Source organism: Corynebacterium sp. DNF00584, assembly GCF_001552965.1.
GTDB lineage: Bacteria > Actinomycetota > Actinomycetes > Mycobacteriales > Mycobacteriaceae > Corynebacterium > Corynebacterium phoceense.
Window position 1 is genome coordinate 1 of record NZ_KQ959762.1, and the last position, 57671, is coordinate 57671.

Here is a 57671-nt window from a genome sequence, read left to right on the forward strand (position 1 = left end):
GTGCGGACTTCTCTTCCTTTTCTTCAGCCTTGGGCTCTTCCTTCTCCGCGGCCTTGTCCTCAGCAGCGGGTGCGGACTCTTCAGCGTCCGCGGACTCGCCTTCTTCACCGATGATGGCGATAACGGAGCCAACCTCAACGGTGTCGTCTTCTTCGGCCTTGATCTCAAGGATCGTGCCCGCGACCGGCGAGGGGATTTCAGTGTCAACCTTGTCGGTGGACACCTCGAGCAACGGCTCGTCGACCTCGACGGTGTCGCCCACGGACTTCAGCCACTGGGTAATAGTGCCTTCAGTTACGGATTCGCCCAGTTCGGGCATCACAACGGACTGCGCCATGAGTTATTTGACTCCTCGAAAGTTGGATAATGATAAATCTGATGCCCAATTCTACCGCGACGCGCGACTTCGCGTGTGTATCTGGTCCTATCTCTTTGCCCCCTTTAGGGCGGGGCGCACCGCGCGCCGCCGGTCATGGTGACGTGACCACGATGCGTGTTCGCTCACGGCGTTGCGTTGCTGCGCGCTCAGATGCCGTGGGGTGAGGTGGCGCGGGTAGGATAGGCCACTATGTTCAATATCTTCCGTCGCAACAGCTCGCGCTCCCAGCTGCGCCCGCCGCGCGGGCCGGGGGAGACGATCCGGCAGGCGGATGCCCAGGCGCTCAGCGAGTGGGTGGCAGGCCGCGCCTTCGTCGAAGCGTTCATTGAGCCGGAGACGGTGGTCAACGAGATGTCCGTGGTTGTCGTGGATGAAAACGGTGACTACATTCGGCGGTTTATCGGCGGCCCAAAGGGCATCGACGCGGTGGCGAAGCTGCTGGGCTGCCCCGTGTACGACGTGGAAGAGACCGGCTATCCGCAGCGCATGCGCGACCGCATGGAACGTGAACGGCTGCTGCGCAAGCGCGAGGAACAGCGCTTGCGTCGTGAGCGCTTCGAGCGAGGCCAGAACCCGGATACGGGCGAAGCCGTGCATCGCCCCGACGACCCTGACGACGCGGAGTAATTGCACAACGGGGAACGGCGCCTGCCCCCGGTGAGGGACAGGCGCCGTTGGCGTGGACGGGGAGCTCCGCGCTGAGCGAGTGCTACTTTTTGTCGGCGAGCTCAGTGAGCGCGGCGATGACGGTGCGGACCGGGGCGCCGGTGGCGCGCTTAGTGGTGTAACCGTACGGCGAGCCGCCGTTCCAGGAAGGGCCTGCGACGTCGATGTGGACCCACTCGATGTCCTCGCCGACGAAGCGCTGGAGGTAGGTGCCGGCGAATTCCATGCCGCCCTCGCGCTTCGTGTGGATATTGCGGATATCGGCGACCGGAGACTTGATGGCCTCCTCGTGCTCCTCGAGCAGCGGCATGGCCCAGGCCTTCTCGCCGACCTCGCGGCCGATCTCGGCGACGCGGTCGCGGAAGTCCTCGGAGCCCATGACGCCGGCAGTGCGCTCGCCGAGGGCGACGATCTGGGCGCCGGTGAGCGTGGCGGTTTCGATGAGGTAATCCGGCTTGTCCTCGCTGGCGCGCGCGATGGCGTCGGAGAGGACGAGCCGGCCCTCGGCGTCCGTGTTGAGGACCTCGGAGGTAATGCCGCCGTAGTGCGTGATGACGTCGCCGGGGCGCGTGGCGTTGCCGCCAGGCATGTTCTCTGCGAGCGGCAAGGTGGCGGTGACGTTGACGTTCAAGCCCAGCTTGGCGGCGGCGAAGACCGCGGCGGCCATGGACGCGGAGCCACCCATGTCAGAAATCATGTCCCACATGCCGGCACCCGGCTTGAGCGAGATGCCGCCGGTGTCGAAGGTGATGCCCTTGCCTACGAGCGCGACGTCGCGGGTGGCGCCGGACGGACGGTAGGACAGGCGGACGAGACGCGGTGGGCGGGCGGAGCCGCGGCCCACGGCGAGGATGCCGCCGAAGCCCTGCTCTTCGAGCGCGGACTCGTCGAGCACTTCGACCTCGACGCCACCGGCTGGGCCCTCGGTGGAGCGGGCGGTCTCGGCGAGGTAGTTCGCGTAGGACTCCGGGTAGAGCAGGTTAGACGGGGTGTTGACGAGGTTGCGGGCAAAGATCGTGGCCTCGGCGGTAAGACGTGCGCGCTCGAAGTCGGTCGCGGCGGTCTCGTCGGAGGAGACGAAGACGACGGTGGCAGGGCGCTGGGGATCCTCGAGCTCCGAGGAACGCAGGCCGCGGTGGACGTAGCCGCCCAGGGCGATGCCCTCGACAGCGGCGCCGAGCGCGAAGTCGCCGAGAGTCGTGGCGACGGTGCCCACGCCCGCGAGCGCGCGAGCGGCGTTGCCCGCGGCGACGCGGACGGTCTCGTCAGTGAGGTCTTCGGACTCGCCCAGGCCGGCGGCGACGATGGAGTGTGCGCCGGTCGCCTCGGTGATGGCGGACGGCGCTGGCACGCGGGTCACCTCGCCGGACTTGCCGGTGGCACCCACAGCAGACAGCGCGTCGAAGGTGGCGCGGACTGCGTCAGCATCGAGCAGTGCGGAGCCAGGGACTTCCAGGCCGTCGTCGCCGCGGAAGGCGGCGATGAGGAGGGCATCGGCAGCTTTGGGCGCGGCGGTCGCGAGCTCAACGGTGGGGGAAACGCCCAGCAGCGGGCCGTGGGAAGAATCAGTCACGAGAAAGACCTCCAAATGAAACGAGATGAATAGTGCACTGTCTGCCTACTGTAGGCGAAAAAATTTGACGGGGGTGGCCTGTGGAGCGATAGAAAAAGAGTAAGTTAGAGGCCATGACTTTGAAATACAACGTGACGAAGAACCCCACCCCGACCTCCCCGGAGGAACGTGCGAAGATTCTCGAGAACCCGGGCTTTGGTAAGCACTTTACCGACCACATGGTCACCATCGACTGGAATGAGAAGGACGGCTGGCACGACGCTCAGGTGTGCCCGTATGCGCCGTTTAGCATGGACCCGGCTTCCAATGTTTTCCACTACGGCCAGGCCATCTTCGAGGGCATCAAGGCCTACCGCCAGCCGGATGGCACCATTGCCACGTTCCGTCCGGAGGCTAACGCCAACCGCATGGCCAACTCGGCTAAGCGCATGGCTATGCCGGAGCTGCCGGTGGATGAGTTCATCGAGTCCCTGCGCCAGATCACCGAGATCGACAAGGATTGGGTCCCAGCCGCGGGCGGCGAGGCTGCGCTGTACCTGCGTCCGTTCATGATCTCCACCGAGGTTTCCCTGGGCGTGCACCCGGCTGCGACGTACCGTTACATCGTGATTGCGTCCCCGGCGGGCGCGTACTTCACCGGTGGCGTCAATCCGGTCTCCGTATGGCTGTCTACCGACTACGTCCGTGCTGCCCCGGGTGGTACGGGTGCTGCGAAGTTCGCGGGCAACTACGCTGCCTCGCTGCTCGCACAGGCGCAGGCAGCGGAGAAGGGCTGCGACCAGGTGGTCTGGCTCGACGCCATCGACCGCAAGTACATCGAAGAGATGGGCGGCATGAACCTCGCGTTCGTCTACGGCGAGGAAGGTAACCAGACGCTGGTGACTCCGGCGCTGTCCGGTTCGCTGCTGCCGGGTATTACGCGTGACTCGCTACTGCAGGTCGCCGAAGACATGGGGCTCAAGGTCGAAGAGCGTCGCGTGAGCTACGACGAGTGGCGCGAGGATGCAGAGTCCGGCAAGATGACCGAGGCTTTTGCCTGCGGTACCGCCGCGGTCATCACACCAGTCGGCCACGTCATGGGCGACGGCATCGACTTCAAGGTCAACGGCGGCGAGGCTGGCACGACCACCATGGCGCTGCGCGAGCAGCTCACTGGCATTCAGCACGGTGCGGTCGAAGACACGCACGGTTGGCTGCACACGCTCGTGAAGTAATAAGCGCGTAAAGGAAGGACCCCTCGGGGTCCTTTTATTTTGTCTCCACGGGCTGCGTGCGGAATCTCAGGACAACGAAGGCCCCACAACGTGGCGGTTGTGTGGCCTTCGTTGTCCTGGAATCCGGATGGTCTAGGCGGGGTCTGCGGCGGCCTGGACGGCGGCGACTTCGTCGGCGACGAGCTCGAGGCTGGCCGCGAGGAGCTGGTAGGCGAAGAGCGATCCGAGGCCCTGGCCAGTCGTGGTGAGCGTGTTGAGCAGCGGCGTGAGGCCCAAGTCTTGGAGCGCGAGCGTATGCGCGGGCTCGCGGGAGGTATTCGCGGCGTAGATCCAGCGCCGGGTGCCGGGGGCGAGGCGCTCGGCGAGGACCGCGGCAACCGTCAGGAGCGGCGAGTCGATGAGCAGTGGCGTGCGGCGTGCGGCGGCGCGACCGATGAAACCCGTGAGCGCGGCGAGGGTCGGGCCGCCGGAGACTTGGAGGATTTCCAGCGGGTCGGAGAGGTTGCGCGTCCGGAAGAGCGCGTCGCGCAGGACAGCGACCTTGGTCTTCCACGCCTCGTCCGTGATTCCGGAGCCGGGGCCCACGATGACGACGGGTTCGGTGCCGGTGAGGCGCGCCATGACGACGGCGGCGACGGTCGTGGAACCCACGCCCAGGTCGCCGGGGATGAGGAAATCAGTGCCGGCGTCGATTTCTTCGTCGGCAGCGCGGGCGCCGAGGGCGAGGGCTTCCTCGAGGCCCTCGGGGGTGCAGGCGTTCTCGACGTCGATGGCTGCAGCGGGTGGGCAGTCGACGGTGCGCAGGCCCACGCCCAGGCGACCGGCGAGGACGGCGGCCGGGGAGAGGCCGTCAGCGAGCTGTTGTGCCTGTTGCGCGGTGGCCTCGGGAGCGAAAGCAGAGAGTCCTACCCCGTCGCGCTGGCGAGTGGCGATGCCGTTCTCGCCGACGAAAACCACAAGGCGCGGACGTCGCGGAGCATGCGCGGGAACCTCGCCTTGGCAGGCTGAGAGCCATACAGCGGGAGCATTGACCGTACCCAAGGACACGTCGAGGGGCGTGGAGCCGAGGGCGAGCGCGGTGGCATCGGCAGCCTGGGCGTCAGGGACCGGAACGGACTCGAACTGCGCCATGTGGGCCTACTTGACCTCGGCGCCGCGCTCGACCTGCGGGCGCGGGGTGCGCCACTTGCGCGGCTGGGTGGCGCGGCCGTAGGCGTAAAAGCCCAGGCCGAAGCCGGCCTCGGTGGTGCCAGGGAACTTGAGACGCGCCGCGTTATTGACCTTGCGGGCCAGCCACACGCCCTCGACGGCGAAGATGACGATGAAGACCATCGCGATGAGCGTGGAGATATTCGCGAACGTCGGGTTGTACATGCCGATAAAGAGGATGACGAGGAGGACGATCATAAACGGCATGGCCCACTCATTGAGGAAGCGGCGGCTATCGACCCAGTTGCGCACGAAGCGGCGGACCTCGCCCTTATCGCGCGGCAGGAGGTAGCGCTCGTCGCCAGCCTCCATGCGCTTCTGCGCCTCCTTGTTGCGCTTGTTACGCTCCTCGCGCTCCTTGCGCTTGTAGTCCTTCCATTCCTCCTTGGACATGGACTTCTTCAGCTCCTTGCGGTGCTGGTAGCGCTGGGCTTCCGATGCCCCGTTCGGGTCGCGTCGCACGCCGCGCGCGATTTCCTGCTCGTTGCGCTTGGGCGTGGGGCGTCCCTTGGGTGGGGTGTAGCCCTTGCGGGGCTGGTCTGCTCCGGTGGTGTTTTCGCTGCTATTACTCACGAAATCCAAGACTACAAGGCCGGGGTGAAAGGTGGGAAATGTGGTGGGAATAAGGCAGCTGTCTCGCGCGTTGAACCGTTTATTCCAGCGTCTGCCGCTTCCTCGTGGACGCTGGCCCATCCTCCGAGTACGCGTGCCGGCGCTTTAAGGCCGGAAAAATTCGGAGTAAGGTGGGGGACACTTTACGGACCGTATTTTCAAGGAGAAGATAATGACCGCTCCCGTTTCCGAAACTGGCGTCATCCTGACTGAGGCCGCTGCCGCCAAGGCAAAGGCTCTGCTCGAGCAGGAAGGCCGCACCGACTTGTCGCTGCGCATCGCTGTCCAGCCGGGTGGCTGCGCTGGCCTGCGTTACCAGCTCTACTTCGACGACCGCACCCTCGACGGCGACAAGGTCGACAACGTCGACGGCGTCAACCTCGTCGTTGACAAGATGAGCGTCCCATACCTCACCGGCGCCAAGATCGACTTCGCGGACACCATCGAGTCCCAGGGCTTCACCATCGATAACCCGAACGCTGGCGGCTCCTGCGCCTGCGGAGACTCCTTCAACTAAGGCTTCTCGCGCGTCCCTTAAGACGTACAAAAGAACCGCCACTTTCCCTTTAAATCAAGGGAAAGCGGCGGTTTTCTCTTTGCCTTGTAACGCAGACGCTCTACGACTCGTCGCTGTCACCGGTGTCACTGGCGTCGCCGGTGTCCTCGAGTTCGTCAAGCTCGTCGAGGGTGGAAAGCCATACGCGGATATCCGCGCGTACCTTTTCGGCAGTAGGAAGCGGCGGAGTCTGCGTTCCGTTGCCGTCTGTTCGGCTTGTCTCGGCTGCGACATAGACGGTGGACGAGTAGCCAGAAGGAAGGTACTCGTTGGGGCAGTCGAGCCAGTCAACACTGCGGTGGGTCGCGCTGACCGTGGCGCGGAAGTGGTAACCGTCCACGCTCAGCTCGTACGTTTTCCGCTGCAGTGACATGCCGGGGCTCTCCTAGAGCCGGATGGGGTAGTCGCGCTGCTCGATCTGCGGATCGATGCGGTGCTCGACGAAGATGCCGTGCCAGATCATAAACGCCACGACGGTCCAGATGCGGCGCGAGTGATCGGAGACGCCATCGCGGTGCTCCTTGAGCATCTCGAGGACTTCCTTCTTATTGAAGATGTCCTCGGTCTGGGACTCGTTGATGACATCCTGGGCCCAGCCATAGAGTTCATCGCCGGCGAGCCAGTGACGCATGGGCACCGGGAAGCCGAGCTTCTTGCGGTGAAGGACGTGCGCCGGAACGATCTGCTCCATGGCCTTGCGCAGCGCGTACTTCGTGGTGCCGTGTGAAATCTTCATGTCATACGGGATGGTTTCCGCGACCTTGAAGACCTCCTTATCGAGGAAAGGCACGCGCAGCTCGAGCGAGTTCGCCATATTCATCTTGTCAGCCTTGACCAGGATGTCGCCGCGCATCCACGTGAACAGGTCAAGGTGCTGCATGCGGGCGACTGGGTCGAAGCCCTGCGACTGGGCGTAGATGGGTGCCGTGATTTCTTTGTGGTCCCACTCGCGCTTGGCCCACGGGATAACGCGCTGCATCTGCTCAAAGTTAAAGGAGCGTGCGTTGCCATAGTAGCGCTCCTCCATCGTCATGGAACCGCGGTTGAGCAGCGACTTGCCCTTCATGCCCTCGGGCAAGATCTGGGAGAGCTTGCCTAGGCCGCGACGCAGCGGATCCGGGATCTTCTCGAACGGGGCTAGGGAGAGTGGTTCCTTATAAATGGTGTAGCCGCCGAAGAGCTCGTCTGCGCCCTCGCCGGAGAGCACGACCTTGACGTGCTTGCGGGCCTCCTGTGCCACGAAGTAGAGCGGCACGAGCGAGGGGTCTGCAACCGGGTTGTCGAGGTACCACATGATCTTCGGCACGGCGTCCGCGTATTCCTCGGGGGAGACGATTTTGACGATGTGCTCGACACCGATGGCCTCCGCAGACTCTGCAGCAACGTCAACCTCGGAGTAGCCCTCGCGCTCGAAGCCAGTAGTGAAAGTGAGCAGGTTCGGGTTGTGGCGCTTGGCCAGCGCCGCGATGGCCGTGGAGTCGATACCGCCGGAAAGAAAGGAGCCGACGGTGACGTCAGCGCGCATGTGCTTTTCCACGGAATCTTCGAGGGCACGGGCGATGCGGTCGAAGAGCTGCTGCTCTTGGCCAGCCGGCACCTGCTGCACTGGGAACTGGGGCTTGAAGTAGCGAGTGTTGAGGACCTCGCCGCCGGGAGTGAGCGTGACAGTAGAGCCCGACTCGACGCGGCGGATATTCGCATGCAGGGACTCCGGCTCCGGGACGTACTGGAGGTCGACGTAGTGTTCGATGGCGCGCTTATCAAGGCTGAGTCCTAGACCGAGGTCCTCGGCCATCTCCAGGATGCACTTCATCTCGGAGGCAAATACGGTGCCCGCCGGAGTGGTGGCGTAGTAGAGCGGCTTGATGCCGAACTGGTCGCGGGCCGCGAACATGGTCTTCGTTTTGGTGTCCCAAATAACGAAGCCGAACATGCCGCGCAGGTGCTCGACGACGTCAGCACCCCAGTGGTGGTAGCCAACGACGATGGGCTCGCCGTCGCCCTCAGTATTAAAGGTGTAACCCAGTTCCTTGAGTTCTGCACGCAGCTCGACGTAGTTGTATATCTCGCCGTTGAACGTGAGGGCGTAGCGGTTCTCCTCGCCCTCCGGGCCCCAACGCAGCGGCTGGTGCGAGTGCTCAATATCGATGATGGACAGACGGTTGAAGCCGAACGCCGCGTCGTCATCGTGCCAGGTGCCGGCGGCATCGGGGCCGCGGTGATGCATGCAGGGCAGAGCGCGCTCGACTGCGTCGACGTAGTCGCCAGCGTTTCCCGAGGCCGATAGCAGGGCCAAAAGTCCGCACATGTAGTGATTGCTCCTTTAATATGGCGAAAACGAAAATATCTGTCCCACAGCTTACGGCCCCGCGTGCTGAGCCGGTGTTTCAGACGCGCGGAAACGACCCGGTGTACAGGTCGCTGCGGGTCGCGGAGGGGTGGGGGAGGGCCGCCTGAGAAGCTTCGAATGCGCAGCGTCCCCTTTAGGGTGCAAACTTTCGGATGGTGTAGCGCGGGCTGCTTTGTGAATTAAGGCACACGGCATACTGGGCCTGTGGGGGTGGTGGGGAGAGATTGTCGTGGTCGACCTGTAATATCCCTTCCGGACATACTCCTTATGTGTATATACGAGTTTCCTGTCAGCCTCGAACAGGGCTGATGGGGCCTGTCTATGCACTATCCTGTGTTGATAGGAATGCTCTGGGAGTATTCGAGAAGTTTTGTGTGGACAGAAAGGCAGAACACACGTGGGACAGCGTAAGCAGCGCAACTTCGCCCGTAAGGCGGGCCTAGCTGGCGCAATTGCCCTGGGCGGTTTGGCACTGGCGGCCTGTGATGTACAGGCGCCTTCGGCCGTTGAAAACCTCCTGGGATTTGGTTGGCCGAAGGGCATTACGCCTGAGGCTGAGGGAATGTACAACTTCTGGATCTGGGTCTGGGTTGTTGCATGGTTCATCGGTTTCGTCATGTGGGGCCTGTTCCTCACTGCAATCTTCCGTTGGAGCGCAAAGCGCGCCAAGAAGGAAGGCAAGGGCGAGTTCCCGAAGCAGTTGCAGTACAACGTGCCGCTCGAGATGGTGCTTACCATCGTCCCGATCCTTATCATCATGGGCCTGTTCTTCTTCACGGTTCAGGCACAGCAGAAGGTTGTCGCCCTTGATAAGGACCCACAGGTAACGGTCGACGTGACGGCTTACCAGTGGAACTGGAAGTTCGGTTATGCCGGCGTCAAGGGTGAGCTTTCCCCGACCGGCTCCGACTATGACGGCACCGACGAGGAGCGCAACAAGCTCGCCGAGGAATCCTCCGTTGACCCGGAGGGTGTGAAGAACCCGAACCCGATTCACGGCAAGTCCATGGGTGACCTTTCCTACCTCAACTACAACGACATCGAGACCGTCGGCACCACCGAAGAGGTTCCGGTTCTGGTTCTCCCGTCGCACACCGCGATTGAGTTCCGTCTCGCTTCCGGTGACGTCTCGCACGCCTTCTGGGTTCCGGAGTTCCTCTTTAAGCGCGACGTGTACGCGCACCCGGAGAACAACCAGCAGGAGCGTCGTTTCCAGATCGAGGAGATCACCAAGGAAGGCGCGTTCGTTGGTCGCTGTGCTGAGATGTGCGGTACCTACCACTCGATGATGAACTTCGAGCTGCGCGTTGTGACCCCAGAGAAGTTCGCGGACTACATGAAGTTCCGCAACGACAACCCGGACGCTCCGAACTCTGAGGCTCTCGCCTCCATCGGTGAGGATCCGTACGCGGTCACCACTCAGCCGTTCAACAGCGTTCGCGACACCAAGACCGGCGACAACTTCGTCGACGAGAACGCCTAAAGGAGAAATACAATGCGCGCAGGTTCTAACGTCTTCTACGCCATCGCGGCATATCTCATCGTCTCCGAGATTGTCTACGTCTTCGGCGTCAACTTCACTCGCGACGACGGCTACCTTTACGGTCCGGAGTGGATCGGTCTCGTCGCCATGGCTCTCGCGGCCGTCATGTGTATCATGCTCGCCGTCTACCTTCAGTTCACCGATAACCGCACGGACGTTTCTCCGAGCGATTGGGAAGAGGCTGAAACTGAAGACGGCGCTGGCATCCTCGGCTTCTTCTCGCCGGGCTCCATCTACCCGTTTGCAATGACCATGTCCATCGCCGTTATGGGTCTGGGCATCATCTTCCTGTACTTCTGGATGATTGCTCTCGGCGCCGCCATGCTGGTGTACTTCACCTTCCGTCTGTCGCTGCAGTACGGCATCCCGAAGGAGAAGCACTAAGCGTCCTCGGATGGCCGCCGGCCGCCACGGCCCGCGACTGTCCCCGCCCCACACTTCTCGTGCCCCTGTGCGTAGCTTCCCGCTACGTAGAGGGGCATTTGGCGATCGTCGGACCTGACACAAAATAGTTCCCTGGAGTTCCACGTTTTTGCGAAGCCGGGAAATTTGCGCATAGTTTGCGGGCCTAGGGGGAGTTGCTCGCGTGCGCCAGCGACTGTGCTTGGAAAGAAAACTGCACGTGAGGGCTATTTTGACCCGGGGGTCAACCGAAAGTTGCAACCCTGGGAAAAACGCGCCGACATGTAAGTGATTTATCTCTCAGCGAAACTCTGGAAATATTCGTGTATTTCGTTTCAATGTGAACCAGCGGCCAGCTATTAAAACTGGCGGTAGGGGGGATGCCTCCTTTTTGGGCGCTTCTACCTGCAGAGATGCGGCGTCGTATGGGAGCGGAAAAAGTTCCCAACTATTTTTCGACGTTTTTAAGTCGCGAACGGCTGGAAGAAACCTGGCTAAAGCCTTGGACGAGCCGGAAAGAAGTGGGGGGTCTCGGGTGACTTATGCCTGTTAAAAGGTCATAATTGACTGCGTGACGAGCACAGTTTCAAATCAAGGTATGACAGCACCACGTGTTGCTGCGCTGAACCGACCGAACATGGTCAGCGTTGGCACCATCGTGTTCCTGTCTCAGGAATTAATGTTCTTCGCCGGACTGTTTGCGATGTGGTTTACTTCGCGAGCTAATGGTCAGGACGGCGACTGGGCGCACTGGACCGAGCACATCAACGTACCGATGGGCTTTGTCATCACTGCGGTCCTGGTCTTGTCTTCCGTGACCTCGCAATTCGGCGTCTTCGCAGCTGAAAGGGGTGACGTATACAAGCTTCGACTGTGGTACTCCGCGACGATCGCACTGGCTGTGGTCTTCATTGGCATCCTCGCCTATGAGTGGACCCACCTGATCATCCACGGCGTGACCATTCAGTCCAGCGTCTTCGGATCGGTCTTCTACATCCTGACCGGTTTCCACGCGGCGCACGTGACGGCAGGCCTTCTGGCCTTCATCGCGATTCTGCTCCGTACGGCTAAGTCGAAGTTCACGCCGGCACAGGCAACCGCCGCAATGGCAGTGTCCTACTACTGGCACTTCGTTGACGTCGTGTGGATCGGCGTCTTCGTCGTTATCTACATCATTCAGTAGGCCGTAGGACACCGAGACAACAATCGGTCCACCGCCATTCATTTCCGAACTCCAGTAACTCAAAGGAAAATGATGGATACCAATCCAATGAACGCCGCACAGGCAGCAGGGGAGACCCCTGATACTGCTGCGGCAACAAAGACGCGTCGCGGCCGCAAGGTCAAGCGCACGCTCGCGGGTGCCTTTGCCCTCACCATCGGTCTTACCGGTGCTGGCGTCCTGGCCTCCGCCCTCTCTCCCGACGCTCAGGTGGCGACGGCGCAGAAGGATGACGCTGCCCTCGTGCAAGAAGGCAAGGACATCTACGACACCGCCTGCATCACCTGCCACGGTGCGAACCTCCAGGGCATCCAGGACCGCGGTCCTTCCCTGGTGGGTATCGGTGCCGGCTCCGTGTACTTCCAGGTGCACTCTGGCCGCATGCCGATGATGTCGAACGACGCCCAAGCTGAGCGCAAGACCCCGCGCTACACCGAGCAACAGACGCTCGCGCTTGCCGCATTCGTCGCTGCCAACGGTGGCGGCCCGGACATCGTGTACAACGAGGACGGCTCCGTCGCACAGGAGTCGCTCCGCGGCGCCAACTACGACGGCAACATTCAGGCAGAAGATGTCGCGAAGGGCTCCGAGCTCTTCCGTATGAACTGCGCATCGTGCCACAACTTCACCGGCCAGGGCGGCGCACTGTCCTCCGGTAAGTACGCACCGCCGCTGGCTCCTGCTTCCGAGCAGGAGATCTACCAGGCGATGCTCACCGGCCCGCAGAACATGCCGAAGTTCTCTGACCGCCAGCTCACTGCTGACGAGAAGAAGGACATCATCGCTTACATCAAGTCCGCGAAGGAGACCCCGTCTCCGGCTGGTTGGGACCTGGGCGGACTTGGCCCGGTCTCTGAAGGCCTTGCAATGTGGATCATCGGCATCACCGCACTGTGTGCTGCCGCTATGTGGATTGGATCGCGCCACTAATGAGCAACGTAAACAAGAACTACACCGAAGCCGAGCTCAAGAACATGTCTGATGCTGAGCTCACCGCCCTGGGTGCTGAGATGGACGGCGTCACCGTGGCGTTCCGCAAGGAGCGTTTCCCGGTCGCTGGCGATCCTGCAGAAAAGCGCGCTGCCGTCAACGTCGGCGTGTGGGCTGCACTGGCCATCGTTATGGGTCTGGCATTCCTTGCCATTTACCTGTTCTGGCCGTGGCACTACAAGTCCCTCGGCGAAGAGGGCCTTGCATGGCACACCCTGTACACCCCGCTGCTGGGTCTTACGTCTGGCCTGTCCATCCTCTCGCTGGGCATCGCCATCGTGCAGTACGTCAAGCGCATTCTGCCGGAGGAAATTTCCGTGCAGCGTCGCCACGACGGTCCGTCGGACGAGATTGATCGCCGCACGCTGACCGCGCTCCTCAACGACTCGTGGAAGACCTCCACCCTTGGTCGCCGCAAGACCCTCCAGGGCCTGCTCGGCGGTGCCGCCGTTCTCTTCGGTCTCACCGTCGTTGCCCCGCTGGGTGGCGCCATCAAGAACCCGTGGAAGGTTCGCCACGAGCTCAACTACGCCGGCGACGGCACGATGTGGACCTCCGGTTGGACGCTGCATGAGAAGGGCGTCAAGCTCTACCTCGCACGCGATACCGGCACGATCGCCGAGCAGCACGAAGGCGAGTCCGGCACGCACTACACGACGCAGGGTGTTACTCGCCTCGTCCGCGTGCGCCCAGAGGACCTGGCCGCCGGCGGCATGGAGACTGTCTTCCCGCTCGCAGAGTCCGACGTCAACGACGGCGATCTCTACGATCCGCAGAAGGATGTCTACGAGAACCACATGCACTCCATCCACGGCAACCGCAACGCGGTCATGCTCATCCGTCTGCGTAACTCTGACGCGCAGAAGGTCATTGAGCGTGAGGGCCAGGAGGACTTCCACTACGGCGATTACTACGCCTTCTCTAAGATTTGTACCCACATTGGTTGCCCGACCTCGCTGTACGAGGCTCAGACCAACCGTATTCTCTGCCCGTGCCACCAGTCGCAGTTCGACGCTCTGCAGTACGGAAAGCCGGTCTTCGGCCCGGCCGCCCGTGCGCTGCCGCAGCTGCCGGTCACGATTGATGAGGACGGCTACCTGGTCGCCAAGGGCAACTTCATTGAGCCTGTCGGCCCGGCATACTGGGAGCGTAAGTCATAATGAGCAATAAACTCGCAAAGATTGGCAACAACATTGACAGCCGTTTCACGCTGTCCGGTGCGGTTCGCCCGCAGTTGAACAAGGTTTTCCCGACCCACTGGTCCTTCATGCTCGGTGAGATGGCGCTCTACAGCTTCATCATCCTGCTGCTGACTGGTATCTACCTGGCCCTCTTCTTCGACCCGTCGATTACGAAGGTCATCTACGACGGCACCTACGCACCGCTCAACGGTGTCGAGATGTCTTCCGCATACGCATCCGCCCTGGACCTCTCCTTCGAGGTTCGCGGTGGCCTCTTTGTCCGCCAGATGCACCACTGGGCAGCCCTGCTGTTCATGATGTCCATGGTCGCGCACATGCTGCGTATCTTCTTCACGGGTGCGTTCCGCCGCCCGCGTGAGGCTAACTGGATCATCGGTTGCACGCTTATCCTCCTGGGCATGGTCGAGGGCTTCCTCGGCTACTCCCTCCCGGATGACCTGCTCTCCGGTGTCGGCCTCCGTATTATGTCGGCCATCATCCTGACCATCCCGGTCATCGGTACCTGGCTGCACTGGGCCATCTTCGATGGTGACTTCCCGTCCGACCTCATGCTGGATCGTTTCTACATCCTCCACGTGCTGGTTATCCCGGGCATCATCCTCGCCCTCATCGCTGCTCACGTTCTCATCGTCTGGTTCCAGAAGCACACGCAGTTCCCGGGACCGGGCCGCGCAGAGAACAACGTTGTCGGCGTCCGTATTATGCCGGTCTTCGCTACGAAGGCTATCGGCATGGGCCTCATGGTCGCTGGCGTGCTGGCGCTCATGTCGGGTCTGCTCACCATCAACGCCATCTGGCTGCTGGGCCCGTACAACCCGTCGCAGGTCTCCGCTGGTTCCCAGCCTGATATCTACATGCTGTGGACTGACGGTCTCGCCCGTGTCATGCCGGCGTGGGAGCTCTACCTCGGTAAGTACACCATCCCGGGTGCATTCTGGGTCGTCGTGGTCGCCATGATCATGGTTATCCTGCTTATCGCTTACCCGTTCATCGAGAAGAAGATGACTGGCGACGACGCTCACCACAACCTGCTGCAGCGTCCGCGCGACGTGCCGGTGCGTTCCGGCCTCGGCGCGATGGCTATCTCCTTCTTCGTTCTGGTTACCATTTCCGGTGGTAACGACCACGTGGCTCACTTCTTCCAGATTTCGCTGAACGCGATGACCTGGGTTGGTCGAATCGGTCTCATCGTGGTTCCGCCGATTGCTTACTTCCTTACGTACAAGATCTGCGTTGGTCTCCAGCGCTCCGACCGTGAGGTTCTCGAGCACGGTATCGAGACCGGTGTTCTGAAGCAGCTGCCGAACGGTGCCTTCATCGAGGTTCACCAGCCGCTCGGCCCGGTCGACGAGCACGGCCACCCGGTTCCGCTTGAGTACGCCGGTGCGTACGTCCCGAAGCAGCTCAACCACCTTGGTCTGGCTGACTCCGAGACCCAGGGTATCTTTGCCCCGGACGACGAGGGCCTGATGCGCAAGGTTCACGAAATCCACGCAGAGAACGCCGCCGAGGAGGCGGACATGTACCGCGCCCTCAACGAGGCCAATCGCCGCGACGACGAAGAAAACGGCCGCATCTAGCGCCTTCCTTCCTTCGAAACTGTCACCAACCCGCCACAGCCTGGAGCAGGCTGCGGCGGGTCCGTCAGTTTTTCACTCCCTATATATAAGGAAGCGCCCAAGCGCGGAATACTGCGAGATGAAGCCAATAGAAGCGGGAGAGGGGCCCTGAGACGTGGACAGGGGCTGCCACCGCAGACATGAATCACTCGGCGTTCGAGAGTCACCGTTACGCACGTGAATCGGGGTGCGTGCATGGGGTGTGTGGGCGACGCTCACGGTGAAGCCGCGCGGCAACCGTAGCTGAGTCTGCCGGTAGGCCGCTGCGCTTCGCAGCAGGGATTCGTGGGGTGCCTCAGGGCGCCGGTCTTGAGAGACCTTCAGGCGCCCATATGACTGCGTCTTAGAGCCGGCGGCAACGGGCAACGCTACAAGCCGTGGCGGCAGCCTACACGCAGGCGTGGCTGCCGCCTGTGAGCCGACGCAAACGGGGGAGTGCATCGGAATCCCCACGGTGCTGACACAACGAGGGGTGCGGCGCCGCATTCGGGGTCACGATGCGACCAAAACCCGGTAACAGACGCTGTGCACCATGTGCTGTGTGGGGTAAATGCGCCCAATGTTACATGCATGTGACGAAGGTCACGATAGCACTTTGTTTGCGTAGATTTTAGGGTTTAATGCAGAACTTAATAGTTTGTTAAGTTCGGAAATGGTGCAGGTTGTGCAACTGTTTTGGAGTGCTATTGCGCTCGACATTCGGATTAAACCCTGAGAAACCGAAGTTTGATAACGGGACGATAACGGCCTTGTAACGAGCGGATAGTGGCGTTGCGGCTAGACAATTCTCGTAATGGTTTCGTAACCTTATCGAGACATTGCAGCGCTCCTCATGAGTGCTCAATCGAAAAATGAACACTAGCGCCGTATCTGGCCCACTCTCGACAGGGTGAGCCGAGCGGAGGCGCGGGATACAGGAACGCCCGCGCCAACGAACGTTAGGCCCCCACTGGGCCAGAGCTTCCACGCTTCCACATCATCACAGTCCACCGTCACGGTGGCCGGGTGGAACGCGGCCGAAGACGGGACTCGTAGAAGACGAGAAACGCTTTGGCCCGCCGCGGAGGTAGGCGCGACTGAAGATTTGGAGATTTATTCGTGGCTAAGCACCGTCGTCAGGGCACTAACACCACCCGCCGTATCGCGGGCACCGCAGCTCTCGCTGCAACCGCAACCGTGGCGGTTCCGGGTGTTGCCCAGGCAGCCGAGGTTGTCATTCCGAACACCAACTACTCGGTGAACGTCAATGGCATCGAGAACATCCCGGGTATCAAGGATGTCCCGAACATCGGCCAGTACGTGCCGTCCTTCAACCAGGTTCAGGCGCAGGCCAAGACCTACAACGCAACGGCTACTGTCCCGCAGACTGCCGCTGCTCCGGCTCCGGCCCCGCAGCAGTCCACCGGTGACAAGGTCGTCGCCGCTGCCCGCAGCGCCATCGGTTCCCCGTACGGCTGGGGCTCCGCCGGCCCGAGCAGCTTCGACTGCTCTGGTCTGACCTCCTGGGCTTACGCACAGGCTGGTAAGTCCATCCCGCGTACCTCCCAGGCACAGGCTGCCCAGGGCCAGCAGGTGTCCATGTCGGACATCCAGCCGGGCGACATTGTTGTGTACTACGGTGGCGCATCCCACGTCGCCATCTACGCCGGTAACGGCGTCATGATTGACTCGCTCAATTCCGGCACCACCGTGGCCGAGCGTCCGCTCAACTACATGCCGATCCACTCCATCGTGCGTTTCTAGTCTGCACGCCGGTCTCGGCTTACCCCGTCTCGACCCTTGTCGAGATGGGGTTTTTCCTTTTTCGTATGACGATGCTGAGATTGTCCTTAAGTTCTTCTATAGTAGGTGTATTCACTTGCAATTTTTGAGGGGTTCTTCCGTGCGTCTTCCTTACCGCATCAACCTGGCGCTGGTCAGTGTTGCTTTCGCTTCCACCGCCGTCCCGGCTATCGCGCAGGAGCTGCCGGCCGAAGAGTCGGTGCAGGCGCCGGAGAATACTGATATGCAAGCGCTCGTCGACGAGGTCGGTGAGGTCGCCCAGAAGGTCTCCGCGAAGAACGAGGAAGTCAAGCAGCTCGAGGATGACCTCGCCGCCCAGCAGGCGAAGGCCGATGACCTCGCTGCCCAAGCCCAGGCCGCCGCCCAGGCTGCCGATGCCGCCCGCGGCGCCGTCGGCTCCCAGCAGGCCGCCATCAACGGCTTGGCACAGTCCCGTTACCGCGGGGCGCACCGTTCCGCCGCGACGACCGCGCTTGAGTCTGCCAACCCGCAGGAGGCCGTCGAGCGCCTGGGCTACCTCAGCGCCCTGTCGCGTGACGCCCACCGCGAACTCAGCACGATGACGCAGGCCTCGCAGGACGCTGACACTGCCCATGCGAAGGCCGTCGAGACCGCGGATGCTGCCCGCGCGGAGCAGACCCGCCTCGAAGAGCAGCGTGCTCGTGTTGTCAAGGAGAAGGAGGCCCTCGAGGCGCAGCAGCGCGACATCGAGGCGCGTGTCGACGCACTCAACGAGGAGCAGCGCGCGCAGTGGGAGGCTCAGTTCGGTGGTGTGACCCGCGAGATCGATCCGGAGCTGCTCGCACGCCTCGCCGAGTCGGGCGTCGGTGGCAAGGCCGTCGCTGCAGCACTCACCAAGCAGGGAGCTCCCTATGGCTGGGGCGCGACCGGCCCGGATCGCTTCGACTGCTCCGGTCTGATGGTGTGGGCCTACGCGCAGGAGGGCAAGTCCATCCCGCGTACCTCGCAGGCACAGCTGGCTGGCGGCACGCCCGTGCCCATGGATCAGCTCGAGCCGGGCGACGTCATCGGCTACTACCCGGGTGTGACCCACGTGGGCATGTATATCGGCGACGGCCAGGTCGTCCATGCCTCGACGTATGGCGTGCCGGTCCAGGTTGTCCCGGTCGACTCCATGCCGGTACAGGGAGCCGTCCGCTTCTAGACGCGCGCACGCGGTAGGCTCACAGCCATGCCTCGCATTCTGCTTGTGACTAATGATTTCCCGCCGACCATCGGTGGGATTCAGTCGTATTTGCGCGATTTTCTTGCGACCCTGGACCCTGCCGACGTCCTCGTCTTCGCCTCAACCCAGGACGCCGAAGCCGCAGCCGCCTTTGATGCGCAGCTGCCTTACGAGGTCATCCGGTGGCCGCGGCGCATGATGTTGCCCACTCCGGCCACGCGCCGCGAGATGCAGCGCATCATCGCCGAGCGCGGCATCGAGATCGTTTGGTTCGGCGCCGCAGCACCGCTTGCGCTCATGGGCGGCGCCGCCAAGGCCGCCGGCGCCAGGAAAGTGGTGGCCACGACCCATGGCCACGAGGTGGGCTGGTCCATGCTGCCGGGCGCGCGCCAGGCGCTGCGGGGCATCGGCAAGCATGCGGACGTCATCACCTACATCGCGGCCTATACGCTGCGCCGCCTGCGCCCCGCCTTCGGCCCCGGCCCCGAGTGGGTACACTTGCCCAGCGGCGTCAACACGGACATGTTTGAGCCTTACAGCGAGTTGGCTATGCGCCACGGCGAGATTTTTTATGAGCTCGAAGATGCCGATCCTGTCATCGTCTGCGTCTCTCGTTTCGTTCCACGCAAGGGGCAAGACCAGCTGCTGCGGGTCATGCCGCGCATTCGGGAGCGCTATCCTAAGGCGCGCCTGCTGCTCATCGGCCGCGGGCGCTACCGGGCGGCGCTCGAGCAGCTCGCGGAGATGTACGCGCCGGAGACGATTCTCCACGAAGCCGCGGACGAGGAGGAGATTGCCATGGCGCTGGCCGCCGCGGATATCTTCGCCATGCCCGCCCGCACGCGCGGCGGCGGCCTCGACGTCGAGGGCCTGGGCATCGTCTACCTCGAGGCCCAGGCCGCAGGTTTGCCCGTCATTGCGGGCGACTCGGGCGGCGCGCCGGAGACGGTGACGCCAGAGACGGGCATCGTCGTGCGCGGCAACTCGCAGGACGAGCTCGCCCAGGCGATCCTTACGCTGCTTGATGACCCGAAGCGCGCGTGCGCGATGGGCCGAGCCGGCCGGCGCCATGTCGAGGAGAACTGGACGTGGGAGATTATGGGCGCTCGTCTGCGCGCGATTATGGCCTAGCGTGGCCCGCATGATGTGACGCGGACGGGGGAGGGGTATATCCTACTTGCATGCAAAAATTCTCCCCCTCTGACAATCTCACCGTGGGATTCGACATCGGCGGCACCAATCTTCGCGCCGGTGTCGTCACCGCCGAGGGGGAGATCATCGACTCGCGTTCGCTCCCTACGCCCGCGACGGGGGAGGAACTTGACGCTGCCATCCTCGCGCTCATCGCCGAGCTGCGCGCAGAGTATCCGGTGCAGGCTGTGGGCCTAGCGATTGCTGGATTCATCGATCCGGACCGCGAGTTGGTCCGCTTTGCTCCGCACCTGCCGTGGCGTGATGCCGCCGTGCGCGCCAGCCTGCAGGCCCACCTTGACATCCCCGTTGTCATCGAGCATGACGCGAACTCTGCGGCGTGGGGCGAGTGGCGCTTTGGCGCTGGCCGCGGCGCCCACGATTGGGTCTTCTTCGCCGTGGGCACGGGCATCGGCGCGACGCTCATGACGGGCGACGAGATCTTCCGCGGCGCGTTTGGCACCGCCCCTGAATTCGGCCACATCGTGGTCGTGCCGGGCGGACGCGAGTGCTCCTGCGGCAAGCGCGGCTGCCTCGAGCGCTACGCCTCGGGCACGGCGCTTCCGGACACGGTGCGCGAACTGCGTGGCTCCTACGAGACCACGCTCCCGGACAACCCCTCCGGCGTGGCCATCGCGCAGGCTGCGCGCGACGGCGACCCGCTGGGCGTTGCGGTCATGGAGGACTTCGCACGCTGGCTCGGCCAGGGCCTGTCCATCGTCGCGGACATCCTCGACCCGGAGCTCATCGTCCTCGGCGGCGGCGTAGCGGGCGACGCGGACGTCTACCTTGATACCGCGCGCGAGACGATGGCGCAGTCCATCGTCGGCGCGGGGCACCGCCCGCTGGCCCGTGTGGCGACGGCGGCTCTGGGCTCGGCCGCGGGTATGATCGGCGTGGCCGATATCGCGCGCCAGGCGCTTACTCGCGCCTAGAATTTTCCGACGAGGGCAGGATAGCAATGCACAACAAGTGGTACTGGGCGTTTAAGCACATCTTCTTCGGTCCCGCCCTGCGTGTGTGGAACCGCCCGTGGTCCGAGGGCATGGACAATATCCCGGCCGAAGGCCCCGCCATCGTGGCGTCCAACCACCAGGCCGTCATGGATTCGTTCTTCTTCCCGCTCATGTGCCCGCGCCAGATCATTTTCCTGGCGAAGTCCGAGTACTTCACAACCCCCGGCCCCGTGGGACGCGCGCAGGCGTGGTTCTTCAGCTCCGTGGGGCAGGTTCCCGTCGTGCGCACCTCGGAGTCCGCGGCGGACGATATGGCAGCCACGGCGAAGGAAATCCTCGACCGTGGCGATGTCTTCGGCATTTATCCCGAGGGCACGCGCTCGCCGGACGGTCGCATCTACAAGGGGCGCACCGGCATGGCGCGTGTCGCCATGGAGACCGGCTATCCCGTCGTCCCCATCGCGATGGTGGGCACACGCGACGCCAACCCCATCGGCACGTGGATTCCGCGCCCAGTGAAGGTGGGCATGCGCGTGGGCGAGCCCATCGATCCCCATGCGTGGGCGGCCGAGCGCGGTCTCGACCCCGCCGAGCATGCCACCCAGCGCGCCTTTACGGACGACTTCATGCACACCCTCGCGCGCCTCGCGGGCAAGCCCTACGTTGATGTCTACGCCTCGGACGTCAAGGCCTCGCTCGCCGCTGGTCACGGCTACCCGGACGGCGCGCAGCCCGGAAATTCCCAGTAGCGCCCGCTCAAGCATTAGAATCGCGGGATAGACTCTATTTCCCGTGTAAGGACGTGCTTACTATCTCTGCCCCGCATTCGGTACCCGCCGCCCCTCAGAAGCAACGTCTCGCCTGGCCGGATGTCGCTCGCGGCGTGTCGATCCTGGGCGTCGTCCTGCTGCACGTGCGTCTCGCCGTACCCGAGGGCGAGCACACGCTTGCCGCCCAGGCGAATGAGCTCATCGACTCGCTGCGATTGCCCCTGTTCTTCGTCATCTCCGGCTTCTTCTCGCAGAAGGTCCTGAACTTCCGCTTCGGCGAACTCTTCCGCAAGCGCCTGTGGTTTCTGCTCATTCCGTATCTCATATGGTCCCTCGTCGAGCTGCGCATGAGCACGTGGGACTTCCACTATGCCTTCGACACGCCACTCGATACCTGGCGCGAGAGCCTGCACACCGTCATGCTCGGCCACTCCATGGGCTGGTTCCTCCACTCGCTCGTGGTCTACAACATCTTCCTGTGGGCCGTGCGCAAGCTGCCGCCGTGGGCGGGCCTCGCCGCGAGCTTTAGCCCGCTGCTGCTCCTTGGCTACACGCAGGAGTACTTCGTGGTGGGCAAAGCCATCATGTTCCTGCCCGTCTTCATGGCCGGCGTGTACTTACGCCCCGCAATCACCACGTTTGCCGAGTCCATTGACTCGCTGCGCCACCCCACGCGCGCGACGTGGTGGGCCCTGGCGCTCACCGTTGCCACGTATGCGGCGAGTGTGACGCTGCGCGGCCGTTTCGACGAGCGCGTCGAACCCATCGACGTTGCCTGGCCACTGCCGGGCGCAGGGAACCTTGGCTTTGAAGAAGCGAAGCTCCTGGTGCGCTTCGCCGAGCAGTCCCTGCAGCTGCCCGCCGGCATCGCGGCCGCAGTCCTGCTGGCCCACGTGCCCTTCGTCTCCGGCTTCTTCCGGTTCATTGGCAGCCACACGCTGCCTATCTACTTAGGCCACCACCTCGGCATCATCGCGCTTTTTGGCTTCCCGAAGACCTACTTCGAGTGGGACATTACGAAGGCCGGCGAGTGGCCGCTCGAGTCCACCGACTTTTGGATTTGGGGCTGTTTTGCCGCCGCGGCCGTGGGCAGCCTAGCGCTGTGGCTCGTGGAGAAGATCCCGGTGCTGCGTTGGACCATGGTCCCGCCGCGCCTGCCGTCGCTCAAAGAACTGTGGAGCCAGCGCCGCGCACAGTGCGAGCACGCCACCCCACGCTAGATAGTCGTTGCCCGGCAGCATCTGCCACCAGGACCACCCGTATTCGAAGTCGTGCGCATGCGGCACGAGCCAGTGCCCGCGCGCGAAGAGCACGATCCACGTTGGCACCGCGAGCCACCAGTTCTGCCGCGCCGTAAAGAAGACCGCGAGGAGTACACACCACACGAAGTGGTGCGACCACGACACCGGCGAGCCCAGCAGGGCCGCGAGCGACGTGACGAGAACGAGCGCCGCTGGCTCGCGCAGCCGGATAAAGAGCGCGACTGCGAGCACAACGCCTAGAACCGCGACCCCCATGAGCCACCAGCCCTCGCCGAGGCCTAGCCGCTCCACGAATCCCCGCAGAGACTGATTGCCCGCATACGCCAAGGCACCAATCCTTTCCGAGTCGCGCAGCGTCGCGGTCCAATACTCCACCGAGTTCTCTGGACGCGGCAGCAGTCCCACCACCGAGCACGCCACGAAGCTTCCGATGCCCCCAGCCACGCCGCGCCAGTCGCGCCTGGCAAAGAAGTAGGCGAGGAAGACCGCCGGAGTGAGCTTGATGGCCATCGCCACGCCGGTGAGCCACCCGCGCCACCGTGCGACGCTGGGGGAGGGATGGACGGAGATAAAGAGGGCATCGGAAAGCACGAGCGCGGCGAGGAACACATTGATCTGCGCGAAGGAGAGGTTCTCGGTGAGTGGCTCGGTCCACGCGGCGGCCGCGGTGAGCAGGAGAGCGGTGCGTGGGTCGCGGACGAGGAGACGAATGCACCACCACAGCGCTGCGAGAGTCGCTGCATTCCACGCCAACGCGGCGAGCTGCCACGGCAGCGGCGCGAGGGGTGTGAAGACAAGCGCGGCGAATGGGGGATAGGTAAACGGCAGCTGCGTGCCGTCCACGGCGAAGACCTGGTCGTAGTAGGTCTCGCCGCTCAGGGCCGCGTGCCCGCCTGCCTGGTAGACGAGGAGATCGATGTGGTGGTGCCACGCGAGGCCCTCGCCGCGCAGCAGCGCCCCGGCGTCGACGGTGGCGAAGAGAAGAGCTGCAGCGAGCGCCAGCCAGGCGAGGACTATCATGAATGGGAATCTTAGCCCCAACGCGGGCGCGGCCGAATTCGCAGGCTAGAGTGGCTAGCGTGCGATACTTCTACGACACCGAGTTTATCGAGGACGGCCAGACCATCGAGTTGGTCTCCATCGGCATCGTGGCCGAGGACGGCCGCGAATACTACGCGGTGTCGACAGACTTTGATCCGGCGCGCGCTAACCCGTGGGTGCGCGAGCACGTGCTGGACAAGCTGCCCAGCCCCTCGGACAAGGTGTGGCGCTCGGCGGCACGCATCCGTGAGGAGGTTCTCGAGTTCCTCACCAGCGCGCCCACCCCGCCGCAGCTGTGGGCGTGGGTGGGCGACTACGACCACGTGCTCGTGGCCCAGCTCTGGGGCGATATGGCGGCGCTGCCGCGCGAGATTCCGCGCTATACCCGCGAGCTCAAGCAGTACTGGGAATTCGCCGGACGCCCCGCGCTGCCGCCGGTACCGGACGGCAACCACGACGCACTCGTGGACGCGCGCCACAACCTCGCGAAGTTCCACGCCTGCATGGAGGCGCTGCCGCTGTCGCCTGGCAACCGCGTGCTCTAGCGAATGTAACTGCCAGTTTATAGTTTCTATTTCCGCACCATGTGTCATAATGGCGGGGTGAGTTGGACAGTAGATATCCCTAAAGAAGCCCTGCCAGATCTCCCGCCGTTGCCTGATGGTATCGAGGAGGCCTTCCAGGACGTCATCTCCCGCGACGCGAAGCAACAGCCCAGCTGGGACCAGGCCCAGGCGGACAACGTCCGCAAGATCCTTGAGTCTGTGCCGCCCATCGTCGTGGCCCCTGAGATCGAAAACCTGAAGAAGCAATTGGCCGATGTCGCCTTGGGCAAGGCCTTCCTGCTCCAGGGCGGCGACTGCGCCGAGACTTTCGAGTCCAACACCGAGCCGCACATCCGCGGCAACATCAAGACCCTGCTGCAGATGGCCGTCGTGCTCACCTACGGCGCCTCGACCCCGGTGGTCAAGCTCGGCCGTATTGCTGGCCAGTACGCGAAGCCGCGTTCCTCGGACATCGACGGCGAGGGCCTGCTCAGCTACCGCGGCGACATCGTCAACGGCGTGGAGAACAACGAAGAGGCCCGCAAGCACGATCCGGCCCGCATGATTCGTGCCTACGCAAACTCCTCGGCCGCGATGAACCTCATCCGCGCGCTCACGTCCTCCGGCACGGCGGATCTCTACCGCCTGCACGAGTGGAACCGCGAGTTCGTCGCCAATTCCTCCGCCGGTGCGCGCTACCAGCAGCTGGCCAACGAGATTGAAAACGGCCTTAACTTCATGACGGCCTGCGGCGTGGACGACACGGTCCTGCGTGCAGCGGACATCTACTGCTCGCACGAGGCGCTCCTGCGCGACTACGAGCGCTCCATGCTGCGCCTGGGCAAGGACGCCAATGGCCAGACCAAGCTCTACGATCTCTCGGCTCACCAGGTTTGGATTGGCGAGCGCACCCGCGGTATCGACGACTTCCACGTTAACTTCGCCGCGCTTATCGGCAACCCAGTCGGCATCAAGCTCGGCCCGGGTGTTACCCCGGAGCAGGCCGTCGACTACGCGGAGAAGCTCGATCCGCTGCGCGAGCCCGGCCGCCTTACGATGATCGTGCGCATGGGCTACGACAAGATTCGTACCGTCCTGCCGCCCGTTGTCAAGGCCGTCGAAGAATCCGGCCACAAGGTCGTCTGGCAGTCCGACCCGATGCACGGCAACACCTTCACCGCCTCCAACGGCTACAAGACGCGCCACTTCGACAAGATCATCGACGAGGTCCAGGGCTTCTTCGAGGTCCACCGCCAGCTGGGCACCCACCCGGGCGGCATCCACCTCGAGTTCACCGGCGAGGACGTCACCGAGTGCCTCGGCGGAGCTGAGGACATCACCGAGGTCGATCTGCCGGGCCGCTACCAGTCCTTCGTGGACCCGCGCCTGAACACGCAGCAGTCCCTCGAGCTCGCCTTCCTCGTCGCGGAGATGCTCCGCCACCAGTAACGGCGCTGTGTGAGCCGGATTTCACGACAACGAAGCACCCAAAACCTGCCAGTTTTGGGTGCTTCGTTGTTCTGAAATCCGGTCCGGTTGCCGACCCCACCAGGCTGGGATAGCGTTGGCTTCATCATTCGGAGGGATCTCATGGGGGAGATATGTTGGAGCCACTATCGGGGTATGACACGAAAGAACTCGTGGGCATGGTCAACCGGGGAGAGGCCATTCGCGTCATGCGCGGGCTTTATCTTCGCGACGAGCCGAGGCCTTATGACCTTGCGGAACTCCTGTGCTTCCGTGACGAGAGGCTGGCGCTCGACGGCTACAGCACGGCACAGCTGTACCTGGGAAGCCCATTGACTTTTCCGCTGCGAGTCATGCGCGCATCCGCGGTAGGGGCGAGTCCCTACTACGAGGCGCGCCGCGCACGACCCAACGCGGCCTTTTCTCTGGGATACGTCCGTGCCTGCAACCCGCTCCAGGCGCTCGAAATTATGCCCGTGGAGCATGGCGTTGACTTTGTGGAGCGATTTTTCCGCGGACGTTCTGCGCGCGAGAACCTCGCGATGTGGGAGCGCTGCCTTGGCCGCATGCCAGCGCGCACACGGGATATCCTTGCCCACGCGTTCATCGGCACGGATAGCGTTCCAGAAAAGCGGCTCACGCAGGGACTACGCGATGCTGGACTGAAGGTCCTCAACAACGTGGATATCGGCCCCTATCGGTGGGATCTCGTGCTCGAGGCCGAGAGGATCGCCATCGAAGTCGACGGCTATCAGTATCACAAGGGCGAGGGCGTGCAGCGCTTCGAGATCGACCGACAGAAGCTCAACGACGCGGTCCACCGCGGTTGGCGCGCGCTGCACTTCACCGCGGCCACTATCGAACACCACTTAAACGTTGCGGTCAATCAAGTGAAGGCCATCGTCGAAGATAAACGCAACTATGTCCCCGGCCCGTGGAAGTGGCACCGCTATTTTTAGAATGATTAGCTGGATTTCAGAACAACGAAGCACCCAAAACCGCGCAGTTTTGGGTGCTTCGTTGTTCTGAAATCCGCTAAGCCAGAGGAGACGTTACATCGGCCACCAGAACACGGGGATGGTGCCGTAGTCGCCGGAGCCAAACCACCATCCGCCGACGCCCACGGCCAGCGCTGCGAGCGCGACCGCAGCGAGCCACAACCCGAACACGACTCCAGAGCGGTTCGAGTAGACCTGCGGCGCGGGTTCTTCCACGGCGGTGGCGACTTCTTCGGGCTCGTGGCGGGCAGTCGCCTCATAGGAGGGCGCGGGTGCGGGCGTGTTAAACGTGGGCTGGGGTAGCGGTGCTTCAACTGGAGCAGCGACCGGGTGCTGCGTGGGCATGTCGAGCTTGGTCTCGAAGCTCAAGCGCGGGTGCTCGTCCTCGGGCAGGGGCTCTGGGGCCATGACCGTCGTGGGATCCTCGGCTGGATTTCCTAGTACTTCGGTCGTGTCAGCAGGCAGGGTGCGGGTTGGCTCGAAGACATCGTCGCTGCGCACGCCCGTGAAGTCCGTGGGCTGCGCCGCCGTGCGCGCCGCCGCCGAGTTCTGGGGGACCGGAACTGTAAAGGCCGGCAACTCCAAGGACGCGGCGACATCGTCGAGTGCGGCGAGGAACTCTGCAGCGTCGGTGAACCGCTCCTCGGGCGCGCGGGCGGTGGCGCTGGCGACGAGGGCATCGAAGAGCGGGGGAATGCCGTCGATACGCGACGACGGCGCGGGGACGTCCGCGTTGAGACGCGAGGTCGCATGCGCGATAGGAGTGTCGCCGGAGAAAGGAACGTCGCCGGTAAGCAGCTCATATGCGACGATGCCGGTGGAGTAGACGTCCGTGGCTGGCGTGATATCTTCGCCCGTCACCTGCTCCGGCGCGAGGTAGGAGACGGTGCCCACGATGTGGTCGTTCGTCGCTTGCGCGTTGGAGGAACGTACTAAGCCGAAGTCGCCGAGTTTTACGCGGTGATCGGCATTAATGAGCACGTTATCAGGCTTGATGTCACGGTGGACGAGCCCGCGCGCATGGACGGCGGACAGCCCCGTGAGGACGGCGCGCAGCACGGCCGTGGCAGCGTGCGGGGGCATGGGGCCACGCTCGGCGAGGAGCTCGCGCAAGGTACCGCCGGTGATGAGCTCCATGATGAGGAAGACAGGATCGCCGTCCGCGGAGAAGTCGTGAATCGCCACGAGGTTGGGGTGAGACAGCTGCGCCATCGCGCGGGCCTCACGGCGGAAACGCTGCTGGAAAATCGGGTCACCAGCAAGGTGCTCGTGCATGACTTTGGCGGCCACCGCACGACCGAGGCGGAGGTCGACGCAGCGGTACACGGTGGACATGCCGCCGCGCGCGATGGGACGGTCAATGCGATAGCGTCCGTCCAGAATGTCGCCTACGGCCAAAGTACTCATGCGTTCCAGTATGGCCGATGTCCCTGCGAACAGTCGAACGCGTTAAGGTAGAGCGCGTGACTAATGACGCAAATTCTCAGCTCGCCGCCCTGCTGGCGGACGAAAAACTGCTCACCATGCCCGAGGTCGCGGACAAGCTTGGCATCGCCGTCACGCGCGTCCATGACCTGCTGCACGCGCACAAGCTTCTGGCGTACCGCGACGCCGAAGGCAAGCGCTGGGTTCCGGAGGCTTTCTTCAATGAGAAGGACGCAGTATCCAAGTACGTTTCGGGCTGCATTACGGTGCTCGCGGACGGTGGCTACACGGATGACGAGATTCTCGTCCACCTCTTCACCGAGGACGAGTCCCTGCCGGGCCGTCCCATCGATGGCCTCCACGGCCACCTTGCGCGCGAAGTCATTCGCCGCGCGCAGGCCTCGGCGTTCTAGCTTGCCGATGCCGCCGGTACCGGTGCCGCTGTCAGCGCTGCGCCGCGGGGCGTGTCCTGGAAGATCCACTCTGCGCACCACCAGGCCGCGATGGCGGCAGCGATGACCCACCACCAGTTGTAGAGCTGGTGGTTGCCGTCGCCGGAGAAGGACACGGCGACGAAGAAGCTGGCGGCCGTGGCGAGTTTCATCATCCAGCGCGGGGGACGCGCGACGCCGGCTACGGAGATGACGGACGCGTAATACCACGGCAGCGTCACCGAGTTGAAGACGAAGGCCACGCAGTAGGCGGCGGCCATGCCGAGCACGGCCGCGCGGCGGTCCTTGTAGGACAGACACCACACCACGACGAGCCCGAGAAGCATGAGCGCCATGGAGATGGTGCGCGCGACGCCGAGGACCCCGTTGTAGGTGACATCGGGGCTGAAGACCTGCATGATGGGCACGAGGATGTCTGTTGCCAGGGTGGGGGCGGCGAGCGGGTTGATGACCTTTGAGTTGCCGGTGATTTCGGACAGCCAGCCCCATGAGGAACCGGAGGCCCACGTGATGGCGGCGACGACGGCGATGGACTCGACGACGATGAGTACGCCGCCACCGAGGATTGCCGCGATGGGCTTTAACCAGTTGTCACGGGGTCGCGGGGCGAACGCGTGGATGAAGATCCACAGGATGAACGGCATGGCGAAGAACGCCGTGACCTTGAGAGCCGTGGCGACGGCGACGAGCGCGATGGCCGCGAGGAAGCGCTTGCGCAGCGCGAGGACGAGGCCGACGCTCACGAGGCCCACCATGACGGACTCGTTGTGCATGCCGCCGATGAGGTGGATGAGCATGACGGGATTGGCCACACCCAGCCACAGGGCGAGTGCTGGATTGCCGCCGAGTGCGCGGGCGATGTGAGGGACGGCCCAGGCAATGAGCGCGAAGCCGAGGACGGAGACGACCTTGTAGGCGATGACGCCAGCCGCCACGTTGTCGCCGACGACGGAGGTAATGATGTCGCCGGTCCACAGGTGCAGCGGGCCGTAGGGCGTGGTGGTGTTGCGCCAGTCGTGGGAGACCTCCAGCAAATACGGGCCGGGGTTGGCGGCGGCGCCCTGCTCGTACGGGTTGAAGCCGTCGCGGACCATGGCGCCCTGCATGAGATACGAGTACACGTCGCGTGAGGCGAGGGGCCCGGCGAAGAGAAGCGGGATGACCCAGCACCACAGCAGGCGCTGGACGCGGGGAACGACAGGCTCGGCAAGCTGGCGGTCCTGGGCGCGCAAGGTCGGTGCGACGAGGTGCCGCCCGGCAAGGACCCAGGCGTAGACGAGCGCGAAGATGCCTACCCAGAACAGAAGCATCGAAAGGTTGCGCCCGTGGCCGAACGCGATAAACGACAGGCCGAGGGCCTCGAGCGCGCCGCCGCGACTGCGCACGGCACCGCCGCCGAAGGACGCGGCCCACAGGATGACGGTGGCGGCGATGCCAACCCACAAAGGATTACGCCACCACGGCTGAGATGCGCCGTCGGACGCAGGAATGGGTTCTGCGGCGGACGCGTGTGCGACGCTCATGCGAGGAGACCGCCCTTAGCTCTTACGAGCCGTGGACTTGTGCGCGAGGCGCTCGAGTATCTCGGTGACCTCGGGCGCGACATTCGCCGACTGCAGGTGCTGAAGGCCGGAAGCCGTGAGCCGCGTGATGCGTTCTTCCAGCTGCTCGCGTGCGCCGGAGTCTGCGATGATCTGGGCCATGCGGGCGATATCGTCAGGATCGTCGGTCTGGCCGACGAGGCGGCGGAGGGTGGCTGCGGCGGTGGGATCGGCGGCATCGGCATGCTGGAGCGCGAGCGCGAGGAGGACGGTGCGCTTGCCTTCGCGCAGGTCGTCGCCGGCGGGTTTGCCGGTGACCTTCGGATCACCAAAGACGCCGAGCTCGTCGTCGCGGAGCTGGTACGCGATGCCGATGTCGCGGCCGTAACCGCGGAAAGCGGCGATGAGCTTGTTTGTGGCGCCGGCGATGGCCGCGCCGAGGTGGAGCGGGCGCTCGATGGTATACGCCGCCGTCTTGAAGCGGTTGACGTTTTCGGCAAGCTCGATGGACTCGCTGTTCGTGGCCTCCAAGTTGATGTCGAGGAGCTGGCCACCGATGACCTCGGTGCGCATGCCGCGCCACGGGGCGCGGGCGCGCTGGAGGGCCGCGGCGGAAAGGCCAGAGTCCGTCAACATGTCTTCGGCCCATACGAGCGCCATGTCGCCGGCGAGGATGGCTGCGGACTCGCCGTAGCGCGCGGAGTCGCCGCGCCAGTTGTGGTCGCGGTGCAGCTTCTCCAGCGAGCGGTGGACGGTGGGATTGCCGCGCCGGGTATCGGAGGCGTCCACGATGTCGTCGTGGATGAGCGCGCACGCCTGAATGAACTCGAGGGAGCTCGCCGCGCGCAGCATGGCGGCAGGATCCTCCTCGGCCTTGTCGAGGCCGCCCGCGCCGACAAAGCCAGCCCAGGCGTAGAGCGGGCGAATGCGCTTGCCGCCGTCGAGCACGAAAGACTCGAGGAAGGAGACGGCGTCGACGACCGGCTGGCCGATGGCCGCGATGTCGCTACGGCGACTGGTTAAGAAGGCATCGAGCGCGCCGCGGACGTCATCCGGGACCGATTCGAAAGACGGCGTGGCCGTGCCGCGGCCTGCGCCGTGCGGGGAAGCTGGAGTGGCATGTGCTGCGTTATTCACAGTGAACACCCTACCGTGTGGCCAAGGCCGAATTGGCGATAGTGGCCTAGCGGGCGGGCGCGTCCGGTTCGGGGCCGTCTGTGTTGGTCCCGGGGTAGGTCTCGGGCGCTCCCTCGAGCGGGAGCCGGGCAGCGAGGATGGCAAAGGGACGGTCGTCGCCGGGGTAGTGGAAGTTGCGCATGACGTCGTAGAAACCGGCGGCACGGTAGAGCCCGAACGCGCGGTTGGCCTCATCCGGAACCTCGGGCGTGGACAGCAGCGCGTAGCGTGCGGAGACGTCGCGGACGAGTTCATTGAGCATCGTGCGGCCTAATCCTTGACCTTGAGCAGCGGGAAGCACATGGATCTCGGCGACCTCGAAGTAGTGGCGCACGAGGTCCCAATCGTCGTCCGTGAGATCACGCTGGCTTTGCAGCCCCATGCGCAACTGGCGGTCCCACCACGTGCTCGAGTTGCCGAGGAAGCCGTAGGCGAGGCCTACGATAGCGTCCTCGTCTTCTGCGATGACGGCGGTAAAGCCGGGCTGGATGCAGTCGCGCCGCCACGCATCGATGCGATAGGGCATGACGGAGTCGGGGTAGCCCATGGCCTCGACATGGATATTGACGAGTACGGGCACGTATAACGCGAATTCCGTGGCACGTAGACGGCGGATGGTAAAGGTCACGTCTCTATGGAATCAAACTTCCCGCGACGGAGTGAACAAGGGGTGCGGCGGTTCGTTCGCACGGTCGCTGCCGCGGCGGTGTCGCGAGTCCCCAGAATTTCGAACATCGGCGAGCCTAATTCGAAAGTGGCCAGTGGAAACCCTTGATCCATTCGAACATGTGCACTAAAATGTGGAGTAGATGTTCGGACGGTTCGTAGAGTGTGCGTCATACAAGCCCGGATGGTTCGAATGTGGAGAACCGAATAATCAGAAATATCCACGGCGCGTAAGAAAGAGAGGAAGTCGTATCATGGCACAGATCATCTCCGCCGCTACGAGGTTTGCGGATGCTGGAAAGGCTGGTAAGCGTGTGCGCTTCCTGGCCCAGGGCTATGACTTGCTTGACCGTGCCCGTGTCGAGGCTTCCGCCGGAAAGTACGAGGAGGCGCTCGAATTCGTCTATCAGGCGGCACTGCGTACCGCTGGCGCGTGGGTTGCAAGTTCGCGCGTGGCCAAGCGCAAGCGTCTGCCGTCGAGCGCGTGGGAGCGTCTGGCGCTCGTGGGCGAGGATGCTCAGGAGTGGGCGGACAAGCTGAAGGCCTACTCGCGCACACGCTCGCGCGTCATCTCGGGTCTCGATGACTCGGTGGAGCCGGAGGTCGTGCTGGAGCTTATGGCTCTGGTGGGCGAGTTCCTCGCCGTGGTGGATGGAAACGACGCGCTGCCGTTCGCAGCCTAAGGTTGTGTTGCCTGCTGCACGCTCTGTTGAGTTGCGTGGCGGGCGGTCGGGTGCACGTATTATTGCGGTGCCTGACGCTCCATCCTGTGGCGTGGGTGTGAGCTGCTAAACGGAAATGGGGTTTCGGGAACTAACCCGATACTCTGGACGTTGGACTAGGTAGAAACCCACTTTTGGCCCCTAATTTGATCCGCAGGAGGAAGCTGTGTCTCTGTCTGAACAGGAAATGCGCACACTTCGTGAAATCGAGCAGTCGTTGATGGCTGATGATCCAAAGTTTAGTGCTGCAGTCACGGAGGCCTCCGCTACCGAAGGGGCGACGGGCCACGTCACGTTGCGTGGCGTCGCGCTCGTCGTAGTGGGCCTTGTTCTTCTTGTTGGCGGTGTGGCGCTGGCGCAGATGTCGTTGTGGTTCGTCGCGCTGTCTATCGTTGGCTTCCTCGTCATGTTCGGTGCGGGTGTGTGGATGCTCCGCGGCGACGCGAACGTGAGTTCGGTAGCAAAGACCTCGGCGCGCGGCGCATGGCAGAAGGCGCCAAAGCGGAATCCTCAGTCTGGCGGCATGGAAGATAAGTTCCGCAGCCGCTTCGAGCGCTAGTTCCCGCTTCTGGACTTTTCGCCCGGTCCCATCACTTCTGGTGAGGGGCCGGGATTTTTTATGCCGTTTTGTGGTCGGGGCAGGGGGCGGAGGCCACGGCGCCCCACTTTCACCCACTGCGCCCCCTGGTGACCACCATTCCCCACTTTGCCCCACCTAGGCCCGTGCACGGCGGAAACTCTATGTGGCGGTGCGCTGTAGAGACGTCGGCGCTGTAGTGAGAGAACAGGAAAGGCGCAGGTGGGGTGGGGGACGGGTGGTATCGGGAAGCTAGTGGGCAAGGTGGTGTGCATGGGGCGTGGGGGAGAGAAGTGGGGGCGATGTGGGTGGGGCACGGGAATTTGCCCCACCGAAAAATTTGCCGTCTGCCTGGGGTTTTTATAATTACAACGATGAAACACGGGGCTTGCGGTGTTGATGGTGGGGGAAAGTGGGGTAGAGTGGGGCGCAGCGGTGGAACGGAGGGTCGCGCACACGGCCTGAAGGACCATCACGAGAGGAACCGGAGTTCTCGAGAATTAGGAAGGTGGGCCCGGGATGTTTCTGGGAACCTACACTCCGAAGCTCGATGACAAAGGGCGGCTCACGCTCCCGGCGAAGTTCCGCGAGGACTTGGCTGGCGGGCTCATGGTGACGAAGGGGCAGGATCACTCTTTGGCGGTCTATCCGCGGGAAGAGTTCGCACAGCGGGCTCGGAAGGCGGCAGCTGTTTCGCGCACCAACCCGGAGGCACGTGCCTTCATTCGTAATCTCGCTGCGAGTGCGGATGAACAGCGTCCCGATGGAAACGGTCGCATCACCCTTTCGGCGGCACATCGCGACTATGCAGGCCTGACCAAGGAATGCGTCGTGATTGGCTCCGTGGATTTCCTTGAGATCTGGGACGCAGCCAAGTGGGCTGAGTATCAGGCCGCAACTGAAGATGCCTACTCGGCAGGCGACGCGGACGATGTCCTTGCTGGCTTGTTGTAAGGCGGATTGCAGAACTTCACAGTGCGTGTAAGGACTCTGCCCGAGGTGGATGCTCTGGTGTACTTCCCCGATATCAGAAACCTGCCTCGGACAGGGCTCTATACGCACTTTCTTTATAACGTCTACAGCTTAAAAATTTCACACAATCTTTTAAGCGGGCTGACGGTCCACACGTCACACGAGACGACGCGGTAGGAAAGGGGGCACGGCCCGAAATGACCGAGAACTACGACATCCTGGCTAATCACGGCCATGTCCCAGTCATGCGCGAACGCATGGCGCAGCTCATCGCGCCGGCTGTCGAAGCCGCGGGGGAGACCGCCGTACTTGTCGACGGCACCCTGGGTGCTGGCGGACACACGGAGTATTTCCTGAAGACGTTCCCGCAGCTGCGCGTTGTGGGCGTCGACCGCGACTCGGCTTCTTTGGCGGCGGCACGGGAGCGGCTGGCCGGTTTCGGCGAGCGTTTCGTGGGCGTGAATGCCCGCTTCGATGACTTGGGCGCGGCCATTGCGGCAGGCGAGGGGCCTGTCTTTGAGACGGCGCGTGAGCACGGTTTGGCGGCCGGCTTTTTTGATCTGGGCGTCTCGTCTATGCAGCTCGACCAGGTGGAGCGCGGCTTTGCGTACCGTACGGACGCACCGCTGGACATGCGCATGGATCCGTCCCAGCCCGTGACGGCCGCGGACGTGCTCAACACGTACTCGCATGGCGAGTTGGCGCGTATTCTCAAGACCTACGGCGACGAGCGCTTCGCTGGCAAGATTGCCTCGGCGGTCCTGCGCGAGCGCGAGAAGGAACCATTCACCACGTCCGCGCGCCTGGTGGAGCTGCTCTACGCCACCATCCCGGCGGCGACGCGTCGCACCGGTGGGCACCCGGCGAAGCGCACGTTCCAGGCGCTGCGCGTGGAGGTCAACCGAGAGCTGGAGGCCATCGAGCAGGTTATTCCCGTCGTGACGGATGCCCTGCGCGTGGGCGGGCGTGCGGTCTTCATGAGCTACCAGTCCCTCGAGGACCGGATTGTGAAGGCAGCGTTCAAGGAGCTGTCCACGTCCACCACGCCGCCGGGGCTGCCCATGGATCTGCCGGGCACCGCGGCCCACTTCACCGTCATCACGCGTGGGTCGGAGAAGGCGAGCGAAGCGGAGATTGCTGAGAACTCCCGCGCAGCTTCCGTCCGCGTGCGGGCGCTGGAACGCCTCGACGGCGAACTTTCCTTCCACGGGCCGGAACCCGTCCGCGAGGGAGGGCGGCGATGAGCCGGACAGACCGACTGCACACCACCGAGACCAACCACATGACCACGAGCACGAGAAAGGCACCGCAGACCATGGGCGCGAGCAGGGACTACACTGCAGCCAACGACCAGCGCTGGGGTCAGACCGCGACCCTGGTTGAAGATCGTGGCGTCTCCACGCGCAGCGAATCCCCGCGGCGCCGTGGTGGCCGCGCGCGTTCTTTGCGCTTCGAGCGCGGAATGACCACTGCGCCGCAACGCACCGAGCGTTTGTCCGCGGAAGATGGCGGTGCGAAGACTGCACTGCTTCCTTCGCGAACGTCGCCGGCGCCGCGCGTGCGCAAGGGCCGTCCGCAGCGCGTGGGCTCCCAGCAGGTGCTCACGCACCGCGGCCGCCGCATTGGCACCGTCCAGCGCGTCAGCCCCTTTGCGAAGACCTCGTTCTACGCGCTCGCGCTGCTGCTCGGCGGCGTGTTTATCGCCATGGGGCTCTCCGGCCTGTCCACAGCGCAGACCTTCAAGATTCAGCAGCTTTCCGTCCAAGAGAACACGCTGGACAATCAACTTGAGACCCTCAATCGTGACCTCGAGGACGTGCGTTCCTCGGCGGACGTGGCGCGCCGCGCCGCGGAAGATTCCATGGGTGTTCCGGCCCAGGCGGGAATCGTTGAGGTCCAAGAAAACGGCGACATTGCCGAGCGCCGCCCGGCAGAACCGGAAACGGACTCTATTATCGATGTCAACGGTGCGCCGGTTCGACCGGGCCAGGCATCGAGCGACCCGAACGAGACCGAGGATGTCAACGGCAACCTCAACGCGGTCCCGCAAGGAACGCAGTCCGTGCAGGCTCCGCAAGGCCAGCAGGCTTACCAGGCGCCCTACGCGGCGCGTCGGACCAACTAATCCGGTTGGCTTAAGGCACGCTAATGCGCGGGTGCATGCCCGCGCGTTTTCTGTATTTACCAAGCAGAACAACGCGGCGCAGACGTTAATGGCAGTTCAGTGATAGACAGGTGGCGAAAGAAACTGGTGACTCCGTCGAATTCGTCGAATTCCCGCGGCGGCGCGGGCCGCGGGTCCCGCCGTACACGCGGTGGACGCCCGTCTGCGCAGCACACCTCGCGCGGTGGTGCGGCACAGCATAGGCCACAACAGGTGCCACAGGGACGTCGCGAGTTTCAACAGGCCCAGTCCCGCCGCGATGCGGCGCGGAGGAAAGCGAATGTCCGCAAGGACCAAGCCACCCTTATGCGCCACCGCGTGCGCCAGGTCATGGCCGTGCTCATTCTCGCCGCGGTGGTTATTGGTGGACGCTTGGGCTGGGTGCAGCTCAAGTGGGGCCCAGCGCTTGCGGATCAGGCAGTCGCGCAGCGCCAGCGCGTGTACATCGATCCTGCCCGGCGTGGCACCATCACGGATCACGAGGGCCAGATGCTCGCGTACACCATGCAAGCCCGGTCGTTGACCGTCTCGCCCACGCGCTTGCGTGAGGAGCTTGCTCAGCAAGAAGAAAACACCATGTACCAGGACGGCTCTGCTGACGGCCTGGACGAGAAGGCGCTGAAGGACAAGGTCGATGACCGCGTCGCTGCGCGCCTGCAGGACATGGCCTCCGGCATTCCGCAGAAGATTAAGGACGCCGGCCGCGAGATTGAGGGCGTCGACGCCAAGGACATTCTGAAAAAGCTCAAGGCGGATACGCAGTATGAGGTCCTCGTGCGCAACGTGGACCCGGACGTTGCCGTTGAGATTGCCAACACGTACCACGGCGTCGCCGCGGACCACCAAGCCATCCGTCAGTACCCGAACGGCTCCATCGCAGAAAACGTGGTGGGCAAGGTGTCCATGGACGGCACCGGCCAGTTTGGTCTGGAGGCTTCGAGCGACGGCAAGCTGGCCGGCCGTGATGGCCGCTCGACGGAGGACGTCTCCGCGGACGGCCAGGCCATCCCGGGCACGTTGCGTGACCAGACGGAGGCGCAGGACGGCATGAGCATCGAGCTCACCCTCGACCTGGACCTTCAGACCTTCGTCCAGCAAAAGCTGGAGAAGGCCGTGGGCAACTCCAAGGCGAAGGGCGGTCAAGCCGTCGTCCTGGATTCGGCGACGGGCGAGGTCCTCGCCATGGCGAATACCGGCACCATCGACCCGAATAAGGACATCGATAAGCAGCTCGAAGAGGGCAAGGACTTTGAAAACAAGTCCATCTCTTACCCCTTCGAGCCGGGGTCGGTAGCCAAGATCATTACCGCCGCGGCCGCCATCCAGGAAAGCCTCACGACCCCGGAGGAAGTCCACCAGGTCCCGGGCAGCATCGACATGGCTGGCGTCACGGTTGCCGACGCGTGGCAGCACGGCGTCGAGCCGTACACCACGACGGGCATCTTCGGTAAGTCCTCCAACGTGGGCACGCTCATGCTCGCGGAGAAGCTCGGCCAGAAAAAATTCGCCGAGTACCTCGAGGCCTTCGGCCTGGGACAGGTCACCGGCGTCGAGCTGCCTAATGAGTCTGCGGGCATCGTCCCAGACCAATCCCAGTGGTCTGGCGGCACCTTCGCCAACCTGCCGATCGGCCAGGGCATGTCGTGGACGGCGCTCCAGCTCGCGAGCGTCTACCAGACCCTCGCGAACGGCGGCGAGCGCATCGAGCCACGCATCGTGGCGAAGATGACCACCGCCGAGGGCGATGAGATCAAGCAAGACGAGCCGAAGCATACGCAGGTCGTGAGCCCGGAGACCGCCAAGACCGTCGTGGACATGTTCCGCGCCGTGTTCCAGTCGGACCCGCAGGGCTACCAAAACGGCACAGCCCAGGGCAATGACATTGAGGGCTACCAGCTCTCCGGCAAGACGGGCACGGCCCAGCAGGTCGACGAGGAGACCGGTGCGTACTCCAATTCGAATTACTGGATTACGTTTGCTGGCATAGCGCCTGCGGATGAGCCGCGCTTCGTCGTGTCCATCATGCTCGACCGCCCGCAGTCGGGCGTCAACGACAACGGCTCGGGCGGACAGTCCGCCGCGCCGGTGTTCAAGGACATCGCCGAGTGGCTCATCGCGCGCGACAATATCCCGCCGTCACCGGAGGCCAAGCCGCTTGTGCTCCGCCAGCAGTAAAGGCAGTACTACAGGCAGCAGGCACGGCAGCGTTTGACGCTGGACGCGACACGCGGCAGGGCCCCGGATGGGGCAGAAAGAGAAGGTACCGTAGGAGTTATGAGCGTTACTGTAGAGCAGCTTTTGGCGCTGCCAGGCCTGGAGAAGGCCACCTTGGAAGGCGACGGCACGACCGTCATTGACTCCGTGAGCCTCGACTCGAGTGCCGTCACCGCTGGCGGTCTCTTCGCCGCGCTGCCGGGCACCCGCACCCATGGAGCCCAGTACGCCGCGCAGGCGCAGGCGTCCGCCATTCTTTCCGATGCCGCCGGTCGCGACATCCTGCAGGCCGCAGGGGAGTCCCGCCCGCTGCTCATCGTCGACGACATCCGTGCTGTCCTCGGCACCATTGCTGCGGAGGTCTACGGACATCCCACGGACGAGCTCACTGTCATCGGTATTACGGGTACCTCGGGAAAGACGACCACGAGCTACCTGCTGGAGACGGGCCTGCTGCATGCGGGCTACTCGGTAGGGCTCATTGGCACGACGGGCACGCGGATTAATCGCGAGTCGGTGCCCACGAAGCTCACCACGCCGGAGGCACCGAAGCTCCAGGAGCTCTTCGCGCTTATGCGCGACAAGGGCGTGACGCACGTCGTCATGGAGGTCTCCTCCCACGCGCTGTCCCTGGGCCGCGTCCAGGGCACGCGCTTTGCGGCAGCTGGCTTTAGCAACCTGAGCCAGGATCACCTCGACTTTCACCCGACGATGGAGGACTACTTCGACGCGAAGGCGCTCCTCTTCGACGGCCCAGGTGCGGCGGAACGCGCCGTCATCTGCGTCGACGACTCGTGGGGTGAGCGCATGGCTGAACGCGCCCGTGCGCACCGTCTGCCCACGGATACGGTGACGACCAAGCAGGCGGGCGAGGAGACCTCGGAAATCACCGCGCGCCAGCTTGGCGTCGAGCCCACGGGCGCACAGCAGGTCCGTTTCGACTTCGCAGCGGGGCTGCGCGAGCGCGCCGACCGTGAGAGCCTCGAGTTCTGCCTGCCCATGCCGGGCGAGTTCAATATCGCCAACGCGGCGCTGGCCACGGGGCTTGCTGCTGCGGTGGGCGTCGAGGTTCCGGCGTTCGTCGAGGGCATGAGCGAGGTTGCCGTGCCAGGGCGCATGGAACGCATCGACCGCGGACAGGACTTCATCGCCGTCGTCGACTACGCCCACAAGCCAGCGGCCATCGCGGCGGTGCTCGACACGCTGCGCACGCAGCTGGGCGAGACCGGCCGCATCGGCGTCGTGGTCGGCGCCGGCGGCGACCGCGACTCAGCCAAGCGCCCCATTATGGGCCGCAACGCCGCTGAGCGCGCGGACCTCGTTGTCGTCACGGACGATAATCCGCGCACCGAAGACCCCGCCATCATCCGCGCGGCGGTGCTCGACGGCGCACGCGAAGGCGCGAATGCTGCCTCGCGCGCGGTCGACGTCCGCGAGGAAGGCTCCCGTGCCGCAGCTATCGACGTTGCCGTTGCGTGGGCCGGACCGGGCGACGCCGTCATCGTCGTAGGCAAGGGCCACGAGGTCGGCCAGATCATCGGGACCGAGACCCACCACTTTGACGACCGCGAGGAGCTCGCACGCGCCCTCGAGGAGAAACAAGCAGGCACGCTCGGAGCTTAAACTATGCAGACGCAGGCACCGCAGAAATTCAGCAGCCACACAGCAGAAGCAGTGAGATCTTGAAAGTCAAGGAAGAGGGACAGAAGTGAGTACGAGGACTGTGACAGCATGATTGAACTAACACTGCAGGAGATCGCGGATATTACGGGCGGACGGCTTGACCGCGTCGAGGATCCGCAGGCCAAGGTCACTGGTTTCGTGGAATTCGACTCGCGCAAGGTTGCCCCAGGCGGGCTCTTCCTTGCCTTCCCCGGCGCCCGCGTGGACGGCCATGACTTTGCCGAGAAAGCCCTTGCCCAAGGCGCCGTCGCGGTGCTCGGCGCACGTCCCGTGGGCGTGCCCGCCATCGTCGTCGAGCCGCATGGCCGCAAGCAGGGCGACGGCGCGAACGCCGATATCTACGCCCATGACGAGGACGGCTCCGCGGCCGCCGTCGTCGAGGCGCTCTCGGCGCTCGCCCGCGCGGTGACGCGTCGCCTCCAGTCGGAAACTGGGCTCACCATCGTGGGTATTACCGGCTCTGCTGGCAAGACCTCCACGAAGGACCTCATCGCCACCGTGCTGCGCGCCGATGGCCCCACCATCGCGCCGCCCGGTTCCTTCAACAATGAGATCGGCCACCCATACACCGCGCTGCGCTGCGATCCACAGACGCAGTACCTCGTTGCGGAGATGTCCGCGCGCGGCATCGGACACATCGCGCATCTGGCCACCATCGCGACGCCGAAGATCGGCGTCGTCCTCAACGTGGGCACCGCGCACCTGGGCGAGTTCGGCTCGCGTGAGAATATCGCGAAGGCCAAGGGCGAACTCGTCGAGTCCCTGCCTGCGGCAGCCGACGGGGGCGTTGCCGTCCTCAACGCGGACGATGACTTCGTGGCGGGCATGGCCCCGCGCACGCAGGCCCGCGTCGTGACCTACTCGGCCGCGACCCCGCCCGCCCCAGGCGCGGACTACGTGGCGACGGATATCGTGCTCGACGACATCGCGCGTCCGACCTTTACACTCCATGCACCGGGTATCGAACCGCGCCGCATTACCCTCCAGGTCTTCGGCCGCCACCAGGTCTCTAACGCGCTCGCGGCCGTCGCCGCGGCCCAAGCCGCCGGCATGGAGATCGAGGACATCGCCTGCGCGCTCGAAGGCCACCGCAACGCCTCGGCCCACCGCATGGACGTGCGCACCCGAGCCGACGGCGTCACCATCATCGACGACGCGTACAACGCGAATCCGGATTCCATGTCCGCCGCCATCGCGGCGCTGGGGTACACGACCTCCTCACGCCCGGACGCCCGTTCCATCGCTGTGCTCGGCGAGATGGGCGAGCTGGGGGAAGAAGCCGAGGCCGCACACAGGGGCATCGTCAGCGATCTGGCCAAGTACCACATTGACCACCTCGTGGTCGTGGGGGAGAGCGCCAACTGCCGGGCGATGGCGGACGCCGCGCGTGAGCAGGGTATAAATACTACTGTGGTCGGTGAAATTGATGAGGCGATCACCGTGGTCGACGCCATCCTGCGCCGCGCGCCCCAGGGCGCGGTGGACTGGGCGGCCCGTACCGCAAAGGATGTGGTCTTGGCCAAGGCCTCCAACGCGCAGGCGTTGTGGCGCGTGGCCGACGGACTGCTTGCCTAACCCCTAGATCCGCCTCATCCTCCGGAAAACGCGGCGTTTCCCTCGCCGCGTGGCGCGAGTCCGCTTGCGCCGCTGTGCCCCTCGCACCGATGCTATTCGTTTGAACAACTAGAAGGACCCCAGAAGACGTGACTCAGATAATGATCGCGGGAGTAGTCAGCTTTCTCGTGGCGATTTTCCTAACGCCGCAGCTGATCCGCTACTTCTCGAATGCGGGCAAGGGACAAGAAATTCGCGAGGACGGCCCCAAGTCGCACCTGCGCAAGCGCGGCACGCCGACGATGGGCGGCATCGCCATCATCGCGGGCATCGTCTTGGGCTACCTCGCCGCGGGCGCCTACGGTGTGGCCACCGGCCATGCTGGTTTCACGGCCTCGGGCCTGCTCGTCCTCGGCCTCACGCTCGGCCTGGGCGCCCTCGGTTTTGCCGATGACTTCATCAAGCTCTTCCAACACCGCAATCTGGGCCTCAATAAGACAGCCAAGCTCGTGGGCCAGGCTGCCCTCGCTCTCGCTTTCGGTCTGTTGGTCCTGCAGTTCCCGGATTCCCACGGCCTCACCCCGGGCTCGACGCACCTGTCGTTCATCCGCGACATCGATACGATCGACGTCGCCTTCGGCCCTGTCATCGTGGGCACCATCATCTTCCTGCTGTTCATGTACATCCTTATTGCCGCGTGGTCGAACGCGGTGAACCTTACGGATGGTCTCGACGGCCTCGCCGCTGGTTCCACCGCGCTGGTCATGGGTGCCTACACCGTCATCACGTTCTGGCAGTTCCGTAACTCCTGCAGCGCCAACTTCACGGCGGGCTGCTATGAGGTCCGTGACCCGCTCGACCTCGCCGTACTCGCCGCCGCGGGCCTGGGCGGCTGCCTGGGCTTCCTGTGGTGGAACGCCGCTCCCGCCAAGATCTTCATGGGGGACACCGGCTCGCTGGCCCTCGGCGGTCTCGTCGCTGGCCTGTCCGTCACCTCAAAGACGGAGCTGCTCATGATCATCATCGGTGCCCTTTTCGTCATTGAGGTCGCCTCCGTGGCCATCCAGATCATCGTCTTCCACTCCACGGGCAAGCGCTTCTTCCGCATGGCGCCTATCCACCACCACTTCGAAAACGGTGGCTGGCCGGAGACTGCCGTGGTCGTGCGCTTCTGGTTGCTCGCCGCCATGGCCGCGATGGCCGGCGTCGGTATCTTCTACGGCGATTGGCTTGTCAAGGCCGGAATGGGCCTCTAACTACTCCTAGACTGAAAAGCACCGCTCGCGCGGTGCTTTTTATGTATCCCCAGAAAGGTTGTCGTTTCTTCATGCTTCCCTCCGAACTCCAAGGCCGCGTCCTCATTGCCGGCGCGGGCGTGTCCGGCCTGGGCTGCGCGCGCTTGCTTCACACTCTGGGCGCCCAGCTCACGGTCGCCGACGACAACGCGGAGCACCTCGCGCAACTGCCTGATGGCGTGGCATCTGTCTCGGTCGCGCAGGCCACGGAGACTGTCGCGGACTTTGACATCGTGGTGACCTCCCCGGGCTGGCGCCCGGACTCGCCACTGCTCGTCGCGGCGGCAGCAGCTGGCCGCGAGGTCATCGGCGACGTAGAGCTGGCCTACCGCCTTGACCATGCGCAGGTCTTTGGCCCGGCCCGCACGTGGCTCGTCGTCACCGGCACCAATGGCAAGACGACGACCACGGGCATGCTCGCTGCCATCATGGCGGCGGACGCCACGCGCACCGGCCACCGCGCCGTCGCCGTGGGCAATATCGGAGTCTCCGTCTTTGACGCGCTCGCGGACGAGGAGCGCGTGGACGTGCTCTGCGCCGAGCTTTCCTCCTTCCAGCTTCATTGGTCGAGCCAACTCACCCCGGACGTGGGCGTTCTCCTTAACCTCGCCGATGATCACCTCGACTGGCACGGTGGCTTCGAGGATTACGCGCTGAGCAAAGCCAAGGTGCTCACCGGCCCCATCGGCGTCGTGGGCCGCGAGGACGCCACCGTCCTCGACTACGCGCAGCGCCTGCGTGCCGAGGGCCGCCTCGCCGAGCGTGTTCTCGCGTTTAGCACAGGCGAGCCCTCGCTCGAGGAGGTTGGCATTCTCGATGACCGCCTCGTCTCCACGCTCGGTGGGGCACAGGTCGACGTCGCTACCGCAGACGGCATCGAGCCGGCCGGTCATGCAGGGCTTGCCGATGCCGCCGCTGCCGCCGCCGTCGCACTCGCCGCCGGTGCCGCACCCGAGTCCGTCGCCGAGGGCTTGGCCAGCTACCACGTCGCGGGCCACCGCGGCGCCGTCGTGCACTCCGCGGGTGGTATCGACTTCATCGATAACTCGAAGGCGACGAACCCGCATGCGGCCGACGCCGCGCTCGCCGGGCTCGATCACGTCGTGTGGGTCGCTGGCGGCCAGCTCAAAGGCGCTGATATCCACCAGCTCATCCGCGACCACGGCGCGCAGCTCAAGGCGGCGGTGCTCCTCGGCATCGACCGCGCCGAGATCGCTGCGGCCCTGGCCGAGCTTGCCCCGCACGTCACGGTCGACGTCATCGACAAGACCGAGCCTCAGGCCGCGATGCATGCGGCCGTCGCCGCCGCCGTTGCTCGCGCGGAAGTAGGGGACACGGTGCTCCTCGCGCCGGCCGCGGCCTCGCTCGATATGTATGAAGGCATGGGCCAACGCGGCGATATGTTCGCCGCCGCCGCGCGGGAGTTGGCGCTTCCCTGATTTTTGCCGCGCGTAGGGCACAATAGGAACAACAATCACAGCGGGAACTTCAGGCACACCACCGATGTGTCCCTCGCACTCGCCATCAATGCGCCATCGCGGCGGCGCGTGGGGCGCGAGGCCGACACCTGCGACGAAGGAGCACAAGGTATGAGCCGACCAACGGGCGCGACAAATAAGGCACAGGCACGCGGCACGCGCCGCGGCGGACAGGCCAGCGCGACACCCGCCGCCACTCAATCTGCTACTCGGACCGCCGAGCGTCCCCACACCACCGAGCAGCCGCCTCGCACCGCGGCGCAGCCCACCGGCATGCGCGCGGCAATAGGCCGCTGGTTTTCCGCCGCGGGTGCGCGCCCGGGCCTGGACTACCTCATGTTGCGCATCTGCGTGCTCACGCTCGTGGGCATCGGCATGCTCATGGCCTACTCCGCGTCCATGGCAACCTCCGTGGCCGAAGACGGCGTCGTGTGGCAGCAGGCCCTGCGCCAGGCGGTCATGGTCATCGCCGGCCTCTTCTGCTTCTGGTTAGGCCTGCGCATCCCGCCGCGCAAGTGGCGCTCCGCGACGGTGTGGCTGCTCTTGCTCGCCATCGCGCTGCTCCTCCTCGTGTTGACCCCCGTCGGCACTGGCCGCGAGGAGGTTGGCTCTCAGTCGTGGATCGTCGTCGCCGGCATTTCTATCCAGCCTTCGGAAATTGCCCGTATCGCCATCGCCCTCTTCGGCGCGAATCTGCTCGCTGACAAGCGCTTTGGCATGTACCACCCGCGCACCATCTGGGACTACTTCAAGGATCCCTTCGTCCAATACACCGTCGTCGCGCTCGGCATGTTCGGCCTCATTATCGCCCAGGGCGATATGGGCATGGGCATGTCCTTTGCCCTCGTTGCAATTTTCACGCTCTTCTTCGCGGGCATGCACAAGTCGATGTTCGTCTTCATCCTCGTCCTCGCGATCGTCGGCGTGGCGGTGCTCTTTACCGGCGGCGGCTATCGCTCGAACCGTTTCCATACATACTTCGATGCTCTCGTGGGCAATATCCAGGACACGCAGGGCACTGGCTTCCAGACTTACCAAGGCTTCCTCTCGCTTGCGGACGGCGGGCTCACGGGTGTGGGACTGGGCCAGTCGCGCGCCAAGTGGTTCTACCTGCCGGAGGCACGCAACGACTTTGTCTTCGCCATCGTCGGCGAAGAGATGGGCCTGTGGGGCGGTCTCCTCGTCATCACGTTGTTCTTCTTCCTCGGCTTCTTCGGCTTCCGCACCGCCATGCGCGCGCAGAACCAGTTCCAAGGCCTTGCCGCCGGCACGCTCACCGCGGCCGTTGTTTCCCAGGCCTTTTTCAATATCTCGTATGTCATCGGCCTGCTGCCGGTGACCGGTATCCAGCTGCCCATGATTTCCGCCGGCGGTACGGCCGCCATCATTACCATCGGTTCCATGGGCCTGCTGTGCAATATTGCGCGCCACGAGCCGGCGCAGGTCTCCGCTATGCAGAACTACGGCCGCCCGCTCTTTGACCGTCTGCTGTGGATACCGGAGCCCGAGCCATCCGATGCCGCCCCGCGCACCGGCGGCCGCCGCCGCGCCGATGGCTCCGGCGCCCCCCGCGACGCCCGTCCCGAGCGCCCTGCCGTACCCGCTGGCGCCCACGAGCGCCCCGCTCGCGCCCGCGAGCGTGAGCAGTCCCACCGCGCGCGCTTCGGTGCCCCGGTCACGAGCCGCACAACGAGCCGCCGCGCCGGCGAGCAGCCCACCGCACGCGGCGGACGCGGTGCCCGCACCGGTGGCCCCGACGGCCGTGATTCTCGCCGCGGCACGCGCCGCCGCTAGAGACCGGCCCGCGCCCACGCTGGTAGCCTGTAGGACATGAATTCGCAGTCCATTTCCGTAGTTATCGCAGGTGGCGGCACTGCCGGTCACATCGAACCGGCGTTGGCCGTCGGCGAGGCGCTCGCCACCGAGCACGGCGCCCGCATTACCGCCCTCGGCACGGAGAAAGGCCTCGAGCGAGATATCGTGCCCGCCCGCGGCGTGGATCTGCGCATGATTACCCCGGTGCCTATCCCACGCAAGCCCAACGCGGACTTGGCCAAGCTGCCCTTCAAGATCATCAAGGCCGTCGCCCAGACCCGCAAGGTCCTCAAGGACGTCCACGCGGACGCTGTCTTTGGCACCGGCGGCTACGTCGCCGCCCCGGCCTACCTCGCCGCGAAGTCACTCGGCATTCCCTTCTACGTGCTGGAGACCAACGCCCTAGCCGGCATCGCCAACAAGCTGGGTGTGAAACTCGGCGGCATCGGCCTCAACGCGACCGCCGGCTCCGGCATGCCCGGCGAGGTCGTCGGCATCCCCGTGCGCCCCTCACTTGCCGTCGACCGCGAAGGCGCCGCGGCCCTTGCTGCCCGCGCGAAGTGGAACCTCACCGCGGAGAAGCCGGTCATCCTCGTCACCGGTGGCTCCCAGGGCGCAGCGTCTATCAATGCCGCTGTTGAGGGCGCCATCGCGGACCTCACCCAGGATTTCCAGGTGCTTCACGCCTACGGCAAGAAGAACGCCGCGCCCGCCGCGCACGACGGCTACACCGCACTGCCGTATATCGAAGACATGGCCGGGGCGCTCGCCGTCGCCGACCTCGTCATCTGCCGCTCCGGCGCCATGACTGTCGCGGAGGTCTCCGCGGCGCACCTGCCCGCCATCTACATTCCGCTCCCACACGGCAACGGCGAGCAGGCACTCAACTCGCGCCACCTCGTCGACGCCGGCGCCGCCGTGCAGATCGCGGACGCGGATCTCAGCCCCGAGCTCCTCGTGCACCACGTGCGCGAGATTCTCGAGGACCCCATTCGCCTCGACGCCATGTGCACCGCCGTGGCTTCCAACTCCGCGGGCGACGTCGCCCGCACCATCGCTCGCCGCATCGCCGAACAGATCACCGCCGCTGAGGCTTCTGCAGAAAAGGACGTATAAGACCGTGACCACTTCCCAGACTTCCTCCGCGGCTCCGCTCGGTGCGGATCTCTCCCGTGTCCACATGGTGGGCATCGGCGGCTCCGGCATGTCCGGCCTCGCCCGCATTCTCGTCGAGCGCGGCAGCGTCGTCACCGGCTCCGACATGAAGGACTCCACGCCCGTGGAGGTCCTGCGCACCCTCGGTGCACATATCGCGATCGGCCATGCCGCGGAGAACCTCACCCTCGCAGGCTCGCTGCCCACCGTCGTCGTCACCTCGTTCGCGGCCATCCCGCAGGACAACCCGGAGCTCGCCGGTGCGCGTGAACACGGCATCCCCGTCATCCGCCGCTCCGACCTCCTCGCCGAGCTCATGGTGGGCTACGACCAGGTGCTCCTCGCCGGCACCCATGGCAAGACCTCCACGACCTCCATGACCGTCGCCGCGCTGCAGACCGCGGGCCTCGACCCGTCCTTTGCCATCGGCGGCCAGCTCAACCGCGCGGGCACCAACGCCCACCAGGGCACCGGCCAGGCCTTCGTCGCCGAGGCCGACGAGTCCGACGCCTCGCTGCTGCGCTACTCGCCTAAGGTCGCCGTCATTACCAATATCGAGCCGGACCACCTCGACTTCTTCCACACTCCGGAGGCTTACTACCAGGTCTTCGACGACTTCGCCGACCGCGTCGGCGCTGATGGACATCTCGTTGTGTGCCTCGACGACGAACGTGCGGCACAGACCGGACAGCGCGCCGCCGAGCGCGGCATTTCCGTGTTGGGCTACGGCTCCCACGGCGCGGGCGAGACTTACCCGGGCATCACCCAGGCTGCGGAGATTCTCTCCGAGGACATGTCCGGCGAGAACACCGTCGTTCGTACCCGTCTCGAGCTGCCGGGGGAGGAGCCCTTTGAGGCCACCTACGACCTCCAGATTCCGGGCCACCACATGGTGCTCAACTCGCTCGCCGCGCTCATCGCCGGCCACCTCGTGGGCGGCGACACCGCCAAGCTGGCCGAGGGGCTCAGCGACTTTACCGGCGTGCGCCGCCGCTTCGAGTACCGTGGCGCGCGCGTCATGGCACCGGGGACCAGTCCCGTGCGTGTCTACGACGACTACGCGCACCACCCCACGGAGGTCCGTGCCGTGCTCACCGCCGCCCGCGCCAAGGCGGAGGCTGAGGGCAATGGCGCGCGCGTCATTGCGTGCTTCCAGCCGCACCTTTATTCGCGCACCATGGAATTCCAGGAGGAATTCGCGGACGCTCTCTCGCTTGCCGATGCCGCCGTGGTCCTCGACATCTACGGCGCCCGCGAGCAGCCGGTGGAGGGCATTACCTCCCGCATCATCACCGAGAAGATGGAGGAGGGCCGCGGCGTTTTCGAGCCGGATTTCTCGGCGGCCCCGCGCACTGTGGTCGAGCTTGCGCAGCCGGGCGACATCATCCTCACCGTCGGTGCGGGCTCAGTGACCATGCTCGCCGCGGAAATCCTCGATGAACTCGGTGCTGGCGCGTCGAGCGGTGAGATTACGGGCTCCGGGGAGAGCGCCGGTGAGTAAGAAGGCCATCGCCGTCACCGTCGGCGCCGTGCTCGCTATCCTGGCTATCGCCGTGGGCGTCATCTACGCCACACCGGTGTTCAAGGTGCAGCAGTTCGCCGTCGAGGGGCAGAACCACACGAGCGTCGAAGACATCGAGGCAGCTACGGGCGTGGCGCTCGAGTCGAACCTCGTGCGCGTCGACCCGCAGACGGCGGCCTCCGGCGTCGTCGCGCTGCCGTGGGTGAAGTCCGCGACCGTGGCGCGCCACCTGCCTTCGACGCTCCAGGTCACCGTCGTCGAGCGCGAGGCCGTCGCCTACACCGACGCGCACGACGGTCCGCACCTCATCGACGAGGACGGCGAGGAATTCGTTATCGAAATGCCGCCGCGGGAGGCCGTGAAGATCACTGGCGGCGAGTCCGGCTCGCGCAACTGGGCGGGCGCCGTCGCCGTCATCGCCTCCGTGCCCGCCGAGCTGCGCGTCGAGGCCGACTCCGTCGACGCCGCCGACCCGTTCAACTACGTCTTCCACATGAAGGACGGCCGCACGGTGACGTGGGGTGCGAACAACGGGGACGCGGACAACGCGAACAAGGCGCGCGCCTTTGCCTCCGTGCTCAAGATGGACGGCCAGAACTGGAATATCTCCAACCCGGAGCTCGTGACGAGTTCCTAGCCTGCCACGACTCCCACGCCCTCGCCGCACAGCCGCGGTGAGGGCGAATTTTTTTCGAATTCACACCCGTCACACCGAGGCGCCGAAGTGGTGCATGAGCGGGACAAAAGCGCACGTCAGCAACCCTAAAGTAGAGGTTGAGGGTACCGACACGCGGCGAAATCAACACGCAATTACGAGCGTCGTCACCGAAGATGGAAAGCGACTCGCCGCGCATGCACGTTTTACTCGGCGACACCTCGTTAGACATGATCCTGGCGGCCACGCGCGCGTGGCCGCGCTACTTATCCGGTGAAAGGCAAAAACACCTCTCATGACCACCCCGAGCAACAACAACTTGGCAGACATCAAGGTCGTCGGCGTCGGCGGCGGCGGCGTCAACGCCGTCAATCGCATGATTGAAGAAGGCATCAAGGGCGTCGAGTTCGTCGCCATCAACACCGATGCCCAGGCGCTTATCCTGTGCGACGCGGATTCCAAGCTCGACATCGGCCGCGACGCCACCCGTGGCCTCGGCGCCGGCGCTAACCCGGAGGTCGGCCGCCAGGCTGCCGAGGATTCCAAGAGCGAGCTCGAGGAGTACCTGCGCGGCGCAGACATGGTCTTCGTCACCGCCGGCGAGGGCGGCGGCACAGGCACGGGTGCTGCCCCGGTTGTGGCGTCCATCGCGAAGAAGCAGGGATCGCTGACCGTCGGCGTTGTCACCAAGCCGTTCAAGTTCGAGGGCCCGCGCCGCACCCGCCAGGCCGAGGAGGGCATCGCCACCCTCGCCGAGGTCTGCGACACGCTTATCGTTATTCCGAACGACCGCCTGCTCCAGCTCTCCGAGGAAGAGCTGCCCATCGTCGAGGCCTTCCGCCTCGCCGACGAGGTGCTCCACAACGGTGTTCAGGGCATTACGAACCTGATCACCACCCCGGGCATGATCAACGTCGACTTTGCCGACGTCCGCTCCGTCATGACCGACGCCGGTTCTGCTCTCATGGGCATCGGCAACGCCCGCGGCGAGAACCGATCCCTCGTCGCGACCGAGCAGGCCATCAACTCGCCGCTGCTCGAGTCCACCATGCACGGCGCCAAGGGCATCCTGCTCTCTATCGCCGGTGGCTCGGACCTCGGCCTCCACGAGATCAACCAGGCTGCCTCCCTCGTCACCGATTACGCCGACGAGGACGCGAACATCATCTTCGGTACCATCATCGACGACTCGCTCGGTGACGAAATCCGCGTGACCATCATCGCCACCGGCTTCGATGCAGAGAAGAACCGCCACGCAGATGCGCACGACGGCACCATCTCCCACAACGACCCGGCCCCGGCCAAGCAGGTTCCGGCCCAGTCCCAGTCCGCACCGGTCCAGGACCGCGCCTCTCTCTTCGAGGATCGCTCGGCCCCGGCTCGCGAGGAGCGCGAGGCCTACCAGCCGCGCCACGAGTTCCGCGTCGGCGAAGACCGCGCTCCCCGCCAGCCGGAGCGCACCGAGCGTGTCGAGCGCCACGACGACGGCGGCCTGTTTACCACCCGCCAGCGTGCCGAGGAGCGTCCGAACTACGGCCGCGACTCCCGTGAGACCCGCGTCAACGACGATGATGACGACCTCGATGTCCCGGACTTCCTCCGCTAGGAGCCTCTGAGCCAGAAGCCCCACCGAGCCTCCCCGCCGCCTAAGCACGGCCCGCGCTCAGCCCGCGCGCCCCGGCCCGGGCGAGGGGAGTGGGCGCGGTAGTCTGGAGTGCATGCCAGTCAACCCGTCTCAGCCGCAGGCTTCCTCTAACGAGGCCACCTCCGCGACCACGCCAGACGTGCGTCGCCGCCCCGTCCGCATGGTATTTACCTCCCGTGACGGCGGGGTTTCCTCGTCCCCGTACGGTTCCTTCAATCTAGGCACCCACGTGGGCGATAGCCCCGAGGACGTCGCCGCGAACCGCGCGCGGCTCACCCGAGTTCTGGATCTCCCAGACATCGTCTACATGGAGCAGCTCCACACCAATACCGTCACCGTCATCGACGGACCGCAGGACGGCCCCGTCGAGGCCACCGATGCACTCGTGACCACCACGCCGAACCTCGGACTCGCCGTCCTCGTCGCGGACTGCGTCCCCGTGCTGCTCTCGGACCACGCCGCCGGCGTCGTTGCCGCGGCTCACGCCGGCCGCATGGGTGCCCGCAACGGTATCGTCCGCAACACCGTCTCGACAATGGTCGAGCTTGGCGCTACGCCCGCGAACATTCAGGTCCTCCTTGGCCCCGCCGCGTCGGGCCGGCACTACGAGGTTCCTGCCGATATGGCCGCCGACGTCGAGGCCCACCTGCCCGGCTCCCGCACGAAGACCACGAAGGGCACGCCCGGCATCGACGTGCGCGCCGGCCTCGTGCGTCAGCTCCTCTCGCTCGGCGTCACCAACATCGAGGCAGACCCGCGCTGCACTATCGAGGACGAGGCCTTCTTCTCCTATCGCCGCGAAGGCACTACCGGCCGCCAGGCCGGTGTCATCTGGCTCAACCACCCCAAGGAGTCTTAATCCATGACCGACCGCAAAGCCGAACTTTCCGCCAATCTCGACAAGGTCCGCGCCCAGATCGCCCAGCTTGCCGATGCCGCCTCCCGCCCCGCCCCGCAGCTCCTCCCCGTCACCAAGTTCCACCCAGTCGAGGATGTAGCACTCCTCGCTGAGCTGGGCATCACCGACGTCGCGGAAAACCGCGAGCAGGAAGCCCGCGCCAAGCACGCCGCGCTCGGCACCGTCCGCTTCCATATGATTGGCCAGATTCAGACGAAGAAGGCCAATCATGTCGCGCGCTGGGCGGCGAGCGTCCACTCGCTCGACTCGCTGAAGCTCGCGGCGGCCCTCGATCGCGGCATGGGCAACGCACTCGCGGCGGGGGAGCGCGCCGGATTGCCCGACACGCTGCCGGTTTTTATTCAGATCTCCGCGGACGGCGATGAACACCGCGGCGGGACGCAACTGAGTGACCCAGAGGGCATCGGCAAGCTCGTGGCCGCGGTCGAAGAATCCGAGCATCTTGAGCTTGCCGGTTTTATGGTCGTGCCCCCACTCGATGCCGACGCCGGCGAGGTCTTCCGCGCCGTCCGCGCGCTCACGAATGAGTGGTCCGCGACGCTCGGCCGTGAGCTCAAACTTTCGGCGGGTATGAGTGCCGATCTGAAGGATGCAATTTCGGCGGGCACGGATATTGTGCGTGTCGGAACCGGGATTATGGGGCCGCGGCCGATAGTTTGAGTAACAACGCAAATGCGCATTTCACAGCGTGGATCTGAAGTCTAAATCAACACTTTAGACCCGCGTGTCCATAGACCACTTCATTGAAGGTTAGAGGGAGACCAACAATGTCTTTTATTGATCGAACCAAGGAGTTCTTCGGCCTGGCCCCGATGGACATCGACGCCGACGACGCGTACTACGCCGACGAGCGTGAGCCTGCCCAGCCGGCGTACGCCACCAACGGCTCCGCGGCGTACGCGCCGCGCACGGCGCCGGCCGCGCACGAATACGAGCCGGCTTCGTCCGTCCCGACGCGTGCCCCGCATGCGTCCTACCAGCCGACCATCGTTCCGGTCTCCCTGGTGAGCTACCGCGAGGCCACCAAGGTCGGTGCTCCGTTCCGCGATGGCGACGCGGTCGTCTTCGAGGTCACCGACGCCAAGCCGGGGCACGACAAGCGACTCATCGACTTCGCCGCTGGCCTGGTCTACGCCTTCGAGGGCTCCCGCATGCTCAAGCTCACCTCGGGCATGGACACTGACCGCCTGGTCTTCGTCATCATCCCGCCGGAGGTCGACATCGACCGCTCCGAGCTCGAGCGCATCGCTGGCCTACGTTAAGCCTTTTCCTCGCCGCACCCGTAAGCGGGCGGCGTACGCCCTGCGCGAACTCACCCCGTGAGTTCGGCGGGGCTTTTCTCATGCTCGGTGTTCCTCGTCTAGGCTCGATGGGCGTGAGTGAAATCGGCATCATCCTGTACGCGCTAATCCGACTGTTTTCTTTCGCGCTTATTATCCGCATCATTGTGGAAATGGTCGCGTCGTTCTCTCGGAATTTCCGCCCGCCGCGGTGGTTTACCCTCGTGGCCGAACCCCTCTTCGCGGTCACTGACCCGCCTGTGAAGGGGCTGCGCAAGATTATCCCGCCGTTGCGCTTGGGAAACGTCTCGCTCGACGTGTCCATTATCGTGCTTTTCCTGCTGCTGGGCTTGCTGTCCACGGTGGTTGTCCGCACCTTGGTCTAGGCCTTTGACCCCTCCTGCGGTGTCGTGTCGTGGGGGTGGATCGCATGGTCGCTATTAGTCTGAACGTGTAGTTAATGTTCACGAACGCGCCCATTTGGCTACAATGAGTGAGACAGTCCGCTTTGTGGACTTATGATTGTTTAAAATAATAGTTTGTAAGGAACCGCGTCGGTTCCTCGTCGCAGTCGTTTCAGGCGGCGCGCGGCGAGCTCGGGCGTAGGCCTGTCACATCTCCGCACTGCCTCGGAACCTCCGGGGCGCACCGACTTGAAGGGGAAGAGAAGTCAATGCCGCTGACACCCGCTGATGTACACAACGTCGCTTTCAGCAAGCCGCCGATTGGCAAGCGTGGCTACAACGAGGACGAGGTCGATCAGTTCCTCGACCTCGTAGAGGACACTCTTGCCCAGCTGCAGGACGAAAACGATGACCTCGCCGCACAGGTTGAGGATCTGAAGTCCGCGGGCTCTGCCGCAGGTGCGGCTGGTGCCAAGGGCGTCGACGAGGCCGCTCTGCGCAAGGAGATTGAGGCCAAGCTCAAGGCTGATTACGAGTCCAAGCTCAAGTCCGCGCAGGACGAGGCTTCTGCTGCCAAGTCCGAGGCCGCCAAGGCCAAGGAAGAGTCCACCAAGGCCGCTGCGGACCTCAAGGCTGCCCGCGCCGAGGCCGAGAAGGCCGCGCACGCTGGCGAGTCCAACAAGGCTGCTGGCGCCGCTGCTGCTTCCGCTGAGCTCAAGGCTGCCCAGGAGCAGGCTGCTAAGGCCAAGTCCGAGGCCGAGTCCCTGAAGAAGGAACTCGAGGCCGCCAAGCGCGACAACGAGCAGCTGAAGAAGTCCGCTGCGAATAGCACGCAGAAGTCCGGCGTTGCCGCCGCGGGTGCTGGCGCTGCCGGTGCCGCCGCAGGCGCTGGCCTGGCCACCGCTGACACGCACATGCAGGCCGCCAAGGTCCTGGGCCTGGCGCAGGAGATGGCAGACCGCCTCACCTCCGAGGCGAAGGCAGAGTCCGAGTCCCTGCTTTCCGAGGCCCGCTCGGCCGCCGAGAAACAGCTCACCGACGCGGACACCCGTTCCAAGTCCCAGCTGGCTGAGGCTCAGAAGAAGTACGACGCTCAGCTGCTCGACGCAGACACCCGCTCCAAGAAACTCGTGTCCGACGCCGAGGCCAAGGCTCAGCAGACCGAGGCCGACGCCAATTCCCGCGCTGAGGCTCAGATTCGCCAGGCCGAGGAGAAGGCTGCAGCCCTGCAGGCTGACGCTGAGAAGAAGCACACCGACATCATGAACACGGTGAAGCAGCAGCAGGCCGCCCTCGAGACGCGCATCGCCGAGCTGCGCACCTTCGAGCGCGAGTACCGCACTCGCCTGAAGACCCTGCTCGAGTCCCAGCTCGAGGAGCTCGAGGCCCGCGGCTCCGCTGCCCCGAACGGCGAGGCTGGCAACAACTAAGCCTGACCCGCTTCCAACCCCCGTCCCTCAGCGCCCACGCGGTGCTGGCGGCGGGGGTTTCGCGTTGTGCGCGGTAGGCTAGAGGCCAATCTGTTCTTACTTTCCGGGAGTGTTCTTTCATGCTCATCGCCGCCCTTGTTTTGGCGCTCGTTGCCTTCGTGGCGCTCGTTTATTACATCTCGACCGGTACGCTGGCGGCGCTCGTCGGTCTCTTCGTTGCAGCAGGCCTGGGGCTCATCCTTTTTACGGCGGACTGGGTGAAGAAACACCGCCAAGACCGCGTACGCATCGTGGACCACGCGGAGCCCACCGCGCGCGACGTCGCCGAAGGGGATAAGTAGCCGCCGTGACGGATTCCGGTGATTTCCTGGGTCTCGAGGAATGGGACGTGCCCACGCATTCCCTTCTGCTCGTCGAGCCCGACCGCGACGCGGATGGCTTCATCCCCGCCGACTCGCTGCCCGTCGCTCAAGCGGCGATCGAGCGTCTTGCGCGACCCATCGGTTCGACGCACACGCTGGAAAACCTGCTTCAGGCCACGGTCCACCGGTATCCACTCGCGCGTGTGGCCGGCGACCGCGTCCTCGTTATCGAGACCGACGGCGCCCATATGGAGCGCCTTCTGCGCGACATGGAACCCGCCGTCGCGCGCTTCGGTTTGCAGATGGTCGCCCAGCCCGGCGCCGTGCCACTTGCCTTCGGCGACGAGACCCGCGACTTCCGCACCCGCACCCTCGACTATGAGGTCCGCTTCGCCTCCCGCCGCGGCGTACCTCAGCTCCTGCGGCGTATGGCTCGTGCACAGGAGACGCTCGACGCACAGGCCGGCACCGGCGGCTCGGGCATGCTGGCGGAGTTCCTCCACATCGCATCCGCCGCAACACCCGGCGTGCAGTACATCCAAAGCCTCTACGACTCCGCCGCGGGTGGCTTCGAAGTCGAGGTGCGTGACGGCGGACCCGAGCGCCATTTCCGTGCAGTTGAACTCGATATCGCCGCGGCAGGGGAGTGCTTCCTTGCCTGGATGGACGGCCACAGGGACTTCTTCGGCGACTGGGAGCGCATGGAGTTCTAACTCCGCTTGACATTCAAGCTATAGTTATTAGATACATGCACTGATCCGGCCATCACCGGGGAGCATTTCGGAAGAACGGCCTTGGGCTCAGTAGAACCGAACGGGTGGGACCGACATCTCCTTCACGAATCAAGCGGGGCCGGGCAACCGGTCCAAGCAGGGTGGTACCGCGAGCCGCGAGGCGCGTCCCTGCAGCAGTCAACGACAGCGTGAAGGATGAATCAATGAGCGACAGCGTAGGCAACGTCTACCCCAAGGTCGATATGACCGGCGGTTCCAGCCGCTTCCCGGACATGGAAGAAATCGTCCAGAAGTACTGGGCCCAGGACGACACGTTTAAGGCAAGCCTTGAACAAACCGAAGGATGCCCCGAGTACGTTTTCTACGACGGCCCGCCGTTTGCCAACGGTCTGCCGCACTACGGCCACCTGCTCACCGGCTACGTCAAGGACATCGTTCCGCGCTACCGCACGATGGCCGGCTTCCACGTCCCGCGCGTCTTCGGTTGGGACACTCACGGCCTGCCGGCCGAGCTCGAGGCCGAGAAGCAGCTGGGCATCACGGACAAGGGCCAGATCGAAGAGATGGGCCTGGAGAAGTTCAACGAGTACTGCGCCAAGTCCGTCCTCGAGTACACGGACGAGTGGGAAGCCTACGTCAACCGCCAGGCTCGCTGGGTCGATTTTGAAAACGGCTACAAGACCATGGACATCGACTACATGGAGTCGGTCATGTGGGCGTTCAAGGAGCTCTACGACAAGGGCCTTATCTACCAGGGCTTCCGCGTCCTGCCGTATTCCTGGGCCGAGCACACCTCGCTGTCTAACCAAGAGACCCGTCTCGACGACTCCTACAAGATGCGCCAGGATCCGACGCTCACCGTGACCTTCCCGGTCACCGGCGCGCGCGAGGGCACCGCGGCCGAGCAGACCCTCGCCGCGCATCCCGAGCTTTCCGATGCCGCCTTCCTCGCCTGGACGACCACCCCCTGGACCCTGCCGTCCAACTCGGCTCTCGCTGTGAACCCGGAGGTCACCTACGCACTCATCAAGGCCACGGACGGCGACTTTGCTGGCCAGACCTTCATCATGGCGCAGGCGCTCACCGGCACCCTGGC

52 protein-coding genes and 1 pseudogene (1 of these 53 running past the window's edge) are annotated in these 57671 nt (G+C 64.5%); 42 read left to right on the plus strand and 11 right to left on the minus strand.

What is annotated here, in order from left to right; genetic code table 11:
* Positions 1 to 337: biotin/lipoyl-containing protein (locus tag HMPREF0307_RS08985; protein WP_304438464.1), on the minus strand; the 337-nt coding region annotated here is incomplete at its 3' end.
* A 231-nt stretch (positions 338 to 568) separates the two neighbouring features.
* Between HMPREF0307_RS08985 and HMPREF0307_RS08990 the strand changes: the two genes are divergently transcribed.
* A complete protein-coding gene (locus tag HMPREF0307_RS08990) occupies positions 569 to 1006 on the plus strand; it encodes an oxidoreductase (protein ID WP_066491957.1) in 438 nt (145 codons plus the stop codon).
* 82 nt (positions 1007 to 1088) lie between these two features.
* On the opposite strand, the gene HMPREF0307_RS08995 is transcribed toward HMPREF0307_RS08990, so the two are convergent.
* Complete coding sequence (locus HMPREF0307_RS08995) at positions 1089 to 2618, minus strand: leucyl aminopeptidase (RefSeq protein ID WP_066492184.1); 1530 nt, start codon at positions 2616 to 2618, stop codon at positions 1089 to 1091.
* Positions 2619 to 2731: 113 nt separating this feature from the next.
* On the opposite strand from HMPREF0307_RS08995, the gene HMPREF0307_RS09000 reads away from it, so the two are divergent.
* The gene (locus HMPREF0307_RS09000) at positions 2732 to 3832 is read left to right on the plus strand and encodes a branched-chain amino acid aminotransferase (RefSeq protein ID WP_066491960.1); all 1101 of its coding nucleotides are present in this window, start codon (positions 2732 to 2734) and stop codon (positions 3830 to 3832) included.
* A gap of 132 nt (positions 3833 to 3964) precedes the next feature.
* Here the strand turns inward: HMPREF0307_RS09000 and HMPREF0307_RS09005 are convergent, their stop codons facing one another.
* Together HMPREF0307_RS09005 and HMPREF0307_RS09010 are read right to left on the minus strand one after the other, a co-directional pair.
* Entirely contained in the window at positions 3965 to 4963 is a 999-nt protein-coding gene (locus HMPREF0307_RS09005) for a nicotinate-nucleotide--dimethylbenzimidazole phosphoribosyltransferase (RefSeq protein WP_066491962.1), read from the minus strand.
* 6 nt (positions 4964 to 4969) lie between these two features.
* A complete protein-coding gene (locus HMPREF0307_RS09010; protein ID WP_231725131.1) occupies positions 4970 to 5614 on the minus strand; it encodes a DUF3043 domain-containing protein in 645 nt (214 codons plus the stop codon).
* A 211-nt stretch (positions 5615 to 5825) separates the two neighbouring features.
* Between HMPREF0307_RS09010 and HMPREF0307_RS09015 the strand changes: the two genes are divergently transcribed.
* Entirely contained in the window at positions 5826 to 6170 is a 345-nt protein-coding gene (locus tag HMPREF0307_RS09015; RefSeq protein ID WP_066491972.1) for a HesB/IscA family protein, read from the plus strand.
* 100 nt (positions 6171 to 6270) lie between these two features.
* Here the strand turns inward: HMPREF0307_RS09015 and HMPREF0307_RS09020 are convergent, their stop codons facing one another.
* Positions 6271 to 6582 (minus strand): hypothetical protein, encoded by a 312-nt coding sequence (locus tag HMPREF0307_RS09020; protein WP_066491973.1) that lies wholly within the window; start codon positions 6580 to 6582, stop codon positions 6271 to 6273.
* A 12-nt stretch (positions 6583 to 6594) separates the two neighbouring features.
* Entirely contained in the window at positions 6595 to 8517 is a 1923-nt protein-coding gene (gene asnB, locus HMPREF0307_RS09025; protein ID WP_066491974.1) for an asparagine synthase (glutamine-hydrolyzing), read from the minus strand.
* Between the two features lie 439 nt (positions 8518 to 8956).
* On the opposite strand from asnB, the gene HMPREF0307_RS09030 reads away from it, so the two are divergent.
* From HMPREF0307_RS09030 to HMPREF0307_RS09085, 12 genes are all read left to right on the plus strand, one after another.
* Positions 8957 to 10042, plus strand: a complete 1086-nt coding sequence (locus HMPREF0307_RS09030; protein WP_066491976.1) for an aa3-type cytochrome oxidase subunit II — start codon at positions 8957 to 8959, stop codon at positions 10040 to 10042.
* A gap of 12 nt (positions 10043 to 10054) precedes the next feature.
* Positions 10055 to 10486 carry an aa3-type cytochrome oxidase subunit IV gene (locus HMPREF0307_RS09035; protein WP_066491978.1) on the plus strand — a complete coding sequence of 144 codons (432 nt, stop codon included), beginning with the start codon at positions 10055 to 10057 and terminating at the stop codon, positions 10484 to 10486.
* Between the two features lie 616 nt (positions 10487 to 11102).
* A complete protein-coding gene (locus HMPREF0307_RS09040) occupies positions 11103 to 11687 on the plus strand; it encodes an aa3-type cytochrome oxidase subunit III (RefSeq protein WP_196131214.1) in 585 nt (194 codons plus the stop codon).
* 69 nt (positions 11688 to 11756) lie between these two features.
* Positions 11757 to 12656, plus strand: a complete 900-nt coding sequence (locus tag HMPREF0307_RS09045) for a cytochrome bc1 complex diheme cytochrome c subunit (protein WP_066491982.1) — start codon at positions 11757 to 11759, stop codon at positions 12654 to 12656.
* Entirely contained in the window at positions 12656 to 13876 is a 1221-nt protein-coding gene (locus HMPREF0307_RS09050; protein ID WP_066491985.1) for a cytochrome bc1 complex Rieske iron-sulfur subunit, read from the plus strand. The genes HMPREF0307_RS09045 and HMPREF0307_RS09050 overlap by 1 nt, the downstream gene beginning before the upstream one ends.
* The gene (locus tag HMPREF0307_RS09055; protein WP_066492000.1) at positions 13876 to 15498 is read left to right on the plus strand and encodes a cytochrome bc1 complex cytochrome b subunit; all 1623 of its coding nucleotides are present in this window, start codon (positions 13876 to 13878) and stop codon (positions 15496 to 15498) included. Before HMPREF0307_RS09050 ends, HMPREF0307_RS09055 begins: the two co-directional genes overlap by 1 nt.
* 1137 nt (positions 15499 to 16635) lie before the next feature.
* Positions 16636 to 17280: a C40 family peptidase gene (locus HMPREF0307_RS09060; protein WP_066492001.1), complete on the plus strand. Its 645-nt coding sequence runs from the start codon at positions 16636 to 16638 to the stop codon at positions 17278 to 17280.
* Positions 17281 to 17419: 139 nt separating this feature from the next.
* Positions 17420 to 18484, plus strand: a complete 1065-nt coding sequence (locus HMPREF0307_RS09065) for a C40 family peptidase (RefSeq protein WP_066492003.1) — start codon at positions 17420 to 17422, stop codon at positions 18482 to 18484.
* A gap of 27 nt (positions 18485 to 18511) precedes the next feature.
* A complete protein-coding gene (locus tag HMPREF0307_RS09070) occupies positions 18512 to 19636 on the plus strand; it encodes a glycosyltransferase family 4 protein (RefSeq protein WP_066492005.1) in 1125 nt (374 codons plus the stop codon).
* Between the two features lie 50 nt (positions 19637 to 19686).
* Positions 19687 to 20631: an ROK family protein gene (locus HMPREF0307_RS09075; RefSeq protein WP_066492007.1), complete on the plus strand. Its 945-nt coding sequence runs from the start codon at positions 19687 to 19689 to the stop codon at positions 20629 to 20631.
* Between the two features lie 26 nt (positions 20632 to 20657).
* Positions 20658 to 21401, plus strand: coding sequence for a lysophospholipid acyltransferase family protein (locus HMPREF0307_RS09080; RefSeq protein WP_066492009.1), 744 nt, complete (start codon positions 20658 to 20660; stop codon positions 21399 to 21401).
* Positions 21402 to 21454: 53 nt separating this feature from the next.
* Positions 21455 to 22642 (plus strand): acyltransferase family protein, encoded by a 1188-nt coding sequence (locus HMPREF0307_RS09085; protein WP_066511887.1) that lies wholly within the window; start codon positions 21455 to 21457, stop codon positions 22640 to 22642.
* A 198-nt stretch (positions 22643 to 22840) separates the two neighbouring features.
* Here the strand turns inward: HMPREF0307_RS09085 and HMPREF0307_RS13335 are convergent.
* A pseudogene (locus HMPREF0307_RS13335) lies at positions 22841 to 23704 on the minus strand (glycosyltransferase 87 family protein); the annotation flags it as partial.
* Between the two features lie 59 nt (positions 23705 to 23763).
* Between HMPREF0307_RS13335 and HMPREF0307_RS09095 the strand changes: the two are divergent.
* The 3 genes from HMPREF0307_RS09095 (at position 23764) to HMPREF0307_RS09105 (ending at position 26696) form a co-directional block, all read left to right on the plus strand.
* Positions 23764 to 24270 carry a polyadenylate-specific 3'-exoribonuclease AS gene (locus HMPREF0307_RS09095; RefSeq protein WP_066492014.1) on the plus strand — a complete coding sequence of 169 codons (507 nt, stop codon included), beginning with the start codon at positions 23764 to 23766 and terminating at the stop codon, positions 24268 to 24270.
* A 57-nt stretch (positions 24271 to 24327) separates the two neighbouring features.
* Positions 24328 to 25719 (plus strand): class II 3-deoxy-7-phosphoheptulonate synthase, encoded by a 1392-nt coding sequence (locus HMPREF0307_RS09100; protein WP_066492015.1) that lies wholly within the window; start codon positions 24328 to 24330, stop codon positions 25717 to 25719.
* A gap of 152 nt (positions 25720 to 25871) precedes the next feature.
* On the plus strand, positions 25872 to 26696 hold the full coding sequence (locus HMPREF0307_RS09105; RefSeq protein ID WP_231725132.1) for an endonuclease domain-containing protein: 825 nt from the start codon (positions 25872 to 25874) through the stop codon (positions 26694 to 26696).
* A gap of 93 nt (positions 26697 to 26789) precedes the next feature.
* On the opposite strand, the gene HMPREF0307_RS09110 is transcribed toward HMPREF0307_RS09105, so the two are convergent.
* Positions 26790 to 28142 carry a protein kinase domain-containing protein gene (locus tag HMPREF0307_RS09110; protein ID WP_066492018.1) on the minus strand — a complete coding sequence of 451 codons (1353 nt, stop codon included), beginning with the start codon at positions 28140 to 28142 and terminating at the stop codon, positions 26790 to 26792.
* A 17-nt stretch (positions 28143 to 28159) separates the two neighbouring features.
* On the opposite strand from HMPREF0307_RS09110, the gene HMPREF0307_RS09115 reads away from it, so the two are divergent.
* Entirely contained in the window at positions 28160 to 28573 is a 414-nt protein-coding gene (locus HMPREF0307_RS09115; RefSeq protein ID WP_066492020.1) for an Rv2175c family DNA-binding protein, read from the plus strand.
* On the opposite strand, the gene HMPREF0307_RS09120 is transcribed toward HMPREF0307_RS09115, so the two are convergent.
* Genes HMPREF0307_RS09120 through HMPREF0307_RS09130 form a run of 3 tightly spaced genes read right to left on the minus strand, consistent with a single transcriptional unit; the run spans position 28570 to position 31957 of the window.
* Positions 28570 to 30135 carry an alpha-(1->6)-mannopyranosyltransferase A gene (locus tag HMPREF0307_RS09120; RefSeq protein ID WP_082723303.1) on the minus strand — a complete coding sequence of 522 codons (1566 nt, stop codon included), beginning with the start codon at positions 30133 to 30135 and terminating at the stop codon, positions 28570 to 28572. The two genes, HMPREF0307_RS09115 and HMPREF0307_RS09120, sit on opposite strands and share 4 nt — an antisense overlap.
* Before the next feature lie 15 nt (positions 30136 to 30150).
* Positions 30151 to 31290, minus strand: coding sequence for a polyprenyl synthetase family protein (locus tag HMPREF0307_RS09125; protein ID WP_066492025.1), 1140 nt, complete (start codon positions 31288 to 31290; stop codon positions 30151 to 30153).
* Between the two features lie 46 nt (positions 31291 to 31336).
* A complete protein-coding gene (locus HMPREF0307_RS09130) occupies positions 31337 to 31957 on the minus strand; it encodes a GNAT family N-acetyltransferase (protein ID WP_068801921.1) in 621 nt (206 codons plus the stop codon).
* A 292-nt stretch (positions 31958 to 32249) separates the two neighbouring features.
* On the opposite strand from HMPREF0307_RS09130, the gene HMPREF0307_RS09135 reads away from it, so the two are divergent.
* The 23 genes from HMPREF0307_RS09135 to ileS all read left to right on the plus strand — a co-directional run.
* Positions 32250 to 32678 carry an SAV_6107 family HEPN domain-containing protein gene (locus tag HMPREF0307_RS09135; protein ID WP_066492028.1) on the plus strand — a complete coding sequence of 143 codons (429 nt, stop codon included), beginning with the start codon at positions 32250 to 32252 and terminating at the stop codon, positions 32676 to 32678.
* 205 nt (positions 32679 to 32883) lie between these two features.
* The gene (locus tag HMPREF0307_RS09140; protein ID WP_066492030.1) at positions 32884 to 33276 is read left to right on the plus strand and encodes a DUF3040 domain-containing protein; all 393 of its coding nucleotides are present in this window, start codon (positions 32884 to 32886) and stop codon (positions 33274 to 33276) included.
* A gap of 537 nt (positions 33277 to 33813) precedes the next feature.
* A complete protein-coding gene (mraZ, locus tag HMPREF0307_RS09145; RefSeq protein WP_066492033.1) occupies positions 33814 to 34248 on the plus strand; it encodes a division/cell wall cluster transcriptional repressor MraZ in 435 nt (144 codons plus the stop codon).
* A gap of 215 nt (positions 34249 to 34463) precedes the next feature.
* On the plus strand, positions 34464 to 35510 hold the full coding sequence (gene rsmH / locus HMPREF0307_RS09150) for a 16S rRNA (cytosine(1402)-N(4))-methyltransferase RsmH (protein ID WP_066492044.1): 1047 nt from the start codon (positions 34464 to 34466) through the stop codon (positions 35508 to 35510).
* Positions 35507 to 36391, plus strand: coding sequence for a cell division protein FtsL (locus tag HMPREF0307_RS13340; RefSeq protein ID WP_230384055.1), 885 nt, complete (start codon positions 35507 to 35509; stop codon positions 36389 to 36391). Before rsmH ends, HMPREF0307_RS13340 begins: the two co-directional genes overlap by 4 nt.
* A gap of 345 nt (positions 36392 to 36736) precedes the next feature.
* Positions 36737 to 38605, plus strand: a complete 1869-nt coding sequence (locus tag HMPREF0307_RS09160) for a peptidoglycan D,D-transpeptidase FtsI family protein (RefSeq protein WP_066492046.1) — start codon at positions 36737 to 36739, stop codon at positions 38603 to 38605.
* Positions 38606 to 38704: 99 nt separating this feature from the next.
* On the plus strand, positions 38705 to 40267 hold the full coding sequence (locus tag HMPREF0307_RS09165; protein ID WP_066492048.1) for a UDP-N-acetylmuramoyl-L-alanyl-D-glutamate--2,6-diaminopimelate ligase: 1563 nt from the start codon (positions 38705 to 38707) through the stop codon (positions 40265 to 40267).
* 108 nt (positions 40268 to 40375) lie between these two features.
* Positions 40376 to 41902 (plus strand): UDP-N-acetylmuramoyl-tripeptide--D-alanyl-D-alanine ligase, encoded by a 1527-nt coding sequence (gene murF / locus HMPREF0307_RS09170; protein WP_066492054.1) that lies wholly within the window; start codon positions 40376 to 40378, stop codon positions 41900 to 41902.
* A gap of 128 nt (positions 41903 to 42030) precedes the next feature.
* Positions 42031 to 43137 carry a phospho-N-acetylmuramoyl-pentapeptide-transferase gene (gene mraY, locus HMPREF0307_RS09175; protein ID WP_066492060.1) on the plus strand — a complete coding sequence of 369 codons (1107 nt, stop codon included), beginning with the start codon at positions 42031 to 42033 and terminating at the stop codon, positions 43135 to 43137.
* A 71-nt stretch (positions 43138 to 43208) separates the two neighbouring features.
* On the plus strand, positions 43209 to 44615 hold the full coding sequence (gene murD / locus HMPREF0307_RS09180) for a UDP-N-acetylmuramoyl-L-alanine--D-glutamate ligase (protein WP_066492062.1): 1407 nt from the start codon (positions 43209 to 43211) through the stop codon (positions 44613 to 44615).
* 312 nt (positions 44616 to 44927) lie between these two features.
* A complete protein-coding gene (locus tag HMPREF0307_RS09185) occupies positions 44928 to 46448 on the plus strand; it encodes a peptidoglycan glycosyltransferase FtsW (RefSeq protein WP_082723305.1) in 1521 nt (506 codons plus the stop codon).
* Between the two features lie 36 nt (positions 46449 to 46484).
* The gene (murG, locus tag HMPREF0307_RS09190; protein WP_066492064.1) at positions 46485 to 47585 is read left to right on the plus strand and encodes an undecaprenyldiphospho-muramoylpentapeptide beta-N-acetylglucosaminyltransferase; all 1101 of its coding nucleotides are present in this window, start codon (positions 46485 to 46487) and stop codon (positions 47583 to 47585) included.
* A 64-nt stretch (positions 47586 to 47649) separates the two neighbouring features.
* Complete coding sequence (gene murC / locus HMPREF0307_RS09195; RefSeq protein ID WP_066492192.1) at positions 47650 to 49125, plus strand: UDP-N-acetylmuramate--L-alanine ligase; 1476 nt, start codon at positions 47650 to 47652, stop codon at positions 49123 to 49125.
* Positions 49118 to 49783, plus strand: a complete 666-nt coding sequence (locus HMPREF0307_RS09200; protein WP_066492066.1) for a cell division protein FtsQ/DivIB — start codon at positions 49118 to 49120, stop codon at positions 49781 to 49783. The genes murC and HMPREF0307_RS09200 overlap by 8 nt, the downstream gene beginning before the upstream one ends.
* A gap of 313 nt (positions 49784 to 50096) precedes the next feature.
* Positions 50097 to 51407, plus strand: coding sequence for a cell division protein FtsZ (gene ftsZ, locus HMPREF0307_RS09205; RefSeq protein ID WP_066492076.1), 1311 nt, complete (start codon positions 50097 to 50099; stop codon positions 51405 to 51407).
* Between the two features lie 199 nt (positions 51408 to 51606).
* Positions 51607 to 52305, plus strand: a complete 699-nt coding sequence (gene pgeF, locus HMPREF0307_RS09210; protein WP_066492195.1) for a peptidoglycan editing factor PgeF — start codon at positions 51607 to 51609, stop codon at positions 52303 to 52305.
* Positions 52306 to 52308: 3 nt separating this feature from the next.
* Positions 52309 to 53025 carry a YggS family pyridoxal phosphate-dependent enzyme gene (locus HMPREF0307_RS09215; protein ID WP_066492078.1) on the plus strand — a complete coding sequence of 239 codons (717 nt, stop codon included), beginning with the start codon at positions 52309 to 52311 and terminating at the stop codon, positions 53023 to 53025.
* Positions 53026 to 53132: 107 nt separating this feature from the next.
* Positions 53133 to 53627: a cell division protein SepF gene (locus tag HMPREF0307_RS09220; RefSeq protein WP_066492080.1), complete on the plus strand. Its 495-nt coding sequence runs from the start codon at positions 53133 to 53135 to the stop codon at positions 53625 to 53627.
* A 113-nt stretch (positions 53628 to 53740) separates the two neighbouring features.
* Complete coding sequence (locus HMPREF0307_RS09225; RefSeq protein ID WP_181734557.1) at positions 53741 to 54031, plus strand: YggT family protein; 291 nt, start codon at positions 53741 to 53743, stop codon at positions 54029 to 54031.
* Between the two features lie 287 nt (positions 54032 to 54318).
* Positions 54319 to 55479 carry a DivIVA domain-containing protein gene (locus HMPREF0307_RS09230; RefSeq protein ID WP_066492092.1) on the plus strand — a complete coding sequence of 387 codons (1161 nt, stop codon included), beginning with the start codon at positions 54319 to 54321 and terminating at the stop codon, positions 55477 to 55479.
* A 119-nt stretch (positions 55480 to 55598) separates the two neighbouring features.
* Entirely contained in the window at positions 55599 to 55820 is a 222-nt protein-coding gene (locus HMPREF0307_RS09235) for a hypothetical protein (RefSeq protein ID WP_066492103.1), read from the plus strand.
* A 5-nt stretch (positions 55821 to 55825) separates the two neighbouring features.
* A complete protein-coding gene (locus HMPREF0307_RS09240; RefSeq protein WP_066492109.1) occupies positions 55826 to 56554 on the plus strand; it encodes a hypothetical protein in 729 nt (242 codons plus the stop codon).
* A gap of 224 nt (positions 56555 to 56778) precedes the next feature.
* Positions 56779 to 57671, plus strand: the 5' end (the start) of a protein-coding gene (gene ileS / locus HMPREF0307_RS09245) for an isoleucine--tRNA ligase (RefSeq protein ID WP_066492118.1). The gene runs 2287 nt beyond the window's last position; the window shows 893 of its 3180 coding nt (coding positions 1–893); its start codon is at positions 56779 to 56781; the stop codon falls past the right edge of the window.

Excerpts from the sequence above, each read along its gene's own strand:
- HMPREF0307_RS08990 (WP_066491957.1), top strand. The coding sequence starts at position 569 with ATGTTCAATATCTTCCGTCGCAACAGCTCGCGCTCCCAGCTGCGCCCG.
- HMPREF0307_RS09000 (WP_066491960.1), top strand. The coding sequence starts at position 2,732 with ATGACTTTGAAATACAACGTGACGAAGAACCCCACCCCGACCTCCCCG.
- HMPREF0307_RS09005 (WP_066491962.1), bottom strand. The coding sequence starts at position 4,963 with ATGGCGCAGTTCGAGTCCGTTCCGGTCCCTGACGCCCAGGCTGCCGAT.
- HMPREF0307_RS09015 (WP_066491972.1), top strand. The coding sequence starts at position 5,826 with ATGACCGCTCCCGTTTCCGAAACTGGCGTCATCCTGACTGAGGCCGCT.
- HMPREF0307_RS09020 (WP_066491973.1), bottom strand. The coding sequence starts at position 6,582 with ATGTCACTGCAGCGGAAAACGTACGAGCTGAGCGTGGACGGTTACCAC.
- asnB (WP_066491974.1), bottom strand. The coding sequence starts at position 8,517 with ATGTGCGGACTTTTGGCCCTGCTATCGGCCTCGGGAAACGCTGGCGAC.
- HMPREF0307_RS09035 (WP_066491978.1), top strand. The coding sequence starts at position 10,055 with ATGCGCGCAGGTTCTAACGTCTTCTACGCCATCGCGGCATATCTCATC.
- HMPREF0307_RS09040 (WP_196131214.1), top strand. The coding sequence starts at position 11,103 with ATGACAGCACCACGTGTTGCTGCGCTGAACCGACCGAACATGGTCAGC.
- HMPREF0307_RS09045 (WP_066491982.1), top strand. The coding sequence starts at position 11,757 with ATGATGGATACCAATCCAATGAACGCCGCACAGGCAGCAGGGGAGACC.
- HMPREF0307_RS09050 (WP_066491985.1), top strand. The coding sequence starts at position 12,656 with ATGAGCAACGTAAACAAGAACTACACCGAAGCCGAGCTCAAGAACATG.
- HMPREF0307_RS09055 (WP_066492000.1), top strand. The coding sequence starts at position 13,876 with ATGAGCAATAAACTCGCAAAGATTGGCAACAACATTGACAGCCGTTTC.
- HMPREF0307_RS09070 (WP_066492005.1), top strand. The coding sequence starts at position 18,512 with ATGCCTCGCATTCTGCTTGTGACTAATGATTTCCCGCCGACCATCGGT.
- HMPREF0307_RS09075 (WP_066492007.1), top strand. The coding sequence starts at position 19,687 with ATGCAAAAATTCTCCCCCTCTGACAATCTCACCGTGGGATTCGACATC.
- HMPREF0307_RS09080 (WP_066492009.1), top strand. The coding sequence starts at position 20,658 with ATGCACAACAAGTGGTACTGGGCGTTTAAGCACATCTTCTTCGGTCCC.
- HMPREF0307_RS09105 (WP_231725132.1), top strand. The coding sequence starts at position 25,872 with ATGTTGGAGCCACTATCGGGGTATGACACGAAAGAACTCGTGGGCATG.
- HMPREF0307_RS09110 (WP_066492018.1), bottom strand. The coding sequence starts at position 28,142 with ATGAGTACTTTGGCCGTAGGCGACATTCTGGACGGACGCTATCGCATT.
- HMPREF0307_RS09115 (WP_066492020.1), top strand. The coding sequence starts at position 28,160 with ATGTCCCTGCGAACAGTCGAACGCGTTAAGGTAGAGCGCGTGACTAAT.
- HMPREF0307_RS09120 (WP_082723303.1), bottom strand. The coding sequence starts at position 30,135 with ATGAGCGTCGCACACGCGTCCGCCGCAGAACCCATTCCTGCGTCCGAC.
- HMPREF0307_RS09135 (WP_066492028.1), top strand. The coding sequence starts at position 32,250 with ATGGCACAGATCATCTCCGCCGCTACGAGGTTTGCGGATGCTGGAAAG.
- mraZ (WP_066492033.1), top strand. The coding sequence starts at position 33,814 with ATGTTTCTGGGAACCTACACTCCGAAGCTCGATGACAAAGGGCGGCTC.
- rsmH (WP_066492044.1), top strand. The coding sequence starts at position 34,464 with ATGACCGAGAACTACGACATCCTGGCTAATCACGGCCATGTCCCAGTC.
- HMPREF0307_RS13340 (WP_230384055.1), top strand. The coding sequence starts at position 35,507 with ATGAGCCGGACAGACCGACTGCACACCACCGAGACCAACCACATGACC.
- HMPREF0307_RS09160 (WP_066492046.1), top strand. The coding sequence starts at position 36,737 with ATGCGCCACCGCGTGCGCCAGGTCATGGCCGTGCTCATTCTCGCCGCG.
- HMPREF0307_RS09165 (WP_066492048.1), top strand. The coding sequence starts at position 38,705 with ATGAGCGTTACTGTAGAGCAGCTTTTGGCGCTGCCAGGCCTGGAGAAG.
- murF (WP_066492054.1), top strand. The coding sequence starts at position 40,376 with ATGATTGAACTAACACTGCAGGAGATCGCGGATATTACGGGCGGACGG.
- murD (WP_066492062.1), top strand. The coding sequence starts at position 43,209 with ATGCTTCCCTCCGAACTCCAAGGCCGCGTCCTCATTGCCGGCGCGGGC.
- HMPREF0307_RS09185 (WP_082723305.1), top strand. The coding sequence starts at position 44,928 with ATGCGCGCGGCAATAGGCCGCTGGTTTTCCGCCGCGGGTGCGCGCCCG.
- murG (WP_066492064.1), top strand. The coding sequence starts at position 46,485 with ATGAATTCGCAGTCCATTTCCGTAGTTATCGCAGGTGGCGGCACTGCC.
- murC (WP_066492192.1), top strand. The coding sequence starts at position 47,650 with ATGGTGGGCATCGGCGGCTCCGGCATGTCCGGCCTCGCCCGCATTCTC.
- ftsZ (WP_066492076.1), top strand. The coding sequence starts at position 50,097 with ATGACCACCCCGAGCAACAACAACTTGGCAGACATCAAGGTCGTCGGC.
- pgeF (WP_066492195.1), top strand. The coding sequence starts at position 51,607 with ATGGTATTTACCTCCCGTGACGGCGGGGTTTCCTCGTCCCCGTACGGT.
- HMPREF0307_RS09215 (WP_066492078.1), top strand. The coding sequence starts at position 52,309 with ATGACCGACCGCAAAGCCGAACTTTCCGCCAATCTCGACAAGGTCCGC.
- HMPREF0307_RS09220 (WP_066492080.1), top strand. The coding sequence starts at position 53,133 with ATGTCTTTTATTGATCGAACCAAGGAGTTCTTCGGCCTGGCCCCGATG.
- HMPREF0307_RS09230 (WP_066492092.1), top strand. The coding sequence starts at position 54,319 with ATGCCGCTGACACCCGCTGATGTACACAACGTCGCTTTCAGCAAGCCG.
- HMPREF0307_RS09235 (WP_066492103.1), top strand. The coding sequence starts at position 55,599 with ATGCTCATCGCCGCCCTTGTTTTGGCGCTCGTTGCCTTCGTGGCGCTC.